Below are 57,671 nucleotides of genomic sequence, written 5' to 3' on the forward strand. Positions count from 1 at the left end.
CCACGGTGCTCACGTCAGGCGTACCCGGTAGAAGGGCCGCGGCGGTGATGGTGAGGAGGTCGCGGCGGGTGAAGCCCCGCGTGCGGCCGGCCAGGAAGTCATGGAATCGACGAATGTCGTATCGACTCTCGCTCATGGGCTGAGATCCTATCGATTCCATAGGACTTGTAGATAGCCTTACGGCATGGACTTCCACTGGTTTCTCCCCACCAACGGCGACAGCCGCGACATCGTGGGCGGCGGTCACGGCACGCCGGTCGGCTCGGCCGGCGGGGTGCGGCCGCTGACCATCGGCTACCTCGGGCAGATCGCCCGCAGCGCCGAGCAACTCGGGTTCGTCGGCGCGCTCACCCCGGCCGGCGCCTGGTGCGAGGACGCCTGGCTGACCACCGCGATGCTCACCGAGGTCACCGAACGCCTGAAGTTCCTGGTGGCGTTCCGCCCCGGCCTGATCTCGCCGACGCTCGCCGCGCAGATGGCGTCCACCTTCCAGCGGCTCTCCGGTGGCCGGCTGCTGCTCAACGTGGTGACCGGCGGCGAGTCGCACGAACAGCGGCAGTACGGCGACTTCCTGGACAAGGACGCCCGGTACGCCCGGACCGGCGAGTTCCTGGGCGTGGTCCGGGCGCTGCTGCGCGGCGAGACGGTGACCGCCGACGGCGAGCACGTGAAGGTCGAGGATGCCCGGCTGTCCCGGATCCCGGAGGTGCCGCCGGCGATCTACTTCGGCGGCTCGTCGAAGGCCGCCGGACCGGTCGCCGCCGAGCACGCCGACGTCTACCTGACCTGGGGGGAGCCGCCGGAACAGGTGGCGGAGAAGCTGGCCTGGATCCGGTCGTTGAAACCGGGCATGCGCTTCGGCATCCGGCTGCACGTGATCACCCGCGACACGGCCGGGGCGGCGTGGGCGGAGGCGTCCCGGCTGCTGCGCAACGTGTCCGAGAACGACATCGCCGCGGTGCAGGCCGGCCTGCGGCGCAGCGAGTCCGAGGGCCAGCGCCGGATGCTCGACCTGCACGGCGGCAACCGCGACGGCCTGGTCGTCTCCCCGAACCTGTGGGCCGGTGTCGGCCTGGTCCGCGGCGGCGCGGGCACCGCCCTGGTCGGCAGCCACACCGAGGTCGCGGACCGGATCGAGGAGTACGCGGCGCTCGGCATCGACGAGTTCATCCTCTCCGGCTACCCGCACCTGGAGGAGGCGTACTGGTTCGGCGAGGGCGTGCTGCCGGAGCTGCGCCGCCGCGGCGTGTGGCGGCATCCGGCGGGGGAGAAGGGCACCGCGGCGTCGGCGATCCCGTTCGCCGGGGTGCCCTTGACCTCATGACCCGCGGGCGACCTTCCCCGGCCACCAGAACCGGTCACCGGTGAGGGTGGCCAGGGCCGGGACCAGCACGGTACGCACCAGCAGCGTGTCCAGCAGCACCCCGATGCCGACGATGATCCCGATCTGGGTCAGGGTCACCACCGGGAGCACGCCGAGCACCGCGAACACCGCCGCGAGCAGGATGCCCGCGCTGGTGATGACCGCGCCGGTCACCGCCAGCGCGTGCACCATGCCCTCCTTGGTGCCGCGTGCCGGCGTCTCCTCCTTGGCCCGGGTCACCAGGAAGATGTTGTAGTCCACGCCGAGCGCCACCAGGAACAGGAAACTGAACAGCGGCACCGCGTTGTCCAGCGCCGGATAGTCCAGCACGGTGCGGAACAGCCACGATCCGGCGCCCAGCGACGCGGCGAAGCTGAGCACCACCGTGACCATCAGCAGCAGCGGCGCCACCAGGGACCGCAGCAGCAGGATCAGCACGAGCAGCACCACCGCCAGGATCACCGGGACGATCACCACCAGGTCGCGGCGGGCCGCGTCCCGGCTGTCCAGGGCGGTCGCCACCGTGCCGCCGACCAGGGCGTCACCGTCGAGGCGCTCCCGCAGGTCGCGGATCGCGGCGAACGCCTCCGCGGTGTCCGGGGCGGCCTGCAGCACCGCGCTGATGCTGACCAGTTCGGCGTTCTGCTCGCCGATTCGGGCCTGCGCCACCCCGGGCGTCTCGGTGACGGCGGCCAGTACCTGCTGCGCCTTGGCCGGTTCGGTCAGCACCACGGCGGGCCCGGCGGCACCGGCCGGGAAATACCGGCTCAGCGTCTCCAGGCCGGCGACCGACTCGGCCTGCACCCGGAACTGCTCGGTCTGCGACAGGCCGACCTTGGTGCCGAGGCCGCCGAGCGAGAGCAGGCCCAGCACGGCGACCGACAGCACGGTGACCAGGACGGGACGGCGCACGACCGTACGGCCGACCCGCCCCCAGAAGCCGCGGCCGTCCTCCGCGCCGTGCCCGCCGACGCGCGGGATGAACGGCCAGAACAGGCCGCGGCCGCAGACCACCAGCGCGGCCGGCAGCACGACCAGCGCGAACAGTGCGGCGATGGCGACGCCGACGGCCGCGGTGACGCCGAGCGCCGCGTTGCTGCGCAGGCTGGCGAGCAGCAGGGTGAGCAGCGCCAGGATCACGGTGCCCGCGCTGGCCAGGATCGCCGGCCCGGCGCCCTTCAGTGCCCGGCGCATCGCCTCGAGGCGGTCCTCGTGCCGGTGCAGTTCCTCGCGATACCGGGAGATCAGCAGCAGGGCGTAGTCGGTGCCCGCGCCGAACACCAGCACGGTCACGATGCCGGTGGTCGAGCCGTTGATCGCCAGGTCGGTGTGCTGGGAGAACAGCGCGATGGCCTTGGCGGCGAGCTGATCGGCCAGGCCGACCACGACCAGGGGCACGATCCAGAGCACCGGGCTGCGGTACGTGGCCAGCAGCAGCACCGTCACCACCAGCACGGTGACGATCAGCAGCCGGGTGTTGGCGCCACTGAAGCTGTTCGCCAGGTCGGCGCTGAAGCCGGCGCCGCCGGTCACCTGGGCGGTCACGCCGTCCGGGGCCGCCGCCCTCGCCTTGGCGCGCAGGTCGTCGACGGTGGCGATGGTGGTGGCCGCCTCGCCGGTGGCCTCCAGCGGCACCGTGATGATCGCGGCCTTGCGGTCCTGCGACGCGATGACCGGCTGCCCCAGGGACCCGAAGGCGGCCAGGTCGGCGTCGGTGAGCGTGTCACCGTCCTTGGCGATCACGATCAGCGCCGGGTTGGTGCGCCCCGACGGCAGGTCCTTCTGCAGCCGGGCGACCTGGGTCGACTCCGCCGACGACGGCAGCGACGAAGCGGGGTCGTTGTCGGTGGTCGCCGAACCGGCGAAGGCCAGCACCGCCCCGCCTATGACCAGGGCGAGCAGGAGTGTCGCCCATGCCCTTCTCATGAATTCCTCCAAGGCAGAGAATCTTTACGATCGAGATTGTTCATGACGGGGGACGGTTTCTGCAACACTGGCATCGTGGAAGGCACGGAGACCGGAGAACGGCAACGACTGCGCACCGAACTCGTCGATCTGCTGAACGCGTACAGCAGCGAGGCGCAGCACATCGGGCACGCGTTCGCCGGCCGGCACCGTCTGCACGCCACCGACATGCACGCGCTGCTCGCGGTGATGCACGCCGAACGGCGCGGCGAACCCCTGACCCCCGGCAGGCTCGGCGAACAGATCGGGCTGTCCTCCGGGGCGACGACCGCGTTGATCGACCGGCTGGAACGCGGCGGGCACCTGCGGCGATCCCGGGAGAGCGCCGACCGCCGGGTGGTGCACCTGCGGTACGGGGAGGCCGGCATGGCCCTGGCGCTGGCGTTCTTCACCCCGATGGCGCCGCGGACGGACGCGGTGATGGAACAGTTCGGGACGGACGAGCTGCTGGTGGTGGAGCGTTTCCTGCAGGGGATGCTCGGCACGCTGGTCACCTACCGCGACGAGCTGCGCGACCGCTGATCGTCCTCCCGGTTCCCGGTCCGCCGGAAGCAACCCGGGCGCAACCGTGGGGATGCTGACGGGCCGCCCCGGCCTGCCGATGAACGCCCTGTGCGAACCGAGCCCGTCCTGGCCGAAGCCGACGCCCTGCTGGCGCGCGGCCGCGCCCGCAGCGCCGAGACCCTCCTCGCGCCGTTCGTGGGCCGCGAACCCGCGAACCTCGGCGCCTGGCACCGGATGGCCCGCGCCCGCCTGGACCTCGGTGACCCCCGCGGCGCCCTGACCGCCGCCCGCGCCGCCCGCCAGCTCGACCCGGCCGGTGCGGAGACCCTGTACTGGGCCAGCCTCGCCGCCAGCGAACTCGGCGAACACCCGGACGCGATCACCGCGGCCGCCGGGGCCTGCCACGCCGACCCGGGCAACCCGCGCCTGCACCAGCGCCTCGCCGAGGCGCAACTGGCCGCGGGCCTGGCCGCCGAAGCCGCCGACGGTCTGCGGATCGCGGTGGAACTGGCCGGCTACGACGCGGACCTGCACGTCACCTACGGGGCGGCGCTGTTCGCGGTCGGGCGCCCGCTCAGCGCCCGCGAGGCTCTGCTGCGCGCGTTGACGGTGGACCCGGCGAACACGCAGGCCGCGACCGCGCTGGCGTTCCAGCAGAAGGTGATGCGCGGGGCCACGGACGCGAAGACGATGGCCGCGATAGCCGACGACTACGCGGCGTCCCTGCGGATCCCGCCCGGTGGTCGCCCGCCGGTGCGCACCGAACGGGCCGCCCTGCGCCACGTGGCTCGGATCGCCTTCTTCTGGCTGGTGGCGGCCCTGGCCGTGGCGGGGCTGGCGGAGTCCGCCGGGTTGGCGTCGCCACCGGACGCGCTCTACACGGCGCTGTTCTGTGCCGCGGCCGCGGTGTGTTGCGTGGCGACGCTGGCCCGCCCGTCCCGCCTCTGACCGTCTCGTCCCCGGCTGTCTCGTCCCCGGCCGGACGGGTGGATTTCCGGCTCGGTCAGTCGTGGAGCTTGCGCAGGACGCGGGACAGGTCGGCGCGGTCGGCCGGAGTGAGCGTGGCGAACAACCGTTCCCCCTCGGCGGCGCGGGCGCGGTGGATGGCGTCGGCGGTGCTCCGGCCGTGCGGGGTCGGGACGACCAGGACGGCGCGCCGGTCGGCCGGGTCGGGGCGGCGTTCCACCAGGTCGAGTTCCTGCAGGCCGTCGACCACCTCGGTGGCGGACCGCGGCGCGATCCGCAGGTGGTCGGCGAGGGAGCTGAGGCGCATCTCGCCGTGCCGGATGAGCACGCCGAGCGCCCGCGACTGCGACGGCGAGATGCTCCACGGTTCGAGGGCGACCCGGGTGCCGTGCCGGAGTCGTCGCGCCACCGCCCAGAACGCCTCGACCAGGTTCTCCTCGCCCGCGTTCTCCCGGCGCGCGTTCTCCTCGCCCGCGTTCTCCCGGCCCGCGTTCTCCTCGCCTGCCTTCTCTCGGCCCGCGTTCTCCCCGTCCGCCCGAAGGTCGTCGTCCGGTCGTGTCGTGTCCGGGGCGTCGGGGCCGGAGTCTGCGGGCATCACGGGAATACGGTAGCAGCGATTACCGTTGCTCCCTCATGTTGAGGTAACCTCAGCTTTCGGGAGTGTCTCTCCCGGCCGCCTCTTCCGTCGATGCGGGAGGTGTGGCTCGTACACATGAAGGGTTGTGAATTTGGCGGAAATCCTACGCCGCGGCGCGGCACGCACCGTGTCCCCCGCGGAGAAGGCGCAGGCCAAGGCCGTGTCGTTGCGCCGCATCGGCGCGCTGTTCACCGGCCACCGGCGGCAACTGATCGTCGTCGTGGGCGTCATCGTGATCTCCTCGGCGGTCGCGATGATCTCCCCGTTCCTGTTGCGCGAGGTCATCGACGTCGCGTTGCCGCAGTCCGACCTGCGGCTGCTCATCTGGCTGGTGGCCGGCATGGTCGCCGTCGCGGCTGTCACGTCGGCGCTCGGCGTCGTGCAGACGTGGATCTCCACATCGGTCGGTCAGCAGATCATGCACCGGCTGCGGACCTCGGTGTTCGCGCACCTGCAGCGACAGTCGGTCGGGTTCTTCACCCGAACGCGCACCGGCGAGGTGCAATCGCGCATCACCAACGACATCGGTGGCATGCAACAGGTGGTCACGTCGACCGCCAGTTCCGTCGCCGCCAACGTGACCACCGTGATCGCCACGCTGGTCGCGATGACCGCACTGTCCTGGCAGCTGACACTGGTGTCACTGATCGCGGTGCCGCCGGCGATCTACTGGACGCGCCGCGTCGCGCGGATGCGGCAGACGATCACCGCGCAGCGCCAGCGGGAACTCGCCGACCTGAACGTCATCATCGAGGAAGGACTCTCGATCAGCGGCATCCAGCTCAGCAAGACGATGGGTGCCGGCACCGCGCAGGTCGACCGGTTCACCGACTCGTCCCGCCGGCTGATCGACCTCGAACTCCGCTCCGAACTTGCCGGACGCTGGCGGATGGCGGCGATGAGCATCGTGTTCGCGGTCATCCCCGCGGTGATCTACCTGGCGGCGGGCCTGCCGTTCGCGGCCGGCACGATGAGCATCGGCACACTCGTCGCGTTCACGGCGCTGCAGGGCAATCTCTTCCGGCCACTGACCAGCCTGCTCGACGTCGGCGTCACGCTCACCGCGTCCCTCGCGCTGTTCCACCGGATCTTCGAATACCTCGATCTGCCGGTCGAGATCAAGGAACCGGCGACCCCGGTGCGGCTCGATCCGGTGCGGGGCCACCTGCGCTTCGAGGACGTGACTTTCGCGTACGAGCAGAGCGGCGCGGCCGCCCTCGCGGGTGTGAGCCTCGACGTGCCCGCCGGATCGTCACTGGCTCTCGTGGGGGAGACCGGGTCCGGGAAGAGCACGATCGCGTCGTTGATCGCGCGACTGCACGACCCGACGTCCGGCCGCGTCACCATCGACGGCGTCGACCTGCGTGACCTGTCCCTGGCGGACCTCGCCGGCATCGTGGGCGTCGTCAGCCAGGAGACGTACCTGCTGCACACCACGATCCGGGAGAACCTGCGCTATGCAAAACCGGACGCGACCGACGACGAGATAGTGACGGCGGCCCGCGCCGCGCAGATCCACGACCTGGTGGCGTCGTTGCCGGACGGCTACGACACGATGGTCGGCTCCCGCGGCCACCGGTTCTCCGGCGGCGAGAAGCAGCGGATCGCCATCGCCCGCACCCTGCTGCGCGACCCCCGCATCCTGGTGCTGGACGAGGCGACGAGCGCCCTCGACAACGAGACCGAACGGGCGGTGCAGCGGGCCTTCGACGCGCTCGCCGTCGGCCGGACCACCGTGACGATCGCCCACCGGCTGTCCACGATCCGCGACGCCGACCAGATCGCGGTGATCGACCACGGACGGATCCTCGAATCCGGTACGCACGACTCGCTGCTGCGCGACAACGGGCGGTACGCGGCGCTCGCCCGGTAGGCATACCCTGCCCGGGTGATCGCCGTTCTCGATGCGCGGTCGAATCTCGGGTCACGCCCGCGCTCGCCGGGACTGGTCCCCGGCTGTCACCGACCGGCCGGCGCGCTGCGCGACCAGGGACTCGTGTCCCGGCTCGCCGCGCGCGACGCCGGTGTGGTGGTGCCGCCGGCGTCGACCGCATCCCGCCGCCGTCCGGTTCCGCGGGCGGCGTCTCCGGCCACCTCTCCTGACGACGGGTCGACCGGCGCCCCCGGGTCAGCGTGTCCGGCCGGTCCGTGCCGTCGCCCCGGTCCAGCCCCGCACCGACTCCGCGTCCCGGGCACCCGGTCCGACATAGTCCGCCGACGGCCGGATGATCTTCCCCAGCTGCTTCTGTTCGAGGATGTGCGCGCTCCACCCGGCCGTCCGTGCGCACCCGAACATCGCCGTGAACATGTCCGCCGGAACCTGGGCGAAGTCCAGCACCACCGCCGCCCAGAACTCGACGTTGGTCTCCAGCACCCGGTCCGGTTTGCGGTCCCGCAGTTCGGCCAGGGCCGCGAGTTCCAGCGCGCGGGCCACCTCGAACCGGGCCGCCCCCAGCTCCCGCGCGGTCTCCCGCAGGATCCGTGCCCGGGGATCCTCCGCCCGGTAGATCGCGTGACCGAATCCCATCAGCCGCTGCCCGTCGTCGAGGAGCCGGCGGACGTACCGCCGGGCGTCTCCGTCCCGCTCGACCCCCTCGATCATGCCGAGGACCCGTGCGGGGGCACCACCGTGCAACGGTCCGGACAGTGCGCCGATCGCCGCGGAGAGACAGGCCGGAGCGTCCGCACCGGTGCTGGCGACCACCCGCGCGGTGAACGTCGATGCGTTCATGCCGTGTTCGGCGGCGCAGATCCAGTACTGGTCGACGGCCGCCACGTGCCGCGGATCCGGCTCACCCCGCCAGCGGATCATGAACTGTTCAGCGGCGGTCCGGCCGGCGTCGACGAGCCGCTGCGGAACGTCCGGGCCGTGCCATCGTTCACCGCTGCCGCTGCCGCTGCCGCTGCCGCTGCCGCTGCCGCTGCCGCTGCCGCTGCCGCTGCCGCTGCCGCTGCCGCTGCCGCTGCCGCTGCCGCTGCCGCTGCCGCTGCCGCTGCCGCTGCCGCTGCGCGCCGACTGCGCCACCAGTGCCAGGACCGCCGCCGAGGTCCGCCCCAGGTCCTGGCGAACCTGCTCCGCGGGCAGGTCGATCAGTTGCCCGAGCCCCCAGGCCGGCGCCATCGCGGCCACTCCGGCCTGCACGTCCACCCGGATGTCCCCGGTCGCCACCGGCGACTCCACCGTGGGTAGCTCCGGCAGTGGGCGGCCGAACTCCCCGTCCGCGAGCAGCCCCCACACGTCCCCGAACGACACCCGTCCCGCCAGCGAACGGACGTCCACCCCTCGGTACCGCAGCACCCCGCCGTCCCGATCCGGTTCGGCGATCTCGGTGTCGAACGCGACGACACCGGCCAGTCCTGGATTGACAGTAACCATGACTTGACGATGAAACCGTCAAGACTTGACGTCAATGTTGATCCAGTCAATATGAGAGGATGGCCACATGGACTCCCAACCCCTCCTGACCACGGAAGAGGTCGCCTTCCGCCTCGGCGTCAAACCCGCGACCGTCTACGCCTACGTCTCCCGGGGGCTGCTCACCAGCCGCCGCAACGGCGACGGCAAGAACAGCCTGTTCGCCAAGGCCGACGTCGACACGTTCGTCGCCTCCCGCAAGCGCACCACGACACCCGCCATCCAGACCGGGATCACCCTCATCCGCGACGGCGAACTCTTCTATCGCGGGCAGGACGCCGTCGCACTCGCGCGGACCAGCACCTTCGAAGCGGTCATCAACCTACTCTGGACCGGTGATCTCCAGGACGTCCCGCTGCCGGCCACGTTCTCCCTGATCAACCTGGCTGCGGCGGTGACCGCCCCGCTGCCGGACATCGCCCGCCTCACCGACCGGATGCGGGTGATCGTCGCCGCCGCGGCGGCCGCCGACCCGCTGCGTTTCGACACCGCCCCCACCGCGGTCGTCGCCGCCGGCCGCCAGCTGATCGCCACCATGGCCCGCGCGCTGCCGTCGCGCCGGATGCCCGGGGTGATGGAGGTCAGCACGCCGCTCGCCGAGATCCTCTGGTCCCGGCTGACCCGCACGGCACCGTCCGAGGCGTCGCTGCACGGTCTCAACGCCGCGCTGATCCTGCTCGCCGACCACGACATCGCCGCGTCGACGCTCGCCGCCCGGGTCGCCGCGTCCACCCGGGCGCATCCCTACGCCGTGGTCGGTGCCGGGCTGGCCGCTCTCGACGGTCCGTTGCACGGCGTTGCGAGCGCTCTCGCGTACCCACTCCTGGCCGGCGCCGTCGGCAGGCCGGACCCGATCGCGGTGTTCGCCGACCATCTGCGGGCCGGCGGCCCGGTGCCCGGTTTCGGTCATCCCCTCCATCCCAGCGGCGACCCGCGGGCCGCGGCACTCATCGATCTGATCGCGGACGGCCCGGTCCGCCGCGCCACCGAGGACCTGGCCCGGGCCGTGCACGCCCGCTCGGGGGCCCGTCCCAACGTCGACCTGGCGCTGGCCGCGTTCGCCCTGCACCACGAGATGTCCCCGGACGCCGGCGAGGCCGTTTTCGCCCTGGCCCGCACGGCCGGATGGATCGCGCACGCCCTCGAGGAATACGCGGACCGGCCCAGCCGCTTCCGCCCGTCGAGCACCTATGCGGGCCGATCCCCGGCCTGACGGTGATCTCCCAGCGGGGGACCGGCCTAAACTCCGGGCATGACCACCGTCGATCCCGAGAACCTCCCGCTGCTGGAAGCCCTCCACTCCACACCCGCCCGGCGATACCTCTCCACCGCGGACATCCCCGACGACATCGTGCGCGCCATCCTGGACGCCGCGATCCGCGGACCGTCCGCCGGCAACGGCCAGTTCTGGGCCTGGATCGTCGTCAAGGATCCGCAGGTCAAGAAGCAGATCGCCGGGTGGTACCGGGAGGGCTGGGAGCGCCACTACGGCTCCCGCCGCGAGCAGATCCTCGCCGCCCCCGCCGGCAGCCCGATGAGCAAGACCAGCTTCCTGGCCGCCGACCACCTGGCGACCCACCTCGAGGAGGCCCCGGTCTGGATCTTCCCGGTGCTGCTGGGCGCCGCGAAATCCACCAACCCGCGCCTCGGATCCTCCATCTACGGGGCGGTGCAGCAGCTCATCCTGGCGGCGCGGGCCCACGGGATCGGCGCCACCCTGACCACCCTGCACATCGGCCACGAGGCGGACGTCCGTGAGCTGCTCGGCCTTCCCGAGGACGCGTTGACGATGGCGTTGATCCCGCTCGGCTACCCGGCGAAGGGCCGCTGGTCCCAGCCCAAGCGCCGTCCGCTGGACGAGGTGGTCCACTTCGAGCGCTTCCAGACCTCCTAGACGCGTTTCGTCATCAGGGTCCGCGTGGTGACTTGGGGCGTCGAGCGCGCCCGTATTCGTCACACCGTCATGGGTGTGTTGATTTGGGGTGTCGAGCGCGCCCGTAATCACCACACCGCCAGGGGTGTGTTGATTTGGGGCGTGCAGCGCGCCCGTATTCACCACACCGCCAGGGGTGTGGTGACTTCGGGCGTGCAGCGCGCCCGAAATCACCACGCAGACCTTGACCGCGAAAGACATCCCAGACCCTTCCCGGTGTACGGAGGCACGCCCGCGCCCGCTGTCCCCGGCGGATCGTGTGTCCACCGGTGGGCGTGCTTCGCTCGTACAGGAGCGCGGTCTTCGGGTCTGTGGTCCTGGGGTCGTGAATCCCAGGACCGCGGCGTGGTGTGCTGGGCCGTGGGTTCTCCGGCGGTCAGGTCAGCCAGGCGGCCAGGGTCTTCCCGGCACTGTCCGTGACGGTGACGCGGGCGCCCTCGCCGATCCCCGCCCCCGCGGGGTGTTCGAACAGAATCCGCCAGCTCCCGTCTCTCCGGCCGTTCTTGTCGCCGTTCTCGGTGGCGTTCGTGGTGGCGTCGCCGAGGTCAGCCGGTCCCGCCGTGGTCTCCGGGTCGTCAATGGGTTCGTGGCCGGTGCCGTTCGCATAGACGAGGCGCACCAGCGACGGCCCGAACGTCCAGGTGCCCCGGCTGACCCGCACTCTCACGTCGACGGCGTAGGGCGCGTCACCCGGTTCCGCCGCCAGTCCGGTGGCCGCCGAGACCGTCACCCGGGCATCGAAGTCGGCGGTCCGGACCACCTGTGTGCTCCCGAGCGGGTCCCGCGGGGCCCTGCTCCCGGCCTCCGCGGACTCCAGGCGCGCCGCCGTCGCCGGCCGTGAATCCGAGGCTGTCCCGGCCGGCGCGGCACTGCCGCACCCGCCGGCGAAAACGAGCAGAACGGCGACCGTCAGTGTGGTTCTACGCATTCCGCCATGCCACCGCCCTCGGCCCGGAACAACAAGCCCTCGACGGAGGGACTGCACAAAACCGACAAAAGCTAGATAACCGCATCCAACCGCCCGTCTCGCCGTTGTTCGGTGCTGAAAGCAGCCATCGCGCCCGGCCCTCAGCCGTCCGCGCCGGCGATCCGAGCCCACCCCTGCGGAAGGCGCGCCATGTCGGTAAGTCCCCCCACCCCACAGGGGCGTCACCCCAAGCCCTCAGCGGCCCGCCCCACCGTGCCCCCTCCCGTAACGCCCCGCCATGCTGCTGCCCGGCCCGAGCCGGGCCCGGCCGCGTCGTACCCCGCGCCCTACTCCGCGGCCGCTCGCCCCGCGCGCCGTCCGAACGCCACCCATGCGGCGCTCCATCCCGCCGCGGCGCACTCGGCATCCCCTGCCGGTGGCGTCCATCAGCCGGCCCGTGCCGGGCAGACGTACGCGGCCGGCCGCACCCTGCAGGGGAGCCCGGGCGTCCATGACGGGAATCCTCGCCCTGTGCCCCACGCCGGTGACGGTGCTCCCGGCTCGGCGACTCCTGCCCCCGGCGCGCCCGCGCAGGCAGCGACCAAGATCTTCGATGTTCCTGCTGGTCTGCGCCCCGTGGCGGGGCAGGAGAATCCCGCGTCGGCGCCGACGGCCATCTTCTCCAGGCCGGCTGGGCTACGTCCGGTAGCCGGCCTGGAGAACCCGGTATCCGCCCCGACCGCGATCTTCACCGCTCCCGCCGATCTCCGGCACAGCCCCGGAGCGGGCGTCTCCCCGGAAACCCTCAGGGCGCAGCCGGGCCGCCCCGGTACTCCCGGGCCGCACGGTTCCTCCTCGGCGGCGACGGCTCTCCTGCCGGTGACGCCCGCCTTCCCCGCTGCGGCCGTCGCCCCTGCGAAGCCGGCTGTCTCTCCGGCGCCCTCCGGCCCGGGGCGGGCGTCCGGCACCTACGGTCCCGCAGCATCTCCGACCGTGCCGCCAAGGGTTCCCGATCGCCCCGGAACCGGTCCGAAGCCTGCCCGCCCCGCTCTCGATCAGACGATGCGTATCGACCTCCCCGCCGGACGACAGTTCACGGCGGACCCGTCGTCCCGCCCGCCCGTGGCCTCGCCGGCCGGCGCGGCGTCCGGCCCGTCCGCGACTCTTGTCGATATCGGGCGGCCGGGCGAAGCGGCCGGTCACCCCGGGGGTTCCGACGTGCTCGTCCTGCCCGGCATGGCGGAGGTTCCCGGCCGGGAGGGCGTGACCGGCGCGAGGCGGGAGACGCCGTCCGGTGGCGGCGGGCGACTCTTGAGCGTGGCGTTCGCGGCGAGCGGCCTGATCGTTGCGCTGCTCGCCGGGTGGGCGTTGCTGAACAGCGGCACCGAACTGTCCTCGCCCGTGGTCAGCGAACCGACGGCGACGTCCGGACCGGACGCGCGATGGCGAGAACCCGGGATGCCGCAGCCCTACGACGCAGGCCCGCAACCCACGTTCACCACACCGCCGTACGGGGGATGACCGCCCGGCCGGCCAGGCGACCTCAACCGGGCTGGTCGATGCGTTCGAGCCACCGGTCGAGCAGGGCCGTCTCCATCGGTTCGAGTCGATCGGTGCCGGTCAGGGCGAGCTGAGATCGCAACTGGCGCGCGGCGGCCCGTACCGGATCAGGTCCGCTCGCCGCAGCCGGTTCGGTGAGGACGGCGGCGAAGACGGCGTCGCGCGCCGTGTGTGACAGGGCGGGATCGTCGAACAGCGCGGGTTGAGCGATCCGGCTGAGGGCGACACCGATGTTGACGGGCAGGATGAGCCGGGCCGCCGCCGGTGGTGTCGTGGCGAGGAATCCGCCGGCGGCGCAGCGCAGCAAGGTCGCCTCGAGCAGCTCGAGGATGCGCTGGTACGCCGATGCGGCCGACCGTGGCCGGGGCGCGAACATCAGCCGATAGAGAGCGGGGTTCTCGGCGGCGAAGGCCATGTGGTCGTCCCAGCCGGAGTGCAGGTCGGCCACCGGGTCGCCGGAGACCTCCAGTTCGGACTTGCGCCGGGAGTAGCGGTCGAAACCCGCGTCGGCAACGGCGTCGAGGAGACCCCGTTTGTCGCCGAACAGCCGGTACAGCACGGGCTGACTGACGCCGGCCTCCTCGCTGACCGCCCGGGTGGCGATGTCACCGTCCGCCGACGCGACGAGTTGCCGCTCGGCCGCCTCGACCAGCGCCCGCCGGACTCGCGCGTCGTCGGCCGGGCCGTCGGCGTCACGCCGCCGGCGGGGACGGCCCGGGTATTCCGCATCGTTCATGAATCAATGCTACGTCACATCGCTACCAGCGATTCGGTCATCATGCTACGGTCGTCGTATCGGCGGTACGGTTAGTCGCTATCGCCACTACGATCTTGGGTGGAAACCATGGCAGATCAACGAGTTGCCGTCGTCACCGGCGCCTCACGAGGCATCGGTCGCGTCATCGCCACCTCACTCGCCGCCGCCGGGCAGGCCGTCGTCGTCGGCTACGCCGGTGACGAGGCCGCCGCGACAGAGGTCGTCGACGAGATCACCACGGCCGGCGGGCAGGCCGTCACGGCCCAGGCCGACGTTGCCGACCCGGACGCCGTCGCGGCGCTGTTCGACACCGCCGCGCAGACGTTCGGCGGCGTCGACGTCGTCGTGAACTCCGCCGGCCGGCTCTACCTCTCCCCGATCGCCGAACTGGACCTGGACAGCCTCGACGCCCTGCACCGCACCAACATCCGAGGCACCTTCGTCGTCGCCCGCGAGGCAGCCCGCCGCGTGCGCCGGGGCGGGGCAGTCATGATGCTGTCCACCTCGGTCGTCGGCCTGCAGTTCCCCGGCTACGGCGCCTACGCCGCGAGCAAAGGCGCGGTCGAGGGCATGACCCTGATCCTCGCCCGGGAGATGCGCGGACGGGACATCACCGTCAACACCGTCGCCCCCGGCCCCACCGCCACCGAACTGTTCCTCGAGGGCAAGGACGAAGCCACCGTCGAGCGCCTGGCCAAGCAGCCCCCGCTGGAACGACTCGGCACGCCGGCCGACATCGCCGCGGTCGTCGCCTTCCTGGCCGGACCCGGCGGCCGCTGGGTCAACGGTCAGATCATCCGGGCCAACGGCGGGATCATCTGATGGCCGTCGTGCTCGTCACCGGCGCCTCCAGCGGCTTCGGCCGGCTGACCGCCCAGACCCTGGCCCGCGCCGGGCACACCGTCATCGCGGGCATGCGCGCCACCACCGGCCGCAACGCTCCCGCCGCCGCCGAGTGCGACGAACTGGCAGCCGCGGAGAACCTCGCGATCTCGGCGGCCGAGCTCGACGTCCAGTCGTCATCGTCGGCCGAGGCCGCCGTCATCGGGATCGTCCGGCGCCACCACCGTCTCGACGTCGTGGTGCACAACGCCGGGCACATGGTTCTCGGACCCGCCGAGGCGTTCACCCCCGAGCAGCTCGCCGGCGTCTACGACGTCAACGTGCTCGGCACCCAGCGGGTCAACCGGGCGGCGCTGCCGGTCATGCGCGATCAGGGGTCCGGGCTTCTGCTCTGGGTCGGCAGCTCCTCGACCCGCGGCGGCCACCCGCCGTTCCTGGCTCCCTACTTCGCCGCCAAAGCGGCGATGGACGCCCTGGCCGAAAGCTACGCCGCGGAGCTGATCCGGTTCGGCATCGGCACCACCATCGTGGTCCCCGGCGCCTTCACCTCCGGCACCAACCATTTCCTGCACGCCGGCCGCCCCGAGGACCAGGAGCGGGAAGCCGCGTACGAGGAGAACTACGGCCGGCTCCGCGCCGAGATCGACCAGCGACTGGCCGCCCTGATCCCGCCGGACGCCGACGTGCAGTCGGTGGCCGACGAAATCACCCGGGTCGTCGGGCTGCCGGCCGGCGAGCGCCCGTTCCGTACCCACGTGGACCCGAGCCGCGACGGCAGCGAGGTGGTGTCGGCCGTCGCCGACCGTGTCCGCAGCGAGTTCTACCACCGCATCGGCATCGAGGACCTGCTGTCCCCGAACGCCGCTCTCTGAAGAATCCATCCGCATCGTACGAAAGGAACAGCAACCATGCCGTTCGCCAACCTGAAGGTCCCCGCCGACACCCTGACCCCGGAGTCGAAGAAGAAGCTCATCGACGCGGTCACCGACGCCTACGCCGACGTGTACGGCGAACGGGCCCGCGCGACCACGCTCGTCCTGGTCGACGAGGTCGTCGAGGGCGGCTGGGGCCTGGGCGGAAACGTCCTGACCGCGGAGATGCTCGGCAAGAGCTGATCCCGAACAGCCGTACGTGGGCGCGGCTACCACCTCGCCCACGTATGGCCCCGTCCCCATCGAATAGATCAACTCGCCGTTCCCGGTCCGCCGTTTCCGGTCCGCCGTCTCTGGTCCGGCGTTTCCGGTCCGCCGTTTCCGGCCTGCCGTTTCCGGTCTGCCGGACCAGGTGGCCGGGTGGCTATGGGCGTCAGGTGGGTTGGGATGTGAGCAGGGGGCGTACCAGGGTGGCGAACTCGTCGGGGCGCTCCAGCTGGGGCATGTGACCCGTGTCCGGGAACAGGTGGGTGCGGGCATGCGGGAACGCCACCCGGGCCGCGGCCAGGTGGGTGCTGGGGAGGATGAGGTCACGGTCGCCCCAGACGATCAAGGTGGGGCGTGGGTGGGCGGACACCCGGCGCAGCAGGTCGGCGCGCCAGGCGGGGGCGACGCCGCGCAGGCCGCCCAGCGCCCGCGCGACCTCCAGGTAGACCGGGGCGAAGTCGGGCTGGCGGGCGATCCGCAGCGCCGTCGCGACGCGTTCGGGCGTGACCAGGGCGCGGTCGGCGAACAGGGTGCGTTCCAGACGGGGCACGGTGCGGGCGTCGATGCGGCGCAGCAGGCGGCGGCCCAGGCCGGGGACGGCGAGCAGGCGCAACGCCAGAGTGACCTCCTTACCGAAGCCCGCACTGTTGACCAGAGTCAATGTTGATACCGCGTCGGGTCGTGTCGTCAACATGGACATCGCCACTGCGCCGCCCAGCGAGTTGCCCACCACGTGCACAGGACGGGTCTCGCCGAGGGCGTCCAGAACGTTCCAGACCGCGGCGGCCAGCACCGGCAGCGTGGTGGGTTCGGGCACCCGGCCGGACAGGCCGAAACCGGGCATGTCCAGGCTGATCACGCGGTGGTCGGCGTCCAGCCGTTCATGTTGCGGTGCCCAGTCCTCCAGGCTGCGCCCGATGCCGTGGAGCAGGACCACCGGAGGAGCGTCCGGATCGCCTGTCTCGTGGATGCGGACGTCGGCAGCGCGTACCCGCAAGAACCTCATCGCCGGACCACCGATCGTGCGGAAGTGCCGCCGCGGGCTGTGGTGAGCGCGCGCACGATCCGTGCGTGACCTACCGGCATCAGCCTGGCCAGCAGATCGGGCACCTTGGCGCTGGCCGCGATGAGCAGGCGGGCCTTGCGCTTCGCGACGGCTCGCAGAATCAACTCCGCGGCCTTGTCCGGGGGAAAGCTCAGCAGCGCGGCGAACAGGCGGCGGTTCGGCTCGATCTCCTCCTCGGGTACGCGTGAGCCGACCAGCGCGTTCTCGGCGATCCGGGTGCGGATCCCACCGGGGTGGACGGTGGTCACGCCGACACCCCGCTCGGCGAGCTCGCCACGGAGCGACTCGCTGAGCCCGCGGAGGGCGAACTTGCTGGCGGCATACGCGGACTGGCCGGGCGGTGCGATCAGCCCATACAGGCTGGACATGTTGACGAGATGACTGCCGTGGGAGGCCGTCAAAGCTCCCATCAACATGTGCGTCAACATCATGGGCGCTCGGAAGTTCACGTTGACGACCTGTTCGAACTGCTCCAGCGACACCTGGTCGAAGCGGCCCCCCAGCGCGATCCCGGCATTGTTGATCAGCAGTCCGATGGCGGGATGCTCAACGCGGATGCGGTCGGCGAGGTCCTCGACCACGGAACGGTCCGCGAGGTCGGCCACCATCGTGCGAACCGGCAGCCGAGGGTAGGCGCGGCGGATTCGGGAGGCGACGGCGTCGAGGAGTTCCGGGTCGATGTCCACAAGGATCAGGTCACTGCCCCGGAAGGCCAGTCCGTAGGCGAGGTGCTCACCGATGCCGCCGGCCGCGCCGGTGACGACAGCGGTGCGGCCGGCGAAGCGATATTCGTCAAGCCGGGTCACGAGCCCACCTCTGTCTCTCGCCCGTCGCCCGAACCCGGCCCTGGACCCTCCGGTGGGGAAGGGACGCTCGGCGCAGCCGGGGCGACGGCCGGGGCGACGGCAGGGGCGACGGCCGGGGCGACGGCAGGGGCGACGGCCGGGGCGATGCCCGGGGCGACGGCCGAGGGCTGCACGGCGACCTGCTGATCCGACGGCGCCAGAGGCTGCGCCGAGTTCAGCGGCGTGGGCGGTAGTTCCAGCTCAGGCGGCGTGGGCGGTTGTGCTGAGTCTGATGGCATGAGCATGGCGGACGGCGCGAGTGGATGAGCCGGAGCTGGAGCCGGGGCCGGGGCCGGAGCTGGAGCTGGGCCTGGGGCTGGGGCTGGGGCTGGGGCTGGAGCTGGAGCTGGAGCTGGAGCTTGTGACATGGACGGTGTGGACGGCCTGGCAGCGACGGATCGAGTTGAGGGGAACGTTGAGGTGGACGGTCGACGCGTGAACGTCATTGATCTGGTCACGTCGGTGAACGGGGCCGTCAAGGCGTCCAACAGGTAGTTCTGGCGCATGTGCCACGGATCATGGGCGCCCTGCTTCGGGAACTGATCCAACGAACGCAGGACGTAGCCCGACGTCAGGTCCAGCAACGGCTGGTCGCCGACGACGGTCGGGGACGGAGTCGCGGTCGCCAGGCCGTGGCGGGACATGTGGTTCAACAGGCGCATCACGTACCGGTGGGAGAGGTCGGCCCGCAGGGTCCACGACGCGTTGGAGTAGCCGACGCAGAATGCGAAGTTCGGAACACCACTCACCATCAAGCCGCGGTACGCGACACGCTCGCCGATCCGCATTGATGCACCATCCACTGTCACGTCAACACCACCGAGTGGCTGAAGACGCAAGCCGGTCGCCGAGACGATCACGTCGGCTTCCAGGACCCGGCCGGAGCGCAACCGGATGCCCTCCGGGACGAGCGCCTCCGCATGATCCGTGACCACCGACACCCGCCCTTCGGCGATCGACCGATACAGATCACCGTTCGGGACAACGCAGAGACGCTGGTCCCACGGGTCGTACGCCGGCTTGAAATGCTCGTCGACGTAGGCAGGGTCTTTCAGATAACCGATCGCGATCTTGCGCAGAGCCCGGCGCATCATGTCCGGGCGGCGCCGGGCCAGCTGGTAGAAGAACGACGTCAACACGATGTTCTTGCCGCGGGCGACCCGGCTCGCGGCGGCCGGCGGCAGTACCCGGCGGGCCAGGTCGGCGACGGCGTCGCGGTCCGGCAGCGGGGCGATGTAGGACGGCGACCGCTGCAGCATCGTCACGTGCGCGGCCTTCTCGGCCAGCGCCGGGACCAGGGTGACCGCGGTTGCGCCGCTGCCGATCACCACGATGCGCCGCCCGCGGTGGTCGAGGTCGTCCGGCCAGGACTGCGGGTGGACGAACCGGCCACGAAAGTCGCCGACGCCCGGAAAGTCCGGTTGGTAACCCTGGTCGTACCGGTAATAGCCGGTGCAAGAGTAGAGGAACCGGCAGGTCAGGACCTCACCCTTGGCGGTGTGCACGCTCCACAGGGCCGATTCCGAAGACCAGTCAGCCTGTACGACCTGAGCACCGAACCGGATGTGCGGGGTGATGCCGGCCTCGTCCGCGGTGTCCCGGATGTAGCGGCGGATCTCGTCCCCGGTGGCGAGGGAACGCGGGCCCCGCCACGGCCGGAACGGGTAACTCAACGTGAACATGTCCGAGTCTGATCGGACACCGGGGTAGCGGAAGAGGTCCCAGGTGCCACCGGTGGCATCCCGTGCCTCGAGGATCGTGTACGTGTCGCCGGGCCGCTGCTGCCCCAGCCTCCAGGCCGCCCCGATCCCGGAGAGGCCGGCGCCGATGATGATCACGTCGAAGTGGGTCACGACGCGACTCCCGACCAGGGCGGAACGCCGGCGCCGGAGATCCGTATCCCGCCCCACGGATCCGGCTCGCCCAGTCGTACCGCGATCGGCGTCCCGCCGGGCAGCACGATCCGTCCCGACGAAGCCCCGGCGCTCACCTGCTCCCGCAGCGCCGCGTGCGGCCCGGTCCGCCCGGCCCAGCGGAACCGGCCCTCGACCGGCTCGAACCGTGCCGACATCCGCACGTCAACGTTGATCGGTGGCCCGTCGTCAACGTGCAGAGTGGCCGGTCCGCGGTACTCGTCATCGTCGATGCTCCGCATGCCATCCTCCGTTGGTGGAGTTGGTGGAGTTGGTGGAGTTGGTGGAGTCGGATAGGTGATGAGGTGGTGGGAAGGGCGTGTTCAGGCGGGCGAGAAATCAGGGCGAACCAGGCGAGATGACGGTCTTGCCCGTAGGTGCATCGGGCGTGCCCGGGATGCCGGCGATGCCGCCCCAGAGGAACGTGGTCAGGTATTCACCGAGCGCCTCCCGGCTGATCGGCTGCTGTTGCCGTAGCCACCAGTCGCCGACCGACTGGACGTAACCGACCACCCCGTAGGCCCACGGCAGTGACGCTCCTGAGTCCAGGCCGCGGGCCCGCAGGCGATCCCCGAAGATCCGGGCCAGGCCGCTGGCCACGGTGTCCACCACATCGGCGACCACGTCGCGGCGGCGGGCGATGTCCGGCTGGTGGACCACGAACCGGTACAGGTTGAGGTCGTTCTCGATGTGCGCCAGGTAGACGTCGATGGCGGCGGCGATCACGGCCCGCTCCTCGCGAACCGTGGCGACGGCAGGGACGATCGCCTCGAGCACCATGGCGCCGGCCCGCTGTCCGACGGCGAGCCACAGCTCCGACTTGTCGGCGAAGTACCGGTACAGCACGGGTTTACTCACTCCGGCGTAGGCGGCGATGGCCTCCATCCCGACGTCCGGCCCGTGCAGCCTGATCGCGTCGATCGCGGCGGTGGTTAGTTCGGCCCGCCGCTGCTCCCGGTGGCTGTCCCACCGCCCCCGCCGCCCATCAGGCCGCACACTGCCCGTCGAGCCCGTCGAGCCCGTCGAGCCCGTCGAGCCCGTCGAGCCCGTCGAGCCCGTCGAGCCCGTCGAGCCCGTCGAGCCCGTCGAGCCCGTCGAGCCCGTCGAGCCCGTCGAGCCCGTCGAGCCGGACGGGCCTGACGAGGTTGACAAGGTTGACGGGCCGAGATGTGTTGACTGGATGACTTGAGCCGACGGGGTTGACGATGGTGACGTCGAGCCGGCTGGGGCGGGATTGACGGGCGGAGTGACCGGGCTCATAGTCTTAGAAGTAACTGTTACCCGAGGTAACGTCAACCCGGGGGCCGTGATGACCGACAGGGACCACACCGCCGAACGTCTGCTCCGCTCCTCGGCCGCGCACTCCTACGACCCGGCCGTCGAGATCGACTGGGATGCGCCGCTCGTCCCCGGCAAGTACTTCGTGCCGCCGCACCGGTCCAGCCTCTACGGCACTCCGATCTGGGAGCGGCTCTCCCCGGACCAGCGGATCGAGCTCACCCGGCACGAGGCGGCCAGCATCGCCGGCCTCGGCGTCTGGTTCGAGACGATCCTCATGCAACTGTTGATCCGCGACTATTTCCGGCAGGATCCGACGGCGCCGCACGCGCAGTACGCGCTCACCGAGATCGGCGACGAATGCCGCCACTCGGTGATGTTCGGCCGGATGATCGCGAGCCTCGGCACCCCCGTCTACCGCCCGTCCGGTTTCGATCACTGGCTGGGCAGCTGGATCGCGCATACCGGGACCGGTCCGCGGATGTTCGCCGCGATCCTGATCGCCGAGGAGATCCTGGACACCCTGCAGCGCGAGGCGATGACCTGCGAGGACGTGCAGCCGCTGGTCCGCATGGTGTCCCGCATCCACGTCGTCGAGGAGGCGCGGCACGTCCGGTACGCGCGCGCCGAACTGGCCCGCCAGATCCGCACCGCCGGCCGGGGTCGGCTGACCTTCGACCGCCTGGTGATCGGCCGGGCGGCATGGTTGACCGGAATGCGCCTGATCGACCCACGTGTCTACCGCGCCGTAGGCATCGCCCCCGAGGTTGGCCGCCGGGCCGCCCGGACCAACCCGTACCACCGCGAGACCTTGCAATGGGCAGCCGAGCGCGTGGTCACCTACCTCCAGGATCTGGACCTGATCACCGGCCCCGGCGCGACCCTATGGCGCGCTTCAGGCTTGCTGCCCCGCTGAAATCAACCCTTCATCCTGTACGCGCGAAGCGCCGCAACCGTGACTCCCCGCCGAGCCGTGAAGTTGGTGGACGCGTCGTGCGTTCGTGCACTCGTCGCTTCAGTGCAGTCGACCGCCCATGCAGTCGTGTGGATGCGCGCCAGCTGCATCTCTGCATTCCGTGCGGTCGTGCGGTCGTGCGGTCGTGCGGTCGTGCGGTCGTGCGGTCGTGCGGTCGTGCGGTCGTGCGGTCGTGCGGTCGTGCGGTCGTGCGGTCGTGCGGTCGTGCGGTCGTGCGGTCGTGCGGTTCAGGAAACGAGCGGTGATGGTTTTGGTTACCGCTTGTGTTGCTGGCGTTACGTGTGGGTGGGTCCGTGGCGTAGATCGCTCGGGTGCGGGACGGTTTCAGCGGAGTTGCCGATGTTCGGCGGCTGGGTGGTGGGCCGGGGTGGCCGGACGGGTCACGATGATCACGCGGATGGCTGGTGGGTGGTGGGGGCCCGGACGGGTTCGATGGGCGGCGACGTCCGTGTCGGGACGTCGGTGACCTGGGGAGAACAAGTGATGGACGAGGCTCTCGTGGCCTACAACGCCGGCCGAGTGGACGGGGCCGCCGGGGTCCGCGACGCGCAGATCGCCGAGGACCCGGAGATCGGTGCGGACTACCGGATCGGGCTGCTGGACGGGCGTATCGCTGCTTTTCACCTGATCTCCGAGATTCGTGACGTTATGGGCGTCGAGGGATCGTTCTTCGAGAAGCCCGACGAGTCCTGATACTGGTCAGCCCGCAGCCCGCAGCCCGCAGCCCGCAGCCCGCAGCCCGCAGCCCGCAGCCCGCAGCCCGCAGCCCGCAGCCCGCAGCCCGCAGCCCGCAGCCCGCAGCCCGCAGCCCGCAGCCCGCAGCCCGCAGCCCGCAGGGCGGTGGCCAGCCGGCGTCTGCCGTCGAGATTTGCGTCTGATGTCCGGCTTGCGGCGTCGATACTTGACGACTGAAGGGCGGCTCAACGCTTGGCGGCCGGTGTGAACGCCTGAGGTGTTGACGTTCGATGGCCGACGTCAACACCTGACGGCGTGGCCGTTGTGTGTGGCCGTCGTCGTCGACGTTCGATGCTGATGGTGGACGCCTGAGGACGGCGTCGACCTGCGACGCCCGAACCTGACGACTGACGACTGACGACTGACGACTGACGACAGAAGCCTGATGAACTGACGACCGGCGTCCGCTGACTGACGGCTGGCGGGTGCTTCCGGCGTTTGGGTGGATGGTGGGCTGCGTATGTTGAGTGTCTGATCAACGTTCACAAACGCTGGTACCAGTCAAGTGACCCGGCGTTATCACCCTGGAAACAAAGGATGGTCAGTCCCGAAATCAGGTCTTAGGACTCTTGCACCGATGGCGGCACAGGATGTGGGGATCGGATGACCGAGGGTGCAGCACTGGCCGGCTTCACCGTGGCGGTGACCGCGGAGCGACGCCGTACCGAGATGGCGGCACTGCTGGAGCGGCGCGGCGCACGGGTCGTGACCGCTCCGGCGATCACGATCATCCCGCTGATCGACGATGAGGCGTTGCACGCGGCGACCGCAGCCTGTATCGGGCTGGAACCGCATCTGGTCGTGGCCACCACCGGGTTCGGGTTCCGTGGCTGGCTGGAGGCGGCCGAGGGCTGGGGCCTGGCCGAGAAGCTGCGCGAGGTGTTCGGTAAGGCGCGGATCGTGGCGCGCGGGCCGAAACCGTGCGGGGCGATCCGGGCCGCCGGGCTCACCGAGGAGTGGGCGGCGAAGACCGAATCGTCCGAGGAGGTGCTCAGCCGGCTGCTGGCCGAGGGCGTCGCCGGGCTGCGGATCGTGGTGCAGGAGCACGGCGAGCCGCAGGTTGCGTTCGTGAACGCGCTGCGGGCGGCCGGCGCGGCCGTGGTCGAGGTGCCCGTCTACCGGTGGGCGATGCCCGCGGACACCGCCCCGGTGCGGCGGCTGACCGAGCAGGTCGCAGCCGGGCAGATCGACGCGGTGACGTTCACGAGTGCGCCCGCGGTCAAGGCGTTCCTGCGGATCGCGGGCGATGCCGGTGCGGATGTGGCCGGCGCGTTCGCCTGCCGGACCCTGGCCGCCTGTGTCGGGCCGGTGACCGCCGCGCCGCTGGTCGAGCAGGGGGTGCCGGTGGTGATGCCGGACCGCTACCGGCTCGGCGCGCTGATCAAGACGGTCACCGACGAGTTGCCCCGGCGGGCGGTGCGGCTGAACGTCGCGGACACCACCCTGGAGGTACGCGGCCACGCCGTTCTCATCGACGGCGTGACCCACGCGCTCGCCCCCGCGGCGATGGCGATGCTGTCCGCACTGGCCCGCCGTCCCGGCGCGGTCGTGTCGAAGGATCAGCTGGCCGCGGCGTTGCCCCGTGGCACCGACGGGCACGCGGTGGACGTGGCGGTGGCCCGTCTCCGGCAGGCCCTCGGTTCCGGGCGGCACATCGAGACGGTCATCAAACGCGGCTACCGGCTGCGCCTCGACGAACCGTAGGCCGGCACCGGGAAGCGAACCGTAGGCCGGCACGAGAAGCGAACTGCGGGCCGGCACGAGGAAGCGAACCGCGGGCCGGCACGGAGAAGCGAACCGTGGACTCACCCCAAGAGCCGAGCAGCCCGAACCAGAGAAGAACGAGCCGCGAAGCACGGCGCTGTGCTTCGACCCGTACACGATGACGGCTCGTCAGAACCATCCAGTGAGCCTGATGCCTTGCCGGGCCGCTCCCGTCCGAACCCATCCGGGCCTCGCGGGGTCACCAACCCTCGCGAGAAGCCGGGGAGCTCCTGAGGAGACGACCGTGACGCACACCCCTGCCCTGATCGCCGTCGCGCACGGCACCCGCTCGCCCGCCGGACGCCGGCAGATCCAGGAACTGGCCGCCGCCGTGGCGCGGCGCAGGCCCGGTCTCGACGTCCGGCTCTGCTATGTCGACGTGCAGGAACCCAAGGTCGCCGACGTCGTGCCTGATGTCGACGATGCGATCGTCGTGCCGTTGCTGCTGTCCTGCGGCTATCACGTGCGGGTGGACATCGCCGAGGCGGTGGCGGGCACCGGTTTCCCGGTGACCGGGCCGCTCGGGCCGGACCCGGTGCTGCTCGACCGGATGATCCGTGATCTGCCGGACGCGGACGCGGTGGTGCTGGCGGCGGCCGGCTCGTCGGATCCGCGGTGGCGCGCCGATGTGGAGGCCGTCGCGGCCCGGATCCCCGGCGGAGCGACCGTCGCCTATACGTCGGGGAGCGGCCCGCGGGTGGCCGACGAGGTGGCCCGGCTGCGCGCCGAGGGTGCCCGGACCGTCGCGATCGCCGCATATCTGCTGGCCGAAGGCTTGTTCTACCGTTCGCTGCTGTCCGCGGGGGCGGACGCTGTGACCCCGCCGCTGTGTCACGACCCGGCGGTGGCCGACCTGGTGCTGCGGCGCTACGACGCGGCGGCTGTTTTCACAACGCCGGTCGCGGCGTTGTAGGGAAAACCGAACACCGGCGACACGGTCAGGCGTCCTCCGAGGTAACGGCGGACCTCCAACCTGGGGGAACGACACCTCCGGGAAGGGACCTCATGACGCAACGACTGGTCGTCATCGGCAACGGCATGGCCGGAGCCCGCACGGTCGAGGAGATTCTCGCCCGTGGTGGTGACTTCACCGTGACGATGTTCGGTGACGAGCCCTACGGCAACTACAACCGGATCATGCTGTCCAATCTGCTGGCCGGTGTGGAGACCGAGGAGGGCATCTTCCTCAACGATCTTTCCTGGTACGCGGAGAACGGCGTCACCCTGCACACCTCGACCCGGATCGAGCGCATCGACGCGGAGTCCCGGACGGTGCACGCCGGCGACGGCAGCGTGACGCCGTACGACAAGCTGATCATCGCGACCGGCAGCAGTGCCTGGATCCCGCCGATCACCGGGATCAGCCGGCCGGGACGCGGCTATCACCAGGGCGTCTTCGCGTTCCGTACCCTCGACGACACCCGCCGGATGATCACCTATGCGCGGCGGCACGAGCGGGCCGTGGTGATCGGCGGCGGGCTGCTCGGCCTCGAGGCGGCCCGCGGCCTGCAGAGCCACCTGAGCAGCGTGACCCTGCTGCACGCGGCCGGTCACCTGATGAACGCCCAACTCGACGAGGTGTCCGGGCGGATGCTGCAGCAGAGCGTGGAGCAGAAGCTCGGCATCGAGGTGGTCTGCGACGCGATGACCACCGAGATCCTCGGCAAGTCCGAGGTGACCGGCGTGCGGCTGGCCGACGGCCGGGTCATCGACTGCGACATCGTGGTGGTGGCGGCCGGCATCCGGCCGAACACGGCGGTCGCGGCGGACAGCGGCCTGCCGGTGGAGCGCGGCATCGTGGTCGACGACCAGATGCGGGTCGCCGGGTACGACGACGTCTACGCGGTGGGGGAGTGCGCGCAGCACCGGGGCGAGTTGTACGGGCTGGTCGCGCCGCTCTGGGACCAGGCGAAGGTGCTCGCCGACCACATCACCGGACATGTCGACGTGATGTATCAAGGTTCGAAGACGTCGACCAAGCTCAAGGTTGCCGGTATCGACGTCGCGTCGATGGGGCTGAACGCGCCGGCATCCGACGACGACGAGGTGATCGTCTACAGCGAACCCACCCGGGGCATCCACAAGCAGGTGATCATCCGGGACGGGGTGCTGGTCGGTGCGACCCTGGTCGGCGACAACAGCAAGGCGTCGAACCTGATCCAGTTGTTCGACCGGGGGCTGGCGCTGCCGGAGAACCGGGCCGAGCTGATGTTCGACATCGGCGGCGCGGTCGAGGCGTCCGTCGAGGAGATGCCGGACGACGCGCAGGTCTGCAACTGCAACGGGGTGAGCAAGGGTGCCGTCTGCGGCGCTGTCGCGTCCGGGTGCAAGACGGTCAGCGGGGTGATGGACAAGACCCGCGCCGGCAAGGGGTGCGGCACGTGCAAGCCCCTGGTCCAGCGGATCGTCGAGTGGGCGAACGGCGGCGCCGCCGAGGAGGATCCGGCGGCGTCCTGGTACGTCCCGGGCGTACCGATGCCGAAGCCCGAGCTGATGGCGGCGATCCGGCGCTTCGAGTTGAAGAGTGTCTCGTCGGTCTTCGACAAGCTCGTTCCGGGCGCGGTACACGACGCCAAGAGCAAGATGGGTCTCGCGTCGCTGCTCAAGATGATGTGGGCCGACGAGTACGTGGACGAACGCGACGCCCGTTTCATCAACGACCGTGTCCACGCGAACATCCAGCGCGACGGCACGTTCTCGGTCGTACCGCAGATGAAGGGCGGTGTCACCACCCCCGCCCAGCTGCGCAAGATCGCCGACGTGGCGGAGAAGTACGACGTGCCGATGGTCAAACTGACCGGCGGCCAGCGCATCGACCTGCTCGGCATCCCCAAGGAGCAACTGCCGGCGATGTGGGCCGACCTGGACATGCCGTCCGGGTACGCGTACGCCAAGAGTTTCCGCACCGTGAAGACCTGCGTCGGCTCGGACTACTGCCGGTTCGGGGTCGGCGACTCCACCGCCCTCGGCATCGCCCTCGAGGAGCGGTACCAGGGGCTCGAAGGCCCCGGCAAGATGAAACTGGCGGTGACCGGGTGTCCGCGTAACTGCGCTGAGGCGTACTGCAAAGACCTGGGTGTGGTCGCCATCGACGGCGGCAAGTGGGAGATCTACGTCGGCGGGGCGGCCGGCGCCCACATCCGCAAGGGCGACCTGCTCGCCACGGTCGGCTCGGCCGACGAGGTCATCGTGCTGACCGGCCGGTTCCTGCAGTACTACCGGGAGAACGCGAACTGGCTGGAGCGGACCTACACGTTCGTGCCGCGGATCGGCATCGACCGGATCCGGGAGATCGTCGTCGACGACACGGACGGCATCGCCGCCGCCCTGGACACGGCGGTCGAGGTGGCCGTGCAGGCCTACCGCGACCCCTGGAAGGAGCGGGCCGAACCGGCCACGCCCGGCCAGTTCCGCAAATCCCTGCCCTTGACCGTCCTCCCCCAGGTTCCGGTGCGCGCATGATCCTCTCCACTGCCGTCGTCCTCGGTGCGCTGGCCGACATCCCCCTCGGCGAAGGCCGCACCTACACCGTTCAAGACACCATGATCGCCGTGTTCCGGCTGCGTGACGGCTCCCTGCGCGCGGTCGACGCGGTCTGCCCGCACAAGGGCGGCCCGCTCGCCGACGGCCAGATCGACAACCGTATCGTCGTCTGCCCGCTGCACCTCAACTCCTGGGACCTCGCCACCGGGTGCTCCCAGTCCGGCCAGCCCGCACTCACCGTCTACCCGGTCCGGGCCGACGGCGACCACATCATCCTGGGAGACTGAACATGACCGCTGTGGTGTCCGATGCCCGGCCCGCCGCGTCGACCGTCGGCGGCCATTGGATCGACGACTGGCGACCCGAGGATCCGGCGTTCTGGAACAACGGCGGCGCCACGATCGCCCGCCGCAACCTGATCCTCTCGATCTTCTCCGAGCACATCGGATTCTCGGTGTGGACCCTGTGGTCCGTGCTGGTGCTGTTCCTCGGACCCGCGTACGGGATCGACCCGGCCCAGAAGTTCCTGCTCACGGCGGTGCCGACGCTCGTCGGCGCGACGCTGCGGATCCCGTACACCTTCGCGGTGGCCCGGTTCGGCGGACGCAACTGGACGGTGATCAGCGCCGCCCTGCTGCTCGTCCCGTCGGTCGCGGCCGCCTTCCTGATCAAGCCGGGTGTCTCGTTCGGCACCCTGCTGATCCTGGGCGCCCTGGCCGGTGTCGGCGGCGGCAACTTCGCCTCGTCGATGGCGAACATCAACGCGTACTACCCGGACCGGCTCAAGGGCTGGGCACTCGGCATCAACGCCGGCGGCGGCAACCTGGGCGTCGCCGCGGTCCAGCTGGTCGGCCTGTTCGTCCTGGCGGTCTTCGGCGCCGGCTCGCCCGGCATCGTGGCCGGCGTGTACATCCCGCTGATCGTGATCGCGGCCGTCGGCTCGGCGCTGTACATGGACAACCTGAGCCAGGCCCGCAACGAGAAACGGGGCATGCGCGACGCCGCCAAGGAATCGCACACCTGGGTCATGTCGGTGCTGTACATCGGCACGTTCGGTTCGTTCATCGGGTTCGGATTCGCCTTCGGCCAGGTGCTGCAGGTCCAGTTCGCCGAACAGTTCGACACGCCGATCAAAGCGGCGTACCTGACGTTCCTCGGACCGCTGCTGGGCTCGTTCGTCCGGCCGGTGGGCGGCGCGCTGGCCGACCGGCTCGGCGGCGCCAAGGTGACGTTCGTCAACTTCATCGGCATGGCGATCGGTGCGTCGATCGTGCTGGTGGCGGCCCAGCAACGGTCCCTGCCGCTGTACATCGTCGGATTCATCATCCTGTTCGTGTTGAGTGGACTGGGCAACGGATCCACCTACAAGATGATCCCGGCGATCTTCCGCCAGAAGTACGCGGGCGACGACCACCAGGCCCGCCGCATCTCGGGAGCGGTGATCGGCATCGCGGGCGCGGTGGGAGCAGTCGGTGGGGTGCTGGTCAACCTGGCATTCCGGCAGTCGTTCCTGACGTACAAGGACGCGGACGCGGCGTACATCGCGTTCATCGCCTTCTACGCCCTCTGCGTACTGATCACCTGGGCGGTCTATCTGCGCCCGGCGGCCCGCACGAGGATCGCCGTCTGAGCGGTTCTGCTCTTCACCGGGTGGGTTCGGGCCTTCATCGCCTGAACCCACCCGGTTCCCTTCAGGAAAGGGTCAGGGAATCGCCCATACCGGTGCGCTGATAGAGCAGGCGGCGGCCGTCCCGGACCGGGGCGACCAGTCCGGAATCGCGCAGCGTCGTCAGATGGTGGGAGGCGGTCGCGGGGGCTATCGCCAGGTGGTGGGCGACCTCGCCGGTACTGTGCGGGGCTGCGAGCAGCGTCAACACGGCCGCCCGGGTGGGGCCGAGCAACGCGGCGAGCGCCGGTGACGGCCCCGGCCGCGGGTCGGAGGCCCAGAGATTCCCGTGGCCGGCGGGGGCGTAGAGAAGAGCACGGCCGTCCGCGGCGGAGGCGATGCTGAAGATGTTCCCGGCGGCGAAAGCGGTGGGCAACAACGTCAGGTCGTGCCCCTCCAGGGACCATTTACCGTGCTTGTCGGGGTACCCGATCCGAATGGCGGCGCCGTCCCACACGAGCCGGGGATGCAACGAGGTCAGCATCGTGCGCGGTCCGCGTTCGGCGGCGGCGCGGGAACGGGCGGCGACCTCCGACGCGACGTGGGCGCGCAACAAGGGCCAGAGCGGTGCGATCGCAGTCTCGAAATAGTCGCGCAATTCCTCGATCAAAACCGCCGTCTGGGTACGCGGAAAGCGCACGAAACCCTGAATCTCCGGCGGCGGTTCGTGTCCCGCCCAGCCCGCGGTGACCTGCTCGACGATGGTATCGAGGGGCGTCGCCGCCAGGAGCCGCAACTCGTCGTCGAGGGTGGGGCGGGAACCGCGGGGAACAGGGTTCAGAAAATCCGGCGCGTAGTGGTGCGGCCCGAAGAGGACGGCGGAGAGAACCGGCCACCGCGGCAGCAGCGGCGTGACCCGGCGACGCCACGAGTCATGCATCCACGCGCCCGGCCCCCGGTCGCGCAGCACGAAGGCGCCGGCCACGATCTCGGCCATCGGCGAGTGCGCGAACCGGAGCCCGGCCACGTCCGCGGGCCCGAACTCCACTTCGATCACCCATCCATTCGACCACGTCCCACCAAGCCCCTCCACGCTCGCCGGCCCGGCCCGGCCCGGCCCGGCCCGCCCATCTCAGCTCGGCCTGGCCCAGTTCGGCTTGGCCAAGTTCCGCCCAGTTACGCCCATTTCCGCCCAGTTCCGCCCGGCCCGGCCCGTCGATCTGGTCGTGCAAGGCTGGTCGTGCAGGGCTGGTCGCGCCTAGTTTTGTGCTTGCTTGATCGAGTAGCTCTGATCGCCTTACTTCGATCGCCCGACTTCGACCGGTTCCGCGGGCGAGCCGGCTTGGACGGGTTCGGCGGGACAGGCGCGCCGGGTCGAGCGCAGTCATGCCCGGTGAGGAGTAGTCACGCCTGGGCGAGGCGGTAGGGGCACCCGAAAACATGATCGGGTGCGGACACCGTCATTTTTGCGGTGGTCGGCGTACCCGTTGTGGTGATCGGGTGCGGTGGCTGCGGTTCGGCGGGGTGTGAGGCGGTCAGCGCACCCGATCACGGGTTCGGGCGCGTCCGGCGTCCGGCGTCCAGCGTCCGGCGTCCGGCGTCCAGCGTCCGGCGTCCGATGTCCGGCGTCCGGCGTCCGGCGTCCGATGTCCGGCGTCCGGCGTCCGATGTCCGGCGTCCGGCGTCCGATGTCCGGCGTCCGGCGTCCGGCGTCCGATGTCTGACGTCTGGCATCCGGCGTCCGGTGTCCGCGGTGGGCGCTCCCAAGTCCGTGATCGGGTGCGCCTGTCGTCTTGCTTGTTGTGATCGGGTGCGGCTGCCGTTCTGCTTGTTGAGAACGGGTGCGGCTGCCGTCCTGCCAGTTGTGGTTGGGGGCGGCCACCGTCCGACTGTCGTCCTGGGCGGGTGCTCTGACCGTGCTGGTCGGGTGCTCTGACCGTGCTGGTCGGGTGCCCTGACTGTCGCGCTCGGGTGCGGGTGCTGTGTCTCCGGGGCGCTGGTCGGGCGGTGGGCGGGCGGTGGGCGGGACTGGATTCGAGCGTGGTCGAACGGTTATCGGGTGGGGCGTGGGGTGCCTACGGTTCGGGGCATGCGACGTACCCGATTGGGCCGGGCCGGGCTCAGTGTCAGCCGCCTCTGTGTGGGGACCATGAACTTCGGCTGGCAGATACCGGAGACCGAGAGTCATGCGGTGCTGGACCGTGCGACTGAGATGGGCATCGACTTCGTCGACACCGCCAACATGTACGGCGACGAGGGTGGCGGCCTGACCGAGACGATCATCGGGAACTGGTTCGCGGCGAGCGGGCGGCGGGACCGGACGGTGCTGGCCACCAAGGTTTACGCGCCGATGGGGGACGGGCCCAACGACCGTGGACTGTCCGCCCGCAACATCGTCGCCTCCTGCGAGGCTTCGTTGCGGCGGCTGCGTACCGAATGGATCGATGTTTATCAAATGCACCACGTTGATCGGGAGACCTCGTGGGAAGAGGTCTGGCAGGCGATGGAGACCCTCACCCTGCAGGGCAAGATTCGGTACGCGGGATCGTCCAACTTCGCCGGATGGCACCTGGCGCGGGCGCAAGCCGTTGCGGACCGGCGGAACTTCCTCGGGGTGGTGTCCGAGCAGTGCAAGTACAACCTGCTCACCCGGCATGTCGAACTGGAGGTGCTGCCGGCGGCGAGTGAGTTGGGCATCGGGATCCTGCCGTATTCGCCGCTGCATTTCGGGGCGCTCTCCGGTGCGCTGCGCAAGGAGCGGGAGGGTGCCGGCGGGCGGAGTGTGCTGCACGCGCCGGAACGGGTCGAGCCGCACCGGGCGGCGATCAGCCGGTACGAGGAACTCTGCACCGACATCGGCCTCGACCCGGTGACGGTGGCGCTTGCGTGGCTGCTGTCCCGGCCCGGCGTCACCGCACCGGTGATCGGGCCGCGGTCGGCCGGGCAACTGGATCTGGCGGTGGCGGCTGTGGAGACGGAGCTCGACGCGGCGACCCTGCAAGCCCTGGACGCGATATTTCCGCCGGTGGGGAACGGGGGACCGGGCCCCGAAGCGTGGGCCTGGTGATCACCCGATCGTGATTCGCGTGTCGCCACGGTCACCCGTGGTCATGATCTTATGGTCGCCTTGTCCGTTAATAGGGTCTTATTTACGGAAAGGTGAGGTCATGAGTAAGCTGACGCGCGCTCTCGTGCTCACGGGCGTCGCGGTGACCGCGGGGCTGTCCGTGGCCGGCCCGGCCGCGGCGTCCTCGGCGACGGCCCCGGCGGTGTCGGACCGGTCGCAGGCGGCCGGTCCTGCTGGTCAGGGGAAGCCCGCTGGTCAAGCCGGTCAGGGGAAGCCCGCCGACCGGGAGCGCTTCATCGGGTTCTTCCCGGGGCCGCGCACCTGTGAGCGGTACGGCCGGGAGGGCGAATGGCGCCACCGGTGGGACGACTACGAGTGCTTCTACGTCCGACGCGGCCCGCATCGCGGGGAGTGGGGACTGAAGGCCTTCTGGGACTGGGACGGCCCGCACGGCCCCGGCCCCGGTGGTCCGGGTGGTCCGCCGCACGGCCCGTGGGACGGTCCCGGCGGCCCGGGTGGCCCCGGTCCGTGGGGTGGCCCGGGTCCGGGTGGCCCCGGTGGTCCCGGTCCGTGGGGTCCCGGTGGTCCGGGTGGACCGCCGCCCCCGTGGAAGAAGAACTGAACCCGCCAGAAGCAGAACAGCAGTAGTGACGTAGCAGGTAGTAGTGAGGTAGCAGGTAGTAGCAGGGATCGATCGGCCGAGGGCCGCACCCACGGGGGGTGCGGCCCTCGGCCGTTCGCCGTGTTCCCACCCGAGTTGCCGTGTTCCCTCCCGAGCCGGTCGGTGAGGCGTGGGCCGGTCGGGCGGGTTCCGTGCGGGGCGAGCCTGATCCCGTACCGGAGTGTGCCCGGTGGCGCGAGTGTCCGGTCCGGTCGGCGGGAAAGGGCTTACCGGCAGCGGGTTTTCATGTTCTCCGAGAGGTGCACCTGACCGCACCTACGATCGGCATATCCGCTCATGGATGTCTATTACGGAAAGGTCAGGTAAATGAAGAAGATGACACGGGGGATCGTGGTTACCGGCGTCGCGGCTGTGGCGGGGCTCGCGATGGCCGGTCCGGCGGCGGCTTCCCCGGCCGCGCCCGCGGACCCCGGCGCGGCCTCGCAGTCCGGCGGAGCCGTGCGGTCCGACGCAAGGACGGCTCCCGGTGACTGGGTGCCGACCGGTTCCTTCTGGGGACTGGTCGGCTGCAACCAGGCAGCGGACGCAGTCGCCAAGCAAGTGCCGCTCCTCGACGCCAAGTGCCTGCAGAATCTGCTCGACCCTCGCCGGTTCGACCTGTTCGTGTTCCCGCTGCTCGGCGGCCAGTTGCCGCAGATTCCGGGAGTGTCCGGCGCCCCGTCCCTGGGTAACCTGCCCGCCCTGCCGGTCTCGACCGGTGGTCTCGGAGGCGGTCTCGGCGGCGGCGGTCTCGGCGGCGGTCTCGGCGGCCTCACCGGCGGCATCGGCGGTCTCGGCGGCGCCACCGGCGGTCTGGGCGGTGCCACTGGTGGCCTCGGTGGTGCGACCGGCGGACTTGGTGGTGCGACCGGTGGTCTGGGCGGTGCCACCGGCGCTGTCGGAGGTCTCACCGGTGGCCTCGGCGGCGGGGCTGGTGACGTAACCGGTGGCCTCGGCAACGCGCTCCCGGCCGGTGTCACGCCGGGCGGCCTGCCGGCGCTTCCCGCTGTTCCGGCCCTCCCGGCAGCCGCGAAACCGGCTGTGCCCGCTGCCGCAGAGGCCGCTGCGAAACCCGCCAGCATCCCGGCGGCAGCCGCGGCCGCGGCCAAGCCGGCCGGTGTGCCCGCGGTGCCCGCCGCCAAGCCGGGCAGCCTGCCCGCGACGGCCAAGTGACCCTTACGCTCCTACAGATCACTGTCGATCGGCCGGGAACCGTGCGCCTGGAGCGCCGGGCTCCCGGCCTCTCGTTCAGTAGGGGAGCAGCCTGCCGGAGAACACACGCACGCGACACCCCTTCACATCTACTGTGGTGGATGGCAGCGTGTCCGCATGAGATGGAGACGCTCGATCATCGCGCCGCTCGTCGCGGCCCTCGTGGCGGCCTCGGCGGGACCCGCCGGTGCCGCGGCCGCGCCGAAACTCGGTTACCTGGATCCCGGCGGTCAGCCCCGCCTCGTGGAGAAGGTGCCGGTCAACGTGGTCTTCGTCGGCTACGAGCCGGAGCAGGTGGCGAAGCAGCCGTTCCTCGCCGAGTTGGCCACGGGTTACGAGCCGGTCGTGCGTTCCCGCCTGTGGTACGGCGAGACCGAGAAGCTCGGCATCACCTACAAGTACGACTATAAACTCACGTACACCGATAAATCGTACGAGAATGGCTTCTTCACCCAGCTGAAGAAGATCGCGGAGCCCGCGCCGCTGACCACCTACCAGCAGGCGTACAACGACCAGGAGAACAACGTCCTGGACATCGCGGACAACCACACCATCGACGCGCCCAGCGTGGAGAAGTGGCTGGCCTTCCACCCGCCGGCCGGTGTGGACACCCGCCGCAACACGGTCTTCTTCATCAACTGGTACGGGCGTGCCGACTTCCAGCACCACGTGTACACGAAGACCGGCGAGCCCGACCCGGACACCGGCTACGACTTCGGTGTCAACCGCGACTCCCGCAAGCTGATCGCGTGGGGCGGCACCACCGCCGACGACGAGGAGACCGGGCTCGGCAGCACCCGTCGCGTCTGGTTCCACGACCTGTCGGCCGGTCCCGAGTCGTGGACCAGCAACTACGACGTGGACAACCGGGATCTCGACGGTGACGGTGTCGAGGACTACCGGATGCCGCCTACCTGGGAGTACACCGCGGACGGCTACCGGCCGCTGTCCGCGCTCGCCGGCGACCTCGGGAAGATCACCCGCTATGTGGCGCTGAACCTGCTGTTCACCACGTCGCCGATCTACCCGGTGGAGCTGCCCGCCGACACCCCGCCGAAGTCGATCAACCTGGACGACAACACCTACGAGGGCTGGCCGGGCGTCGACGCCTCGGCCGAGTACACCACTCCGGCACTGCTGGTCCAGGAACTCTCCGAGCTGCGCTGGCGCAACCGCCTCGACTACGACACCCAGGATCTGGAATACGGCGCCAAGGCCGAGGAGTGCTACGTCGGTCTGCTCGCCGACGAGTCGTGCTACCCGGAGAGCGGCTACCCGGCGTTCGCCAACCTCTACCTGTACAACCGGGAGCACATCGACGCGATCCTGGACGACGAGGGCCGCGTCGACTACGAGGTCCCGATGATCAACTATGCGGTCGGGGCGGGAGTCGGCGTCCCGGCGCTGGGCTTCGCCGACGACGACTACGTCAGCGGCGACCAGACGTACGTGTTCTCCTTCATCTCCCCGGAGGTCGTCGCGTCCGGGTACGGCCTGACCACCACCCAGATCCACGAGGTCGGCCACCACCTGGGGCTGAGCCACCCGCACGACGGGTACGACAGCGCCACCGGCGTCGACTACTCGCCGGCCAACGAGTTCCTGTTCGCGGGCGCCGGCGACGAGAACAACTCGATGATGAGCTACATCGACCTGAACTGGGACTTCAGCCAGTTCGACCGGGACAACAGCGACCGGTTCCTGACCGCCGCGTACTGGGAGGCGGCCAACCGGCTCGCCGCCACGGTCCCGGCCGGCAAGGGCCGGACGGCGCTGCTGACCGCGGACGGACTGCTGGGCCTGTCCGCGACGGCGTTCGCGAAGCACGACTACCGGTCGGCGTACGCGCTGGCCGAGAAGGCGTACGACACGGTGTCGGCGATCCCGGGCGTGGACCGGGCCGGCGTGGCGGCGACGGCGAAGGCCGAGGCGGACGCGGCACGGCGCACCACCGGCGTGCACGACCCGCACGAGTTCATCGACACGCTGTCCCCGGACAGCCCCCGCAGCCAGCCGTAACCCCGGGTCGGCTGTAACCCCGGGTCGGCTGTAGCCCGTGGCCGGTCGTAGCCCGTGGCCGGCTGCGCGGACGGAACCAGTCCGCGCAGCCGGCCACCACGAAGAGCCCCGAGCGCGGCAGACCCCGCACCGGGGGCCGTACCAGACGGCCCCGGTGGCACTTGCGAAAAACCTGTTGGATCCCGGTCAGAAAGGGCTGGTGGGAACACCGGCCCCGGCCTCCTGTGGCAAGATCCGCCGCATGCTTTCCGCAGGGCGCTCATGGCGCTGATCATCCGGCGCGCCGTGGCCGCCAAGGGCCTGCTCGCCGCCGCCCTGGCCGTCATGGTCATCGCCGTCCTGCTGCTGGCCGCCCTGACCGCGTACACCCGTTCGTCCGGCGCCGCCGGGGTGCGGGCCGCGATCGCCGCCGCCGGCCCGCAGGACCGGTCCGTGCTGGTCCGCGGTGCGGGCGGCAGCGACCCGCAGGCCCGGGACCGTGCCGTCCGCGACGTGTTCCGGTCCACGTTCGACGACGTCACCGTGTCCGGCGCGTCGTACGGCTCCGGCTGGGCACTGTCCGGGCCGGCCGGTGACGCCGTCCCCGACGACGACGGTGTCGTGTACGCCGACGTCGTCGCCCTGGAGAACCTCGCCGCCCACGCCACCCTCGTCTCCGGGCGGTGGCCGGCAGCCGACCGGCAGACCGCGCTTGCCGAGCCGGTCGCCGCGACCCTCGGCGTCACGGCCGGCGACACGCTGCGGCTGGCGGACCGGCGCACCGGCAAGGTCGTCGCGTTCACCGTCTCCGGCGTGTGGCGGCCGGCCGCCCTCACCGACCCGTACTGGCTGCTGGTGCCGGACGTGTTCGCCGGCCGGGCCGCGCAGACGTCCACCTACGGGCCGATCGTCGTCGGCGCGGACACCTTCGCCAAGCGGTTCACCGCGGGCGCCTCGGCGGGCTGGCTCGCCGAACCCGACCTCGACGGTGCCGGTCTGGCCCGCGTCACGCGTACCTCCGCATCGGCGTCCCTGATCGTGGAAGGCCTGCCGGAGAGCACCGGCCTGGGCAACTCGGCGACCGTCACCACCGGCCTGGGTGAGCTGGCCGGCCGCCTCGACCGCGCCGACCTGGTACGCCGGTCCACCATGGTCACCCCGATCCTGCTGATCGTGGTCCTCGGCGGGTACGCGCTGTCGCTGGTCGCCCTGCTGCTCGGCGAGGCCCGGCGGGCCGAGACCGCGCTGCTGCGGGCCCGTGGCGCCTCCCGGGTGCAGCTCGGGCGACTGGCCGCGGTCGAGGGCCTGGCCATGCTGCTGCCGGCCGGCCTGGTCGCGCCGCCGCTCGCGGTGTTCCTCCTCGGCCTGGTGCCGTTCCCGGCCGGGCTGACCGTCGAACCGCGCCTCGACGCCTCGGTGTGGCTGACCGCCGGTCTCGCCGTCGCCGGCGGTGTCCTGGCCCTGACCCTGCCCGCGGTCCGCAAGGGCCGCACCTACATCGCCGAGACGTCCGGCCGGTCGCGCCTGCCGATGCTGCGCCGCGCCGGACTGGACCTGGTCGTCGTGGTCCTGGCCGTGCTCGCCTGGATGCAGCTGCGGCAGTACTCGTCGCCGGTCGGCGCAGGCCTGGGCATCGACCCGCTGCTGGCCGCCGCCCCGATCCTCGGCGTGCTGACCGGCGCGGTGGTGGCGATCCGGCTGCTGCCGCCGGTGGCGAGGCTCGCCGGGGCCCGGCTGGGCCGCGGCACCACCCGGGCGTGGCTGCTCGGCACCTGGCAGGCGGGCCGCCGCGCCCAGGCCGGGCCGATGGTCCTGCTGGCCCTCGCGGTCGCCGCCGCCACGGTCTCCTGGTGCCTGACCGGCACCGCCGAACGGTCCATCGGCGACCAGGCGGTGCAGCAGGTCGGCGCGGACGTGCGCCTGGTCGAGGCGGCCGGCTCGGCTCCCGCCGGCCGGGCCGCCCAGATCGCCGCGCTGCCCGGCGCCGGGCAGGTGGTGCCCGCCTGGCGGGAGAGCCTGACGATGTCCGCCGGCCGGGATCCCGCCGAGCTGATCGCCCTGGACACCGCCGCGGCGCAGGGCGTGGTGCAGGCCCGCGACGACGCCTTCGGCAGGTCCCCGGCGGCGCTGCTCGGGGAGGTGGCTGCCCAGCGCGGTACGGTCACCACGGGCACCCTGGCGGCCGGGACGATCCGCAGTGACCGCCCGGTCCACACCACCGCGGTCCTCACCGGCGGGCGCCGCATCGACCTCGGCGTCAGCGACGCGGGGCGCCCGGTCCGGTTCGACGCCGGCGGGGCGGGCCTGCTCGGGTTCGTCGCCGAGACCTCCCCGGACGTCGAGGCGTCCTGGCTGATCACCGGGCAGGGCCGGGACTGGCGCGCCCTCGCCCAGGGCAGCTCCACCAGCATCGCGGCCCTGGACAAGGGCATCCGGGTCCGCGGGCGCGTCGCGGTGACCCGCGAGCCGGGCCGCACCGCGGTGCCGCTCGTGGTCACCCCGGACGTGCTGACCGTGCTGAACGCCGAGGTCGGCGAGCACACTCTGCTCGGTCTGCCCGGGGGCACGGTCCAGGCGATCGTGGTCGCCACGGTGTCCCGGGTGCCCGGCACCGCCGGCGGGTCGGCGCTGCTCGCGGACCGGGTCGCCCTGGACGCCCGGCTGTTCGAGAACTTCGGTGTGGCGTACGGCAACGAGGAGTGGTGGGTGAGCGGCGAACCGCGCGGCATGGACGAACTCACCGGGCTGCAGGTGCTCGACCAGCGGGACATCGCGGCGGCCGCCGGACGTGACCCGTTCGGTGCCGGTGCCCGGTTCGCGCTGTTCGGCGCGGCGCTCGGCGCGGTCCTGCTGGCCGCCGCCGGCATCGCCGCGGACGCCCGCGCCACCGCCCGGCGCCGGGCCGTGGAACTGTCCGTCATGCACACCCTCGGCGCCGGTCCCGGTCTGCTGGCCCGTTCGCTGGTGGTCGAGCAGGCGTTCCTGGCCGGGCTCGGCGCGCTCGCCGGGCTCGGCGTCGGGCTGCTCGTCGCCGGGGCGATGGCGCCGCTGCTGGTGCTCACCCCGGCGGCCGCCCGGCCGGTGCCGGAACCGGTCCTGGCCGTCGGCTGGCTGCCCACGATCGGCAGCGCGGTCCTGCTGGTGCTGATCGCTCTCGGACTCAGCGCGCTCAGCGCGTCCGCGGCCGCCCGCCGGCTGCCCGCGTCGCGCCTGCGGCTGGGGGCCGACCGATGAAGGCCGTCCTGCGCCGGGTCCGCGCGTACGCGGGGCAGCTCGGACTGCTCGCCGCCCTGGTGGGGCTGGCCGCGTTCCTCGCCTCCGGGCCCGCCCGGCTGATCAACGACCAGATCGACCTCGGCCTGCGCGGCGACGTCGGCGAGCTGGGTTCCAGCGCCCGTGACGTCACCTTCAGCCACAACCTCGAACCGCCGCTGATCGCGCGGGCCGGTGACGGCGCCCCGCTGCTCGCCACCATCCGGGACGGGCTGCGTGCCCCGCTGCCCGAGATGATCGACGGCGCGTGGTTCATCGCCGAGGTCGGGCCGGCCGCCGTGGTCCGCGGCGGGCGCAACGAGTCCTGCCCGCAGCTCGCCGCGGCCCGCCGCCAGACCGGCGCTGACGAGGCCACCCGCATCGTCGACGGGCGCCGCCCCGCATCCCGGGCCGGGCGCTCCGAGGCGATCATCGGCGCGGACGCCGCCGCGGCCCTGAACCTGCGCACCGGCGAGAAGTTCGCCCTCGCCGACCGGTTCGGCGTCGCCGAGATCACCGTCGTCGGCGTGTTCGAACCGGTCGACGCGGCCGCCCCGATCTGGGACGACATGCGCCTGGTCCGGGCCGCCTGCCCCGACCCGCGTGACGGCACCCGCTGGCGGGCCGTCCTGCTCACCGACGCCGTCGGCGCCGACACGGCCGGCACCGACGCCGAGGCGCTGGAACACCGCTGGCGGTACCGGATCGACGAGCGGGCACTCACCGCCGACCGGATCGGCGAGGTGAACGAGGCACTGGCCGCCGCCCGCCGCACACCGCCCGCCGACGGCACCAGCATGCTGACCAGTCTGGACAGCACCCTCGCCGCCTTCGACCAGCGGCTGCGGGCGGCCCGGTCGCTGATCGCCGTCGTGCAGGCCGGCATCCTGGCCACCCTCGCCGGGCTGATCCTGCTCGCCGCCCGCCTCGCCGTCGAACGCCGCCGCGGCGAATACGCCCTGCTGCGCGCCCGCGGCGGCTCGGTACCCCTGATCGGCCGCCGTGGCCTCGCCGAAGCCCTGGTCGTGGTCCTGCCCGCCGCGGCCCTCGGCTGGACGGCCGGCATCCTCACCCCCGGACGCGCCGAACCGATCGAGATCCCCCTGGTCGCCGGCGTGCTGCTGCTGGGCCTGCTGGCCCCCGCCGGGTACGCGGCAGCGCTCGCCCGCCGCCCCGACTTCACCGGCCACCGCGGCGACCTGATCACCGCCCGCCCCTCGCCACGGCAGCTCACCGCCGAGGCGTCCGTCGTCGCGCTCGCCGCCGGCGGCGTCTACCTGGTGCGGCTGCGCGGCCTCGACGCGGGCGCGGGCGTCGACCCGTACCTGATCGCCGTCCCCGTCCTGCTGGCCCTCGCCGTCTCCCTGATCGCCCTGCGGATCATGCCGTTCCCGCTGCGCTGGGCCGGCCGGATCGCCGCCCGGACCCGCGGCGCCGTCGCCTTCCTCGGCCTCAGCGGCGCCGGCCGCGGCTCCCCGCTGCGCTCCGGGCCCCTCGCCGTCCTGGTGATCGCGGTCGCCACCGGCATCTTCACCAGCACCGTGACCAGCACCGTCGACACGGCCCGCAGCCGCGCCGCGGAACTCGCCGTGCCGGCCGACGCCATCGTCGACGGCTACTTCTTCGCCCCGGACACCGCCGCGACGATCGCCGCCCTGCCCGGCGTCACCGCCGCCGCACCGATGCTCACCGCCTCCGCCGCCAACGTCCGGGTCACCGGCCGGCCGACGATCCTGCAGGCCCAGGTGATGGTGGTGGACACCGCCGCGTTCGCCTCGGTCTCCAGCGCCGCGCTGCCCGCCGCCGTCACCGCGGCCCGGCCCGGCGGCGACGCCGTCCCCGCCATCGTGTCGTCGCACCTGGCCGGGCAGGCCGCCGCCGGCGGCACCGTCGAGGTGCAGGGCCGCCGGTACCCGTTCACCACCGCCGTCGTCAGCGACCTCGTGCCCGGCCTCGGCACCGGGGTCCGCGACTTCATCGTCCTGCCCCAGCAGGCCATGGCCGTCCCGGACTTCCAGCCGATCGTGCCCAACCACATCCTGGTCAAAGGCGACGGCTTCGACCCGCAGGCGGTACGCGCCGCCGCCGACCAGGGGCAGATCGCCCAGATGCGGCAGCTCGTCGCCCGTACCATCGAACCCTGGGAACTGACCGTCCCGGCGACCGTGCTGACCCGCGACGCCGCCCGGTCCGCCCTCGCCGAACGCGGCGTCGACGGCGTCCTCAGCGTCACCTTCACCGCCGGCCTGATCGCCGCCGCCGGCCTGGCCCTGCTCGCCGTCGCCCTGACCGTGCTGGCCGGAGCGCCCGCCCGCGGCCGCACCCTGTCCAGGCTGCGCACCATGGGACTGTCCGCCGGGCAGGGCCGCCGCCTGCTGGTGTTCGAACTGGTCCCGGTGCTCGCCGCGGCCGTCCTCGCCGGCGGCGTGGTGGGCGTGGCCCTGCCCGCGCTCATCGGCACGGCCCTCGGGCTCGCGGACTTCACCGCCGGTGTACCCACCGGCGTCAGCGTCGACCCGTCGACCGCCGCCGGGGTGCTGGGAGTCGCGGCACTCGCCGTGATCGCCGCCCTGCTGGTGGAGAACGTCGCGAACCGCCGCCTGCGCCTCGGCACGGTGCTGCGGCTCGGAGAGGAGCAGCTATGACGACGACCGATCTGGCCGACCTGGAACGCCGGGCCGCGGAACAGGCGTCGGCCCGTGCCGGCGGCCACGACCGGCTGCACGGCCACATCGTCTGCGACGGCCTGGTACGGATCTTCCGCACCGAGGGCGTCGAAGTGGTCGCCCTGCAGGGCCTGGACCTGGTCGTCGACCGCGGTGAGCTGCTCGCCGTCGTCGGCGCCTCCGGCTCCGGCAAGTCCACCATGCTCAACATCCTGTCCGGGCTGGACGAACCGACCGCCGGGGTCGCCACGGTGGCCGGCTACGACCTGCTCGGCATGACCGCGAAGAAGCGCCTCGCGTACCGTCGCAAGGTCGTCGGGTTCGTGTGGCAGCAGACCGCGCGGAACCTGCTGCCCTACCTGACCGCCCGGGAGAACGTCGAACTCCCGATGACCCTGGCCGGGCGCGGACGGGGCCGCCGTGCCACCGATCTGTTGGAGATGGTCGGCGTCGCGCACCGCGCCGGCGCCCGCCCCGACCAGATGTCCGGCGGCGAACAGCAGCGCTGCGCCGTCGCCGTGGCCCTGGCCAACGACCCCGAGGTGCTGTTCGCCGACGAACCCACCGGCGAACTCGACGAGGCCACCGCCGACGAGGTGTTCGGCGCCCTGCGCACCGTCAACGCCGAACTGGGTGTCACCGTCGTCGTGGTCACCCACGACATGAACGTCTCCGGGCAGGTGCGCCGCGCCGTCGCCATCCGCGACGGCAAGACCGCCTCCGAGGTGCGCCGCTCCGCCCGCATCGCCGCCGACGGCACCGAACACCACATCTCCGAGGAGTACGCCGTCCTCGACCGGGCCGGCCGCATGCAACTGCCCGCCGGGTTCGTCGACGCGCTGTCGCTGCGCGACCGGGTACGCCTCAACCTTGAAACCGACCACGTCGAAGTCCGGCCCGGGGAGAACAACCGATGAACGTCGTCGAGGTGAACGGCCTGGGCCGCGACTACGGCACCGGCGACCGGACCGTGCACGCCCTGCGCGACGTCAGCTTCGGCGTCGCCAAAGGCGAACTGGTCGCCGTCCGCGGCCGCTCCGGCGCCGGCAAGACCACCCTGCTCAACCTGATCGGCGGCCTCGACCGCTCCACCGCCGGCACCATCCGGGTCGCCGGCCGCGACGTCACCGGCGCCTCCGAGAACGACCTGCTCGGCCTGCGCCGCGACGTGATCGGCTTCGTCTTCCAGTCGTTCGGCCTGATCCCGATCCTGTCCGCGGCCGAGAACGTCAGCATCCCGATGCGCCTGGCCCGCCGCAAACCCGCCGAACGCGACGAACGCGTGGCGGTCCTGCTCGAACTGGTCGGCCTCGGCGCCCAGGCCAACCAGCGCCCCGGCGAACTCTCCGGCGGCCAGCAGCAGCGCGTCTCCCTGGCCCGTGCCCTGGCCAACGACCCCGAACTGCTGATAGCCGACGAACCCACCGGCCAACTCGACTCCGACACCGGCCGAGCCGTCATGGACCTGCTCCGCGCCGTAGTCGACGCCCGCGGCATGACCGCCCTGGTGGCCACCCACGACAGCGCCCTCATCGACCGCGCCGACCGGGTACTCACCCTGCGCGACGGCCGCCTCTCTTGATTCACCACCTTCAATGGTACGAGCCACACCTCCCTCAGAAACCACACCTACTCGGAGCTGCCCCAGGCTCCCAGCCGCCCACTGCCTCGCCCCAGCCCTCAGCTGCCCCCTGCCTGCGGCCTCCCGCTACTTCGCGAGAGGGTGCCGCGGCGAATCCCGCTGACGATGGCGATGGCGATGGAGCTCGAGGAGGCGATGGAGCTCGAGGAGGCGATGGAGCTGGCGAGGTGAGGCGAGCGAGCTGGTGAGGCGAGCGAGATGGCGACATGAACGAGATGGTGAAGCGCAACGTCCGGCACGACGACCCGCACTCAGCGGAACCGTCCCGCTCAGGCCGGGACGTCACCGCAAGGACCCGCCCGCGTCTTGGGGTTCATGCTGTGAGGTCCGCAAATCAGAACGCCGAACGCACATGCACGTCGTAGCGCCGGTTCTACCGCCCGCGGATCCCGAGCTCACCCTCCGCGAGGTGTACACCTTGTTCGCCTGAGCCACAGCCTTCGACGGTGTCCCCGTCGACGCCCCATGCGGCGGCCCTCATGCGGCGGCAGTCCCCGGCGGCGGGCCCCATGCGACGGCGGTCCCCGGCGACGGCCCTATACGACGGCAGCCCTCGACGATGGCCCCACGCGACAGCGCCTTGGGTAGCCATCGCCTGAGAGTGCTGGTGGTCGCACCCGATCGAAGGGCTGCCGTCGCACCCGATCAAGCGATCGGGTGCTCTCACCGTCCTGAGTCGGATGGCGGTGGTACCCATTGTCGAATCCGGGGTGCGCGGGCTGTCTGCTGGTCCGGGGAGCGGGCGGTGGGTGTGCCCGATCATGTGTTTGGGTGCGCGGGCTGTCTGCTGGTCCGGGGAGCGGGCGGTGGGTGTGCCCGATCATGTGTTTGGGTGCGCGGGCCGTCTGCTGGTCCGGGGAGCGGGCGGTGGGTGTGCCCGATCATGTGTTTGGGTGCGCGGGCCGTCTGCCGGTCCCGGGAGCGGGCGGTGGGCGTACCCGATCATGTGTATGGGTGCGCTTACCGCCCTAAAACGGATGGTGACCGTCCCCAAGCGCATGATCGGGTGCGGCCGTAGCCTGGCTGGCTCGTGACTTCCTCCAGCCACAACGCCACTGACCGATGGCGGTCCCTTGATCGGGTGGCCCGGCCGTCTCGGAGAGCTGCGCCGAGCCCCCGTGCCGAGCCGTGCCGAGCCGTGCCGAGCCGTGCCGTGCTGCGCCGTGCTGCGCCGAGCTGCGCCGAGCTGCGCCGAGCTGCGCCGAGCTGCGCCGAGCTGCGCCGAGCCGCGACGAGCCGTGCCGTGCTACGCCGTGCCCCCTTGCCGTGCCGTGCCGAGCCCGCGCCGAGCCGCGACGAGCTGCGCCCGGGGCATCGCTGGGTTGTTCTTGGTCGCCGCTCATGCGCTGGGTGGGGATTCGTTGGATGAACCCCAAGACCCAGGCGGGTCCTTGCGGTGGTGTCCCGGCCGCGGCGGCTCGGTTTCGCTGGGTGCGGGTCGTCGGGCCTTGCCTTGCGCTTGACAGCCGGGGTCTTCGGTTCGTTCTGTGCTGGTGGTGGGAGTGGTGGGCCTCGCCTGCGTGCTCCGAGCGGACCCTTCGGGGCGGTCTGCTCCGGTGCTGACAAAGCTGAAGGGCCGCGCCCGTGAGCGCGGCCCTTCACTGTCCTGAGGACGGGGTGGAACGGGTAGAACGGGTGGATCGGGTGGAACGGGTGGAACGTCAGCCCTTGACGCTGCCTGCGAGCAGACCTCGCACGAAGTAGCGCTGCAGCAGCAGGAACACCGTCACCGGGACCAGGATGGACACGAAGGCGCCGGCCGACAGCAGGTGCCAGGCCGTGCCGCGGGTGCCGCTCAGGTTGGACAGCTGGACCGTGATCGGGGAGATCTCGGGGGAGCCGGCGAACGTCAGCGAGACCAGCAGGTCGTTCCACACCCAGAGGAACTGGAAGATGCCGAAGGCGGCCAGGGCCGGCGTCAGCAGTGGCAGCAGCACGCGGAAGAAGATCGCCACGTGGCCGGCGCCGTCCATCCTCGCCGCCTCGATGAGGCTTGCGGGGACCTCTTTGATGAAATTGTGCAGGATGTAGATCGCCAGCGGCAGGGCGAACGCGGAGTGGGAGAGCCACAGCGTCCAGAACGTGTTCGCGATGCCCATGTCGACGTACAGGGTGAGCAGCGGGATCAGCGTGACCTGCAGTGGCACGATCTGCAGGGCGAAGATCACGATGAACAGGAAGTTCTTGCCGGGGAAGCGCATCCAGGCGAACGCGTACGCGGCCAGCGACGCCAGGCACAGCGGGATGATCACGGCCGGCAGGGCGATGACGATCGAGTTGAGGAAGAAGTCGGCCAGGTTGATGCTGTCCGGGTCGAAGACGGCCTCGTAGTTCTCGAAGGTCACCTTGGGGTCGGAGAAGAAGGTCCACCAGCCGGTCGTCTTGATCGCGCGTTCCGGGCGGAACGAGGAGACGAGCAGGCCGAACGTGGGCAGTGTCCACAGGACCGCGATGACGATCGCGGCGAGGGACGCCCACGGCGAGGTGAGTTTGCGTTTGGCCGCGGTTGCGGCCGAAACCTTCTTACCGGGTACGTCCGGAGATTCGATAACGACAGGGGTCGAGGTTGTCATCATGCCTCCGAACGGCGCAGCTGCCGGATGTTGTACACCACGATCGGGATCACCAGGATGAACAGCACCACCGCGAGGGCGGCGCCGAGTCCCTGGTTGGCGCTGCGGAAACTCTGGCTGTAGAACTCGTTGGCGATCACGCTCGTGTCGAAGCGGCCACCGGTCATGGTCTGCACGATGTCGAAGACCTTGAGGGTGCCGATGGCGATCGTGGTGAGCACGACGACCACGGCGGGCCGGATCGCGGGCAGGGTGACGAACCGGAACATGCCCCAGGGGGTGACGCCGTCGAGGCGGGCGGCCTCCACGATGTCGTCCGGGATCGCCTTGATGGCCGCCGACAGCACGGTCATCGCGAAGCCGGCCTGGATCCAGATCATCACCAGGATGAGCAGGAACGTGTTGAGCGGCGATTCGATGAGCAGCTGTACGGGCTTGCCGCCCAGCCACACGATGATCTGGTTGATCAGGCCGATCTGTTTCACGTTGCCCTGGTCGGGGCGGTACTCGTACATGAACTTCCAGATCACCGACGCCGCCACGAAGGAGATCGACATCGGCAGGAAGATCAGGGCTTTGGCGAACGATTCGACGCGCGCCTTGTCGACCAGGATCGCGTAGAGCAGGCCGACGCCGGTCGCCAGGAACGGGGTCAGCAGCACCCAGAACGCCGTGTTGCGCAGCACGGTGCGCTGCTCGGCGTCCCCGATGATGGTCGTGTAGTTGTCGATGCCGATGAAGGTGTTGCCGGCCGCGTCGAAGAACGACTCGTAGATGGTGCGCAGACCCGGGTAGAGCAGCCCCACGCTGAGCATGATGATGACCGGCGTGAGGTAGAGGTAGGCGACCAGCGGGTCGCGTTTGCCGGTGAAACGCCCGGCGATGAAGAGGATGACGCCGACGACGGCGGCGAACAGAAGGATCGCCGCGAACATCTGCAGCAGTTTGTCGGAAGCGGTGGAGGCGGTGGTGAACACGCGGCCCGTTCCTCCTTGGTCTATCCAAGTGGCGTGGAGGAGAAAGAGAAGAATCCGCCAGGGCCGGTCGGGGCTTTGAACCCGACCGGCCCTGGCGATGCTGTCTAACCAGTGCTGTCTGACCCGTTGCGGTAGAACGACCGCGGAGGGGGGATTACTTGGGCCAGGCGCTCTCGATGTTGTCCACCGTGGTCTTGGTGTCCTGACCGGTGATCCAGTTGGTGGTCTGCTTCCAGAACGCGTTGGAGCCGACCGCGGCGGGCATCATGTCCGAGCCGTCGAAGCGGAACGTCGCGTTCGGGTCCTGCAGGATCTCCGCCGACAGCTTGTCGATGGGGTTGGTCAGGTTCTCCACCTTGAGACCGTTGTTGGCGCTCACCCAGCCGGACGAGACCTTGGCCTTGGTGTTGGCCCACACGTCCGAGGACAGGTAGGTCTGGAAGGCCTTGACCTCGGGACGGTCCGCGAAGGACAGGACGAACTCGCCGCCGCCGAGAACCGGCTTGCTGGTGGTGTCCTTGCTGGGCAGGTAGAAGGCGTAGATGTCGCCGTCCTCGGCCACCTTGGTGTCGGTGGGGAAGTTGGCCGCGTAGAAGCTGGCCTGGCGGTGCAGGGAGCAGGAACCCTCGAGGATGGGCAGGCCCGCGTCCTGGAAGGTGGTGCTGGCGATGCTCTTGACGTCGCCGAGGCCGCCGTTGACGTACGCGTCGTTCTTCAGGTACGAGCCGACGGCCTCGAGGGCCGCGGTGGACTCGGGACCGTTGAAGGCGATCTCGTGCTTGACCCACTTGTCGTAGGTCTCCGGCCCGCTGAGCCGGAGCATGAAGTCCTCCATCCAGTCGGTGAGGGGCCACCCGGTGGCCTCACCGCTGGCGATGCCGGCGCACCACGGCTTGCCGCCGTCCGCGACGATCTTGTCGGAGAGGGCCTTCAGCTCGTCCAGAGTGGTCGGGACGGTGTAGCCCTTGTCCTTGAACTCGGTGGGGGAGTACCACACCAGGGACTTCACGTTGGCACCCAGCGGCGCGGCGTAGAACTTGCCGTCGACCGTGCCGTACGCCTTCCAGTCCTCACCGAAGAACTTGTCCACGTTGGCCGCGGTCTCGGCGGGGGCCTCGACGGCCTTGCCGGTCGCGACGAGCTGCTGCAGCAGGCCGGGCTGCGGCACGAACGCGAGGTCCGGCGGGTTGCCGGCCTTGGCGCGGACCAGGATCTGGGTCTCGAACGCCTTGTCGCCCTCGTACTTGATGGTGGCGCCGGTGCAGTCCTCGAAGGGCTTGTAGGACTCCTTGTGCGGGGTGTCCTCCGGGGTCACGATTCCGGTGTAGATGGTGACCGTCTTGCCCTTGATGTCGCCGAACGCCGCGTACGGCGCACAGTCGATCGCCGCTGCCTTGTTGTCGTCGCCGCTGCTGCTGTCGGAGTCGCTGTCGCCGCAAGCGGTCAGGCTGAACGCCAGCCCGACGCTGAGGGCACCGGCGAGCGCGACCCGAGATCGCGAACTGTGACCGAACATACCGCTCCCTATGTCATATAGCGCCTCCGGCGTCTGTCGACGCCGCCGTCCGAAGCGCTTCTTGCCCCACAGTCAAGAGGTAACCAGCACGTTGCGCAATGATTTCGCCGCGATCGAGTCGGTAACGATATCGCTGCGACACCCCGGCACCTTAACCGGTTAAGGGGATTGGCGAAAGAGTCTAGTCGCGCGTCGTGCTGCCTGCCGGGCATACCCATATTTTTCAGTCTCAAACCGGCACTCAGAAGCGGGTGAGTCGGTTTTGTAAGTGTTCGTGGTAAGCCACTTCCGGCAGTGAGTCGACGGTCGGGCGGAAGCCACAAAAAGGAAACCGCCGTGGTAGCGGGAGCCACCACGGCGGTCTACGTCTTGCACGAGGGCGCGTTCACTCACGCCATCGCGCGGGCCTCAGCCGGCGACGGCCAGGTACTTGTAGCCGAGCCGGCGCATGCGCTCGGCGTCCAGCGCGTGCCGCCCGTCGAGCACCAGCGGGTTGCGCATCAGGCCGACGAACTTCGACCAGTCCAGCTCCAGGTAGTGCGCCCACTCGGTGACCAGCACGACCGCGTCGCAGTCGGCGAACACGTCGTCGATCGTCTCGCTGAGGTAGCCGGCCAGTCCGGGGTGCTCGACGCGGAACCGCTCGGTGGCCACCGGGTCGTGCAGCTTGACCCGGGCGCCGCGGGCCAGCAGCGACTGGGCGATGTCCAGCGCCGGGGCGTCCCGCAGGTCGTCGGTGTTCGGCTTGAACGCCAGGCCGAGCAGGCCGATCTTGCGGCCCTTCAGGATGCGCAGCTCGTCCTGCAGGCGCTCGACGGCGATGGCGCGCTGACGCTGGTTGACGTCGCGGGCCGCCTTCACGATCGGCATCTCGAGGTTGTACTCCGAGGCGGTGGCGATCAGCGCCTTGGTGTCCTTGCCGAAGCAGGAACCACCCCAGCCCACGCCGGGCTGCAGGAACCGCGAGCCGATCCGCTGATCCAGGCCCATGCCCCGGGCGACCTCGGTGATGTCGGCGCCCACCTTGGCGGCGAGCTGGCCGATCTCGTTCGCATAGCTGATCTTCAGGGCCAGGAACGCGTTGGCCGCGTACTTGATCAGCTCGGCGGAGGCCAGGTCGGTGGAGACCAGCGGCACCGCGTTGACGTCCTCCGGGCGGGGCAGGAACGTCGGGGGCGTGAAGGTCTGGTTGATGATCGGCCGGTAGAGGCGGTTGAGCACCTCGAGGCTGCGCGGGTTGTCCGAGCCGATGACGATCCGGTCCGGGAAGAGGGTGTCCGCGATGGCGTTGCCCTCGCGCAGGAACTCCGGGTTCGACGCGACCGCGAACTCGGCGCCGGACGGCCGGTCCTGGCGGGAGGCGAACGAGTCGCGCAGGATGGCGTCGACCCAGTTGCCGCTGCCGATCGGCACGGTCGACTTGTTCACCACCACGGTGAAGTCGTGGTCGATGTTCTGCGCCACCGTCTCCGCGGCGCTGCGCAGGTAGCGCAGGTCGGGACTGCCGTCGGCCGCCGACGGCGTCTGCACCGCGACGAACACCACGTCCGCCCCGGGCACCGCATCCGCGTACGAAGTGGTGAACGTCAGGTTCGGCGCGGCCTCGGCGAGCAGATCCTCCATGCCGGGCTCGTAGATCGGGCATTTCCCCGCGCGCAGCATGTCGACCTTCGTCTGGTCGAGGTCGACGCACGTCACCTCGTGGCCCAGGAAGGCGAGGCTGACGCCGGTGGTCAGGCCGACGTACCCGGTGCCGACAACGCAAACCTTCATGCAAACTCCTCCACCGCGACGCCGGCCGCGATTACGCCACGTACCGGCTGGGGCCCGCCTCGCCCGTACGGACGGTGCTCGGGCCGGTCGGCAGGCATGTCCCGGTGGCGGCGGCCTGCATGTTCCGCCGAATGATACACAGCTGGTTTGACGGCATTTTGTCGCGCTGAGTCCGATTCCTCCCGTGACGGGTTCCGGAGTGTGGCGAAAATATCTCGCTTTGCCCGACGTGATCACCATCTATTACTCAGCGTAATCGAATGACGACATGCGAAATTCTGTCGATGTTTCCAGCTCTTGACATGGCGATGACAAAGGGTCGACGCTGCTGGGAGCGCTCCCACATGTATGCCCATCGATGGAAGGGTCTCGCATGCGCAGGTCCCTCGGCGGCGCGCTGGTCGCCGCCCTGGTGTTCGGTGCCACCGCGGTCGCCGTGGCCACCGGACCGCTCGCCGCCACCGCGGCCCCCACCGAGCCGTACACCTGGAAGAACGTCCGCATCGACGGCGGCGGCTTCGTCCCCGGCATCGTCTTCAACCCGGGCGAGAAGGACCTGATCTACGCCCGCACCGACATCGGCGGCGCCTACCGCTGGAACCCCGCCGCCCAGAGCTGGACCCCACTGCTGGACTGGGTCGGCCAGGACGACTGGGGACACAACGGCGTGCTGAGCATCGCCCCCGACCCGGTCGCCACCAACCGGGTCTACGCGGCCGTCGGCATGTACACCAACAGCTGGGACCCGAACAACGGCGCCATCCTGCGCTCCACCGACAAGGGCGCCACCTGGCAGCGCACCGCCCTGCCGTTCAAGGTCGGCGGGAACATGCCCGGCCGTGGCATGGGCGAACGCCTCGCCGTCGACCCGCGTGACAACCGCAACGTCTACTTCGCGGCCGAGGGCGGCAACGGTCTCTGGCGCAGCACCGACCACGGCGTCACCTGGGCGGAGGTGAGCAACTTCCCGAACGCCGGCAATTACGTGCAGGACCCCGCCGACACCAACGGCTACCTCAGCCAGAACCAGGGCCTGACCTGGGTCACCTTCGACCCGGCGTCGACCGCCGTCTACGTCGGCGTGGCCGACAAGGAGAACCCGGTCTACCGCTCGCTCGACTCCGGCGCCACCTGGGAACGCATCGCCGGCCAGCCCACCGGGTACCTCGCGCACAAGGGCGTCGTCCAGGGGAAATACCTGTTCATCGCGACCAGCGACACCGGCGGGCCCTACGACGGCACCGCCGGTCAGGTCGCCCGCCTGGACACCACCACCGGCGTCTGGACCGACATCTCGCCGACCCCGGTCGCCGACCGGTACTACGGCTACTCCGGCCTCACCGTCGACGCCCAGAGACCCGGCACGCTGATGGTCGCCACCCAGATCTCCTGGTGGCCCGACGCGATCTTCTTCCGCAGCACCGACTACGGCGCCACGTGGACCCGCGCCTGGGACTGGAACGGCTACCCCAACCGGACCAAGCGCTACACCATGGACATCAGCGCGAACCCGTGGCTGGACTTCAACAGCACCGCCCAGGCCCCCGAGGAGAGCCCCAAACTTGGCTGGATGAACGAGTCCCTCGCCATCGACCCGTTCGACTCCAACCGCCTGCTCTACGGCACCGGCGCCACCGTTTACAGCACCACCCGGCTGACCGACTGGGACAGCAACACCACGGTCACCATCAAGCCGATGGCCAAGGGCCTCGAGGAGACCGCCGTCCTCGACCTGGCCAGCCCGCCCAGCGGCGCGCCCCTGGTCAGCGCACTCGGCGACGTCGGCGGCTTCCACCACGCCGACCTGGACGCGGTGCAGCCCCACTTCCACGACACCCCCAGCCTTGGCAGCAACACCAGCCTGGACTTCGCCGAACTCGACCCGAGCTTCTTCGTCCGGGTCGGCAACAACACCGCCGCCCCGCACATCGGGATCTCGGGCGACGGCGGCAAAACCTGGTACCAGGGGCAGGAACCGTCCGGCGTCACCGGCGGCGGCACGATCGCCGTCGGTGCCGACGCCGGCTCGCTCGTCTGGTCACCGGCCGGCGCCGCCGTGCACTACTCCAGCAGCCGGGGCGGCTCCTGGTCGGCCTCCAGCGGCATCCCGGCCGGCGCGAAGGTCGAGGCCGACAGGTCCGACCCCAAGACCTTCTACGGGTACGCCGCCGGCAGGTTCTACTGGAGCACCGACGGGGGCGTCACGTTCACCGCGTCGGCGGCCACCATGCCGGCGACCGGGCGGGTCAACTTCCACGCCGTCCCCGGAGCCGCCGGCGAGGTGTGGCTGGCCGGCGAGACCGGACTGCTGCGGTCGGTGGACTCCGGGCGTACCTTCACCTCGGTTGCGACAGTGACCGAAGGCATCAACGTGGCCTTCGGCAAGGGCGCGCCGGGCGCATCGCGGCCGGCGGTGTTCCTGGTCGGCACGGTCGACGGGGTGGACGGCGTGTACCGCTCCGACAACGACGGCGCCTACTGGGTGCGGATCAACGACGACGCCCACCGGTACGGGAACGCCGGCGACGCCCTGGCCGGGGACCCGCGGGTCTACGGCCGGGTCTACCTGGGCACCAACGGGCGCGGCATCCTCTACGCGGACCGGGCCGGCGGCCCCACCTCGCCGACGCCCTCCACGTCCCCGTCCGCCTCCACGTCCCCGTCTTCATCCGCCTCGCCGTCGACTTCGGTCTCACCCTCCACGTCCACGTCGCCGAGCCCGTCCACCTCGCCCAGCCCGTCCACCTCGCCCAGCCCGTCCACCTCGCCCAGCCCGTCCACCTCGCCCAGCCCGTCCACCTCGCCGTCCACCGGCTCCGGGTGCACGGCGACCTACGCGGTGACCGGGTCGTGGAGCGGCGGCTTCCAGGGTGAGGTGACGGTCCGCAACGCCGGGACCGCGGCGATCACCGGCTGGACCGTGACATGGGCCTTCACCGGCGGGCAGACCGTCACCCAGAGCTGGGGCGGCACCGCCACCCAGTCCGGCACGGCGGTCAGCGTCGTCAACGCCTCCTACAACGGCGCACTCGCGTCCGGGGCCTCCACCACCTTCGGATTCCTCGGCGGCACCACCGGCACCACCAACCCCGTCCCGTCGCCCGTCACCTGCACCACCAGGTAGTCCCGCAGTCCCTTCCCCGCAGTCCGGTCCCGGTGGCGTCCGCCGCCGCCGGGACCGGCGGAAAGGAACCCCCCTTGAGACCGTTCCCCCGAAGCAGGCTGCTCCCCGGAAGCAGAGAGTTCCGCCTGCGCCGCAGACTCGCCGTCACCGGCGTCGCCGTCCTCGGCGCCGGTGCGGCCCTGGCAGCCGGGGCACCCGCCTACGCGGCGGCCGGCTGCACCGTCGTCTACAAGGTGCAGAGCCAGTGGTCCGGTGGCTTCACCGGCGACATCGCGATCACCAACACCGGCGACCCGGTGTCCAGCTGGAAACTCGAATACGACTTCCCGGACGCCAACCAGAAGGTGACCCAGGGCTGGAGCGGCGTGTACGCCCAGTCCGGCCAGCACGTCACCGTGAACAACGCGACCTGGAACGGCACCCTGGCCACCGGCGCGTCGGTCAGCACCGGGTTCAACGCCACCGCCGGCTCCGCCAACCCGGTGCCCACCGCGTTCAGCGTCAACGGGACCGCCTGCAACGGCGCGGCGGCCGCACCCACCGTGCAGATCACCGGGCCGGCCGCGAACACCCGGTACACCGCCCCGGCGTCCATCCCGATCACCGCCACCGCGGCGGCGGCCACCGGACAGACGATCAGCCGGGTCGAGTTCTACCACGACGGCCTGCTGCTGGGCAGCGACACCACCGCGCCGTACGCGTACACCTGGAGCGGTGTTCCGGCGCAGAGCGCCGCCTACCACGTGCAGGCGGTCTCCTACGACGGCACCGGCGCCCGCAGCACCACCGCCGACGTGCCGGTCTTCGTGGACGCGTCGACCACCCCGGCGATCGTCAGCAGCGCCACCTCGGTCACCGTCGCCCCCGGTGCCTCGTCCACGTTCACGCTGAAACTGCCGGCCGCACCGACGGCCAACGTCAGCGTGGCGGTGGCCCGGACCGCGGGCAGCACCACGGTCAGCGCCACCCCGGCGACCCTGACGTTCACCCCGTCGAACTGGAACACCGCGCAGACCGTCACGGTCGCCGCGACCTCGGCGGCCACCTCCGGCCTGTCGGCGACCCTGGCCGCCAGCGCCACCGGGTACACCACCGCGCAGGTCGGCGTCTCGGTCGTCGACGCGGGCGCGGTCGACGCCCGGTTCACCCAGCTCTACAACGACATCAAGAACCCGGCCAACGGCTACTTCAGCCCCGAGGGCGTGCCGTACCACTCGATCGAGACGCTGATCGACGAGGCGCCCGACCACGGCCACGAGACCACCAGCGAGGCGTTCAGCTACTGGCTGTGGTTGGAGGCCGAACACGGGCAGTCGACCGGGGACTGGGCGCCGTTCAACGCCTCCTGGGCGATCATGGAGAAGTACATCATCCCGTCGCACGCCGACCAGCCGACGAACGCCAACTACAACCCCGCCAAACCGGCCACGTACGCGGCCGAGCACCCGCAGCCGTCGCAGTACCCGTCGCAGCTCGACACCAGCGTCAGCGTCGGGACGGACCCCCTCGCGGCGGAGCTGAAGACGGCGTACGGCACCGACGACATCTACGGCATGCACTGGCTGCTCGACGTGGACAACACGTACGGGTTCGGCCACTGCGGTGACGGGACGACCCGGGTCGCGTACATCAACACGTTCCAGCGCGGGCCGCAGGAGTCGACGTGGGAGACCGTCCCGCAGCCGTCCTGCGACACGTTCGCGCACGGCGGCCCGAACGGCTACCTCGACCTGTTCACCAAGGACGCCTCGTACGCCAAACAGTGGAAGTACACCAACGCCCCGGACGCCGACGCCCGGGTCGTGCAGGTCGCCTACTGGGCCCTGCAGTGGGCCACCGAGCAGGGCAAGCAGTCGCAGCTCTCGTCGGCCGTGGCGAACGCCGCCAAGATGGGCGACTACCTGCGCTACTCGTTCTACGACAAGTACTTCAAACAGCCCGGCTGCGCGTCGACCAGCTGCGCCGCGGGCACCGGCAAGAACGCCTCGAGCAACCTGATGTCCTGGTACTACGCCTGGGGCGGCGCGTACGACACCAGCGCCGGCTGGGCGTGGCGGATCGGCTCGTCGACCAGCCACTTCGGTTACCAGAACCCGATGGCCGCGTACATCCTGTCCAACGTCAGCGCCTTCAGCCCGAAGTCGCCGACCGCGAAGGCCGACTGGCAGGCCAGCCTCGACCGGCAGCTCGAGTTCTACCAGTGGCTGCAGTCGTCCGAGGGCGCCATCGCCGGTGGCGCGACGAACAGCTGGAACGGCGACTACTCGGCACGGCCGTCCGGCACGCCGACCTTCTACGGACTGGCCTACGTCGAGGCCCCCGTCTACGAGGACCCGCCGTCCAACCGGTGGTTCGGCATGCAGGCCTGGTCCCTGGAACGGCTCGCCGAGCTGTACTACGTGACCGGCAACGCCAAGGCCAAGGCGGTACTCGACAAGTGGGTGCCGTGGGCGCTGGCCAACACCACGATCAGCGCGACCGACTTCCAGATCCCGTCCGACCTGGCCTGGACCGGAGCACCCGCCACCTGGAACCCGTCCAGCCCGGCGGCCAACACCGGCCTGCACGTCAGCGTCGTCAACCACAGCCGTGACCTGGGCGTCGCCGGCTCGTACGCCAAACTGCTGACCTACTACGCGGCCAAGTCCGGCAACACGCAGGCGAAGACGGCGGCCAAGGGGCTGCTCGACGCGATCTGGGCGTACAAGGACAGCAAGGGTGTGTCGGTCTCCGAGACCCGGGCCGACTACAACCGGTTCGACGACGTCTACAACGCCTCCACCGGCCAGGGCATCTACATCCCGCCGGGCTGGACCGGCGAGATGCCCAACGGTGACGTCATCAAGCCGGGCGTCTCGTTCCTGGACATCCGCTCCTTCTACCGCGACGACCCGGACTTCCCGAAGGTCCAGGCCTACCTGAACGGCGGCGCCGCACCGACCTTCAACTACCACCGGTTCTGGGCCCAGGTCGACGTCGCCACCGGCTACGCCGACTACGCCCGGCTGTTCCCGCAGGGGTGATGACATGAGAAAGCTGAGATTCCTGGCGGTGCTCCTGTTCGCCGCCGCGGTCGGCATCGTCGCCCTGCCCGGGGCGGCCGAGGCGCACGGCGCGCTGCAGATGCCCGGTAGCCGGACCTGGCTGTGCTACCAGGACGGGCGTAACCCGAACACCGGTGCGATCGAGCCGAAGAACGCGGCGTGCGCGGCGGCGGTGGCGCAGAGCGGGACGAACTCGCTCTACAACTGGTTCGCGGTGCTGCGCTCGGACGGCGCGGGCCGGGTCAGCGGGTTCCTGCCCGACGGCCAGCTGTGCAGCGGCGGGACCGGCGGGCCGTACAACTTCACCGGGTTCAACCTGGGCCGCACCGACTGGCCGCTCACCCACCTGACCTCCGGTGCGACGGTGGAGTTCAAGTACAACAACTGGGCCCGGCACCCGGGTACGTTCTCGCTCTACATCACCAAGGACGGGTACGACCCGACGAAGCCGCTGGCCTGGAGCGACCTCGAGCCGACCCCGTTCGACCAGGTGACCAACCCGGCGGAGACC

Annotated in this window: 43 protein-coding genes and 1 pseudogene (2 of these 44 running past the window's edge); 28 read left to right on the plus strand and 16 right to left on the minus strand. The window is 70.9% G+C overall.

The annotated features are described in order from the left end of the window. On the minus strand, positions 1-136 hold the beginning of the coding sequence (locus tag QSK32_RS04485; RefSeq protein ID WP_285471263.1) for a sulfite oxidase. Its footprint begins 1,076 nt before the window's first position; the window shows 136 of its 1,212 coding nt (coding positions 1-136); it begins with the start codon at positions 134-136; its stop codon lies off the left edge, out of view. A gap of 48 nt (positions 137-184) precedes the next feature. Between QSK32_RS04485 and QSK32_RS04490 the strand changes: the two genes are divergently transcribed. Further along, complete coding sequence (locus QSK32_RS04490) at positions 185-1,324, plus strand: LLM class flavin-dependent oxidoreductase (protein WP_045747801.1); 1,140 nt, start codon at positions 185-187, stop codon at positions 1,322-1,324. Here QSK32_RS04490 and QSK32_RS04495 read toward each other — a convergent pair. Continuing rightward, complete coding sequence (locus QSK32_RS04495; protein WP_045747808.1) at positions 1,319-3,289, minus strand: MMPL family transporter; 1,971 nt, start codon at positions 3,287-3,289, stop codon at positions 1,319-1,321. The genes QSK32_RS04490 and QSK32_RS04495 overlap by 6 nt on opposite strands. 42 nt (positions 3,290-3,331) lie before the next feature. On the opposite strand from QSK32_RS04495, the gene QSK32_RS04500 reads away from it, so the two are divergent. Together QSK32_RS04500 and QSK32_RS04505 are read left to right on the plus strand one after the other, a co-directional pair. Next, entirely contained in the window at positions 3,332-3,850 is a 519-nt protein-coding gene (locus QSK32_RS04500; protein ID WP_045747802.1) for a MarR family winged helix-turn-helix transcriptional regulator, read from the plus strand. 90 nt (positions 3,851-3,940) lie between these two features. Further along, a complete protein-coding gene (locus QSK32_RS04505) occupies positions 3,941-4,780 on the plus strand; it encodes a tetratricopeptide repeat protein (protein WP_045747803.1) in 840 nt (279 codons plus the stop codon). 55 nt (positions 4,781-4,835) lie between these two features. On the opposite strand, the gene QSK32_RS04510 is transcribed toward QSK32_RS04505, so the two are convergent. After that, a complete protein-coding gene (locus QSK32_RS04510) occupies positions 4,836-5,393 on the minus strand; it encodes a MarR family winged helix-turn-helix transcriptional regulator (RefSeq protein ID WP_353050956.1) in 558 nt (185 codons plus the stop codon). A 169-nt stretch (positions 5,394-5,562) separates the two neighbouring features. Between QSK32_RS04510 and QSK32_RS04515 the strand changes: the two genes are divergently transcribed. Then, complete coding sequence (locus QSK32_RS04515; RefSeq protein ID WP_211275615.1) at positions 5,563-7,308, plus strand: ABC transporter ATP-binding protein; 1,746 nt, start codon at positions 5,563-5,565, stop codon at positions 7,306-7,308. Between the two features lie 255 nt (positions 7,309-7,563). Here the strand turns inward: QSK32_RS04515 and QSK32_RS04525 are convergent, their stop codons facing one another. Beyond that, on the minus strand, positions 7,564-8,811 hold the full coding sequence (locus tag QSK32_RS04525) for a citrate synthase 2 (protein WP_285471264.1): 1,248 nt from the start codon (positions 8,809-8,811) through the stop codon (positions 7,564-7,566). A gap of 67 nt (positions 8,812-8,878) precedes the next feature. Between QSK32_RS04525 and QSK32_RS04530 the strand changes: the two genes are divergently transcribed. Both QSK32_RS04530 and QSK32_RS04535 read left to right on the plus strand, forming a co-directional pair. Further along, complete coding sequence (locus tag QSK32_RS04530) at positions 8,879-10,063, plus strand: citrate synthase family protein (protein ID WP_285471265.1); 1,185 nt, start codon at positions 8,879-8,881, stop codon at positions 10,061-10,063. Positions 10,064-10,102: 39 nt separating this feature from the next. Beyond that, on the plus strand, positions 10,103-10,744 hold the full coding sequence (locus QSK32_RS04535; RefSeq protein ID WP_045747860.1) for a nitroreductase family protein: 642 nt from the start codon (positions 10,103-10,105) through the stop codon (positions 10,742-10,744). A gap of 415 nt (positions 10,745-11,159) precedes the next feature. Here the strand turns inward: QSK32_RS04535 and QSK32_RS04540 are convergent, their stop codons facing one another. Continuing rightward, positions 11,160-11,711 carry a hypothetical protein gene (locus QSK32_RS04540; protein ID WP_285471266.1) on the minus strand — a complete coding sequence of 184 codons (552 nt, stop codon included), beginning with the start codon at positions 11,709-11,711 and terminating at the stop codon, positions 11,160-11,162. 1,041 nt (positions 11,712-12,752) lie between these two features. Here QSK32_RS04540 and QSK32_RS04545 point away from each other — a divergent pair. Continuing rightward, a complete protein-coding gene (locus tag QSK32_RS04545; protein WP_285471267.1) occupies positions 12,753-13,211 on the plus strand; it encodes a hypothetical protein in 459 nt (152 codons plus the stop codon). Between the two features lie 22 nt (positions 13,212-13,233). Here the strand turns inward: QSK32_RS04545 and QSK32_RS04550 are convergent, their stop codons facing one another. Continuing rightward, positions 13,234-13,986, minus strand: a complete 753-nt coding sequence (locus QSK32_RS04550; protein WP_285471268.1) for a TetR/AcrR family transcriptional regulator — start codon at positions 13,984-13,986, stop codon at positions 13,234-13,236. Positions 13,987-14,094: 108 nt separating this feature from the next. On the opposite strand from QSK32_RS04550, the gene QSK32_RS04555 reads away from it, so the two are divergent. From QSK32_RS04555 to QSK32_RS04565, 3 genes are read left to right on the plus strand one after another with little or no spacing between them, the layout of a single operon-like run. Beyond that, the gene (locus QSK32_RS04555; protein ID WP_285471269.1) at positions 14,095-14,829 is read left to right on the plus strand and encodes an SDR family oxidoreductase; all 735 of its coding nucleotides are present in this window, start codon (positions 14,095-14,097) and stop codon (positions 14,827-14,829) included. Further along, positions 14,829-15,722, plus strand: coding sequence for an SDR family NAD(P)-dependent oxidoreductase (locus QSK32_RS04560; protein ID WP_285471270.1), 894 nt, complete (start codon positions 14,829-14,831; stop codon positions 15,720-15,722). Before QSK32_RS04555 ends, QSK32_RS04560 begins: the two co-directional genes overlap by 1 nt. Before the next feature lie 36 nt (positions 15,723-15,758). Beyond that, a complete protein-coding gene (locus QSK32_RS04565; protein ID WP_045747865.1) occupies positions 15,759-15,965 on the plus strand; it encodes a tautomerase family protein in 207 nt (68 codons plus the stop codon). Between the two features lie 190 nt (positions 15,966-16,155). Here the strand turns inward: QSK32_RS04565 and QSK32_RS04570 are convergent, their stop codons facing one another. The 5 genes and pseudogenes from QSK32_RS04570 to QSK32_RS04590 all read right to left on the minus strand — a co-directional run bounded on the left by QSK32_RS04570 (position 16,156) and on the right by QSK32_RS04590 (position 20,809). Continuing rightward, the gene (locus tag QSK32_RS04570) at positions 16,156-16,995 is read right to left on the minus strand and encodes an alpha/beta fold hydrolase (RefSeq protein WP_285471271.1); all 840 of its coding nucleotides are present in this window, start codon (positions 16,993-16,995) and stop codon (positions 16,156-16,158) included. Beyond that, positions 16,992-17,861 (minus strand): SDR family NAD(P)-dependent oxidoreductase, encoded by an 870-nt coding sequence (locus QSK32_RS04575; RefSeq protein ID WP_285471272.1) that lies wholly within the window; start codon positions 17,859-17,861, stop codon positions 16,992-16,994. The genes QSK32_RS04570 and QSK32_RS04575 overlap by 4 nt, the downstream gene beginning before the upstream one ends. Before the next feature lie 461 nt (positions 17,862-18,322). Then, positions 18,323-19,753: pseudogene (locus QSK32_RS04580) on the minus strand (flavin-containing monooxygenase); the annotation flags it as partial. Then, positions 19,750-20,055: a DUF4873 domain-containing protein gene (locus tag QSK32_RS04585; RefSeq protein WP_045747868.1), complete on the minus strand. Its 306-nt coding sequence runs from the start codon at positions 20,053-20,055 to the stop codon at positions 19,750-19,752. The gene QSK32_RS04585 and the pseudogene QSK32_RS04580, both read right to left, overlap by 4 nt. Before the next feature lie 97 nt (positions 20,056-20,152). Further along, the gene (locus QSK32_RS04590; protein WP_045747878.1) at positions 20,153-20,809 is read right to left on the minus strand and encodes a TetR/AcrR family transcriptional regulator; all 657 of its coding nucleotides are present in this window, start codon (positions 20,807-20,809) and stop codon (positions 20,153-20,155) included. 313 nt (positions 20,810-21,122) lie between these two features. Here QSK32_RS04590 and QSK32_RS04595 point away from each other — a divergent pair, with 313 nt between their 5' ends. The 7 genes from QSK32_RS04595 (at position 21,123) to QSK32_RS04625 (ending at position 29,679) form a co-directional block, all read left to right on the plus strand. Then, positions 21,123-22,007, plus strand: a complete 885-nt coding sequence (locus QSK32_RS04595; protein ID WP_285471273.1) for an AurF N-oxygenase family protein — start codon at positions 21,123-21,125, stop codon at positions 22,005-22,007. Positions 22,008-22,550: 543 nt separating this feature from the next. After that, entirely contained in the window at positions 22,551-22,760 is a 210-nt protein-coding gene (locus QSK32_RS04600; RefSeq protein ID WP_045747879.1) for a hypothetical protein, read from the plus strand. A 645-nt stretch (positions 22,761-23,405) separates the two neighbouring features. Then, positions 23,406-24,506: a uroporphyrinogen-III synthase gene (locus QSK32_RS04605; RefSeq protein WP_045747870.1), complete on the plus strand. Its 1,101-nt coding sequence runs from the start codon at positions 23,406-23,408 to the stop codon at positions 24,504-24,506. 304 nt (positions 24,507-24,810) lie between these two features. Next, a complete protein-coding gene (locus tag QSK32_RS04610; RefSeq protein ID WP_045747871.1) occupies positions 24,811-25,479 on the plus strand; it encodes a sirohydrochlorin chelatase in 669 nt (222 codons plus the stop codon). Positions 25,480-25,571: 92 nt separating this feature from the next. Beyond that, the gene (nirB, locus tag QSK32_RS04615; protein WP_285471274.1) at positions 25,572-28,028 is read left to right on the plus strand and encodes a nitrite reductase large subunit NirB; all 2,457 of its coding nucleotides are present in this window, start codon (positions 25,572-25,574) and stop codon (positions 28,026-28,028) included. Next, positions 28,025-28,336, plus strand: a complete 312-nt coding sequence (locus QSK32_RS04620; RefSeq protein WP_285471275.1) for a Rieske (2Fe-2S) protein — start codon at positions 28,025-28,027, stop codon at positions 28,334-28,336. Before nirB ends, QSK32_RS04620 begins: the two co-directional genes overlap by 4 nt. Positions 28,337-28,338: 2 nt before the next feature. Further along, the gene (locus tag QSK32_RS04625) at positions 28,339-29,679 is read left to right on the plus strand and encodes an MFS transporter (RefSeq protein WP_045747874.1); all 1,341 of its coding nucleotides are present in this window, start codon (positions 28,339-28,341) and stop codon (positions 29,677-29,679) included. Positions 29,680-29,740: 61 nt separating this feature from the next. Here QSK32_RS04625 and QSK32_RS04630 read toward each other — a convergent pair whose 3' ends face one another. Then, a complete protein-coding gene (locus QSK32_RS04630; RefSeq protein WP_285471276.1) occupies positions 29,741-30,712 on the minus strand; it encodes an ArsR/SmtB family transcription factor in 972 nt (323 codons plus the stop codon). A 1,032-nt stretch (positions 30,713-31,744) separates the two neighbouring features. Here QSK32_RS04630 and QSK32_RS04635 point away from each other — a divergent pair. The 8 genes from QSK32_RS04635 to QSK32_RS04670 all read left to right on the plus strand — a co-directional run bounded on the left by QSK32_RS04635 (position 31,745) and on the right by QSK32_RS04670 (position 44,093). Continuing rightward, a complete protein-coding gene (locus tag QSK32_RS04635; RefSeq protein WP_285471277.1) occupies positions 31,745-32,722 on the plus strand; it encodes an aldo/keto reductase in 978 nt (325 codons plus the stop codon). A 100-nt stretch (positions 32,723-32,822) separates the two neighbouring features. Next, on the plus strand, positions 32,823-33,344 hold the full coding sequence (locus QSK32_RS04640; RefSeq protein WP_169792502.1) for a hypothetical protein: 522 nt from the start codon (positions 32,823-32,825) through the stop codon (positions 33,342-33,344). Between the two features lie 366 nt (positions 33,345-33,710). After that, a complete protein-coding gene (locus tag QSK32_RS04645) occupies positions 33,711-34,556 on the plus strand; it encodes a hypothetical protein (protein WP_285471278.1) in 846 nt (281 codons plus the stop codon). A gap of 156 nt (positions 34,557-34,712) precedes the next feature. After that, positions 34,713-36,614, plus strand: coding sequence for a zinc metalloprotease (locus QSK32_RS04650; RefSeq protein WP_052720922.1), 1,902 nt, complete (start codon positions 34,713-34,715; stop codon positions 36,612-36,614). 261 nt (positions 36,615-36,875) lie between these two features. Further along, entirely contained in the window at positions 36,876-39,827 is a 2,952-nt protein-coding gene (locus QSK32_RS04655) for an ABC transporter permease (protein WP_285471279.1), read from the plus strand. Continuing rightward, positions 39,824-42,490 carry an FtsX-like permease family protein gene (locus QSK32_RS04660; RefSeq protein WP_285471281.1) on the plus strand — a complete coding sequence of 889 codons (2,667 nt, stop codon included), beginning with the start codon at positions 39,824-39,826 and terminating at the stop codon, positions 42,488-42,490. Before QSK32_RS04655 ends, QSK32_RS04660 begins: the two co-directional genes overlap by 4 nt. Then, a complete protein-coding gene (locus QSK32_RS04665; protein WP_045745569.1) occupies positions 42,487-43,428 on the plus strand; it encodes an ABC transporter ATP-binding protein in 942 nt (313 codons plus the stop codon). The genes QSK32_RS04660 and QSK32_RS04665 overlap by 4 nt, the downstream gene beginning before the upstream one ends. Further along, positions 43,425-44,093, plus strand: a complete 669-nt coding sequence (locus QSK32_RS04670) for an ABC transporter ATP-binding protein (RefSeq protein WP_045745570.1) — start codon at positions 43,425-43,427, stop codon at positions 44,091-44,093. The genes QSK32_RS04665 and QSK32_RS04670 overlap by 4 nt, the downstream gene beginning before the upstream one ends. Positions 44,094-45,814: 1,721 nt before the next feature. Here QSK32_RS04670 and QSK32_RS04675 read toward each other — a convergent pair. From QSK32_RS04675 to QSK32_RS04690, 4 genes are all read right to left on the minus strand, one after another. Then, positions 45,815-46,726 (minus strand): carbohydrate ABC transporter permease, encoded by a 912-nt coding sequence (locus tag QSK32_RS04675; RefSeq protein WP_211275499.1) that lies wholly within the window; start codon positions 46,724-46,726, stop codon positions 45,815-45,817. Continuing rightward, positions 46,726-47,661, minus strand: a complete 936-nt coding sequence (locus tag QSK32_RS04680; RefSeq protein ID WP_045745601.1) for a carbohydrate ABC transporter permease — start codon at positions 47,659-47,661, stop codon at positions 46,726-46,728. The genes QSK32_RS04675 and QSK32_RS04680 overlap by 1 nt, the downstream gene beginning before the upstream one ends. 196 nt (positions 47,662-47,857) lie before the next feature. Next, positions 47,858-49,219 (minus strand): ABC transporter substrate-binding protein, encoded by a 1,362-nt coding sequence (locus QSK32_RS04685; protein WP_045745572.1) that lies wholly within the window; start codon positions 49,217-49,219, stop codon positions 47,858-47,860. A 408-nt stretch (positions 49,220-49,627) separates the two neighbouring features. Further along, on the minus strand, positions 49,628-50,992 hold the full coding sequence (locus QSK32_RS04690) for a UDP-glucose dehydrogenase family protein (RefSeq protein ID WP_045745573.1): 1,365 nt from the start codon (positions 50,990-50,992) through the stop codon (positions 49,628-49,630). 373 nt (positions 50,993-51,365) lie between these two features. On the opposite strand from QSK32_RS04690, the gene QSK32_RS04695 reads away from it, so the two are divergent. From QSK32_RS04695 to QSK32_RS04705, 3 genes are all read left to right on the plus strand, one after another. Continuing rightward, on the plus strand, positions 51,366-54,116 hold the full coding sequence (locus QSK32_RS04695; RefSeq protein WP_285471282.1) for a cellulose binding domain-containing protein: 2,751 nt from the start codon (positions 51,366-51,368) through the stop codon (positions 54,114-54,116). Positions 54,117-54,214: 98 nt separating this feature from the next. Continuing rightward, a complete protein-coding gene (locus QSK32_RS04700) occupies positions 54,215-57,139 on the plus strand; it encodes a glycoside hydrolase family 48 protein (protein ID WP_425394675.1) in 2,925 nt (974 codons plus the stop codon). Positions 57,140-57,143: 4 nt separating this feature from the next. Further along, positions 57,144-57,671, plus strand: the beginning of a protein-coding gene (locus QSK32_RS04705; RefSeq protein WP_045745575.1) for a lytic polysaccharide monooxygenase auxiliary activity family 9 protein. Its footprint extends 531 nt past the window's final position; 528 of the gene's 1,059 nt are visible here — the first part of the coding sequence; its start codon is at positions 57,144-57,146; its stop codon lies beyond the right edge, outside the window.

Origin of the sequence: Actinoplanes sp. NBRC 101535 (genome assembly GCF_030269225.1) — a bacterium.
GTDB classification, from domain to species: domain Bacteria; phylum Actinomycetota; class Actinomycetes; order Mycobacteriales; family Micromonosporaceae; genus Actinoplanes; species Actinoplanes rectilineatus.

Coding starts and splice junctions, on each gene's coding strand:
- QSK32_RS04490 (WP_045747801.1), top strand. CDS start 185: ATGGACTTCCACTGGTTTCTCCCCACCAACGGCGACAGCCGCGACATC.
- QSK32_RS04495 (WP_045747808.1), bottom strand. CDS start 3,289: ATGAGAAGGGCATGGGCGACACTCCTGCTCGCCCTGGTCATAGGCGGG.
- QSK32_RS04500 (WP_045747802.1), top strand. CDS start 3,332: ATGACGGGGGACGGTTTCTGCAACACTGGCATCGTGGAAGGCACGGAG.
- QSK32_RS04510 (WP_353050956.1), bottom strand. CDS start 5,393: ATGCCCGCAGACTCCGGCCCCGACGCCCCGGACACGACACGACCGGAC.
- QSK32_RS04525 (WP_285471264.1), bottom strand. CDS start 8,811: ATGGTTACTGTCAATCCAGGACTGGCCGGTGTCGTCGCGTTCGACACC.
- QSK32_RS04530 (WP_285471265.1), top strand. CDS start 8,879: ATGGACTCCCAACCCCTCCTGACCACGGAAGAGGTCGCCTTCCGCCTC.
- QSK32_RS04535 (WP_045747860.1), top strand. CDS start 10,103: ATGACCACCGTCGATCCCGAGAACCTCCCGCTGCTGGAAGCCCTCCAC.
- QSK32_RS04540 (WP_285471266.1), bottom strand. CDS start 11,711: ATGCGTAGAACCACACTGACGGTCGCCGTTCTGCTCGTTTTCGCCGGC.
- QSK32_RS04545 (WP_285471267.1), top strand. CDS start 12,753: ATGCGTATCGACCTCCCCGCCGGACGACAGTTCACGGCGGACCCGTCG.
- QSK32_RS04550 (WP_285471268.1), bottom strand. CDS start 13,986: ATGAACGATGCGGAATACCCGGGCCGTCCCCGCCGGCGGCGTGACGCC.
- QSK32_RS04555 (WP_285471269.1), top strand. CDS start 14,095: ATGGCAGATCAACGAGTTGCCGTCGTCACCGGCGCCTCACGAGGCATC.
- QSK32_RS04560 (WP_285471270.1), top strand. CDS start 14,829: ATGGCCGTCGTGCTCGTCACCGGCGCCTCCAGCGGCTTCGGCCGGCTG.
- QSK32_RS04565 (WP_045747865.1), top strand. CDS start 15,759: ATGCCGTTCGCCAACCTGAAGGTCCCCGCCGACACCCTGACCCCGGAG.
- QSK32_RS04570 (WP_285471271.1), bottom strand. CDS start 16,995: ATGAGGTTCTTGCGGGTACGCGCTGCCGACGTCCGCATCCACGAGACA.
- QSK32_RS04585 (WP_045747868.1), bottom strand. CDS start 20,055: ATGCGGAGCATCGACGATGACGAGTACCGCGGACCGGCCACTCTGCAC.
- QSK32_RS04595 (WP_285471273.1), top strand. CDS start 21,123: ATGACCGACAGGGACCACACCGCCGAACGTCTGCTCCGCTCCTCGGCC.
- QSK32_RS04600 (WP_045747879.1), top strand. CDS start 22,551: ATGGACGAGGCTCTCGTGGCCTACAACGCCGGCCGAGTGGACGGGGCC.
- QSK32_RS04605 (WP_045747870.1), top strand. CDS start 23,406: ATGACCGAGGGTGCAGCACTGGCCGGCTTCACCGTGGCGGTGACCGCG.
- nirB (WP_285471274.1), top strand. CDS start 25,572: ATGACGCAACGACTGGTCGTCATCGGCAACGGCATGGCCGGAGCCCGC.
- QSK32_RS04620 (WP_285471275.1), top strand. CDS start 28,025: ATGATCCTCTCCACTGCCGTCGTCCTCGGTGCGCTGGCCGACATCCCC.
- QSK32_RS04625 (WP_045747874.1), top strand. CDS start 28,339: ATGACCGCTGTGGTGTCCGATGCCCGGCCCGCCGCGTCGACCGTCGGC.
- QSK32_RS04635 (WP_285471277.1), top strand. CDS start 31,745: ATGCGACGTACCCGATTGGGCCGGGCCGGGCTCAGTGTCAGCCGCCTC.
- QSK32_RS04640 (WP_169792502.1), top strand. CDS start 32,823: ATGAGTAAGCTGACGCGCGCTCTCGTGCTCACGGGCGTCGCGGTGACC.
- QSK32_RS04645 (WP_285471278.1), top strand. CDS start 33,711: ATGAAGAAGATGACACGGGGGATCGTGGTTACCGGCGTCGCGGCTGTG.
- QSK32_RS04650 (WP_052720922.1), top strand. CDS start 34,713: ATGAGATGGAGACGCTCGATCATCGCGCCGCTCGTCGCGGCCCTCGTG.
- QSK32_RS04655 (WP_285471279.1), top strand. CDS start 36,876: ATGGCGCTGATCATCCGGCGCGCCGTGGCCGCCAAGGGCCTGCTCGCC.
- QSK32_RS04660 (WP_285471281.1), top strand. CDS start 39,824: ATGAAGGCCGTCCTGCGCCGGGTCCGCGCGTACGCGGGGCAGCTCGGA.
- QSK32_RS04665 (WP_045745569.1), top strand. CDS start 42,487: ATGACGACGACCGATCTGGCCGACCTGGAACGCCGGGCCGCGGAACAG.
- QSK32_RS04670 (WP_045745570.1), top strand. CDS start 43,425: ATGAACGTCGTCGAGGTGAACGGCCTGGGCCGCGACTACGGCACCGGC.
- QSK32_RS04675 (WP_211275499.1), bottom strand. CDS start 46,726: ATGACAACCTCGACCCCTGTCGTTATCGAATCTCCGGACGTACCCGGT.
- QSK32_RS04680 (WP_045745601.1), bottom strand. CDS start 47,661: ATGTTCGCGGCGATCCTTCTGTTCGCCGCCGTCGTCGGCGTCATCCTC.
- QSK32_RS04685 (WP_045745572.1), bottom strand. CDS start 49,219: ATGTTCGGTCACAGTTCGCGATCTCGGGTCGCGCTCGCCGGTGCCCTC.
- QSK32_RS04690 (WP_045745573.1), bottom strand. CDS start 50,992: ATGAAGGTTTGCGTTGTCGGCACCGGGTACGTCGGCCTGACCACCGGC.
- QSK32_RS04695 (WP_285471282.1), top strand. CDS start 51,366: ATGCGCAGGTCCCTCGGCGGCGCGCTGGTCGCCGCCCTGGTGTTCGGT.